At 59.2% G+C, this 57,671-nt stretch carries 49 protein-coding genes (2 of these 49 cut by a window edge); 21 read left to right on the top strand and 28 right to left on the bottom strand.

Annotation, left to right across the window (positions count from 1 at the left end):
• Positions 1–386: the 5' end (the start) of a site-specific integrase gene (locus tag JUI81_RS00740; RefSeq protein WP_204123380.1), read on the bottom strand. The gene continues 907 nt to the left of window position 1, outside the view; 386 of the gene's 1,293 nt are visible here — the first part of the coding sequence; its start codon is at positions 384–386; its stop codon lies off the left edge, out of view.
• A gap of 2,417 nt (positions 387–2,803) precedes the next feature.
• Between JUI81_RS00740 and JUI81_RS00735 the strand changes: the two genes are divergently transcribed.
• The 5 genes from JUI81_RS00735 to JUI81_RS00715 all read left to right on the top strand — a co-directional run bounded on the left by JUI81_RS00735 (position 2,804) and on the right by JUI81_RS00715 (position 7,154).
• Entirely contained in the window at positions 2,804–3,637 is an 834-nt protein-coding gene (locus tag JUI81_RS00735; RefSeq protein WP_019578923.1) for a phytanoyl-CoA dioxygenase family protein, read from the top strand.
• A 13-nt stretch (positions 3,638–3,650) separates the two neighbouring features.
• The gene (locus JUI81_RS00730) at positions 3,651–4,067 is read left to right on the top strand and encodes a RidA family protein (RefSeq protein ID WP_019578922.1); all 417 of its coding nucleotides are present in this window, start codon (positions 3,651–3,653) and stop codon (positions 4,065–4,067) included.
• A 90-nt stretch (positions 4,068–4,157) separates the two neighbouring features.
• Positions 4,158–4,820, top strand: a complete 663-nt coding sequence (locus JUI81_RS00725; RefSeq protein WP_019578921.1) for a TetR/AcrR family transcriptional regulator — start codon at positions 4,158–4,160, stop codon at positions 4,818–4,820.
• A gap of 190 nt (positions 4,821–5,010) precedes the next feature.
• The gene (locus tag JUI81_RS00720; RefSeq protein ID WP_019578920.1) at positions 5,011–6,498 is read left to right on the top strand and encodes an FAD-dependent oxidoreductase; all 1,488 of its coding nucleotides are present in this window, start codon (positions 5,011–5,013) and stop codon (positions 6,496–6,498) included.
• Positions 6,498–7,154, top strand: a complete 657-nt coding sequence (locus JUI81_RS00715) for a c-type cytochrome (RefSeq protein ID WP_019578919.1) — start codon at positions 6,498–6,500, stop codon at positions 7,152–7,154. Before JUI81_RS00720 ends, JUI81_RS00715 begins: the two co-directional genes overlap by 1 nt.
• 90 nt (positions 7,155–7,244) lie before the next feature.
• Here the strand turns inward: JUI81_RS00715 and JUI81_RS00710 are convergent, their stop codons facing one another.
• From JUI81_RS00710 to JUI81_RS00655, 12 genes are all read right to left on the bottom strand, one after another.
• Positions 7,245–7,907, bottom strand: a complete 663-nt coding sequence (locus tag JUI81_RS00710; RefSeq protein WP_019578918.1) for a hypothetical protein — start codon at positions 7,905–7,907, stop codon at positions 7,245–7,247.
• Positions 7,908–7,946: 39 nt separating this feature from the next.
• Entirely contained in the window at positions 7,947–8,603 is a 657-nt protein-coding gene (locus JUI81_RS00705; RefSeq protein ID WP_019578917.1) for a c-type cytochrome, read from the bottom strand.
• A 9-nt stretch (positions 8,604–8,612) separates the two neighbouring features.
• Positions 8,613–10,085 carry an FAD-dependent oxidoreductase gene (locus JUI81_RS00700; RefSeq protein ID WP_026331649.1) on the bottom strand — a complete coding sequence of 491 codons (1,473 nt, stop codon included), beginning with the start codon at positions 10,083–10,085 and terminating at the stop codon, positions 8,613–8,615.
• A 209-nt stretch (positions 10,086–10,294) separates the two neighbouring features.
• On the bottom strand, positions 10,295–11,662 hold the full coding sequence (locus tag JUI81_RS00695; protein ID WP_019578915.1) for an FAD-binding oxidoreductase: 1,368 nt from the start codon (positions 11,660–11,662) through the stop codon (positions 10,295–10,297).
• 11 nt (positions 11,663–11,673) lie between these two features.
• Complete coding sequence (locus tag JUI81_RS00690) at positions 11,674–12,912, bottom strand: thiolase family protein (RefSeq protein WP_019649722.1); 1,239 nt, start codon at positions 12,910–12,912, stop codon at positions 11,674–11,676.
• A gap of 17 nt (positions 12,913–12,929) precedes the next feature.
• A complete protein-coding gene (locus JUI81_RS00685; protein ID WP_064617864.1) occupies positions 12,930–14,489 on the bottom strand; it encodes an AMP-binding protein in 1,560 nt (519 codons plus the stop codon).
• Positions 14,490–14,499: 10 nt separating this feature from the next.
• Positions 14,500–15,633, bottom strand: coding sequence for a trans-acting enoyl reductase family protein (locus JUI81_RS00680; RefSeq protein WP_204123379.1), 1,134 nt, complete (start codon positions 15,631–15,633; stop codon positions 14,500–14,502).
• 55 nt (positions 15,634–15,688) lie between these two features.
• Positions 15,689–16,972, bottom strand: a complete 1,284-nt coding sequence (locus JUI81_RS00675; protein ID WP_019578911.1) for an acyl-CoA dehydrogenase family protein — start codon at positions 16,970–16,972, stop codon at positions 15,689–15,691.
• A gap of 245 nt (positions 16,973–17,217) precedes the next feature.
• On the bottom strand, positions 17,218–18,162 hold the full coding sequence (locus tag JUI81_RS00670) for a YCF48-related protein (protein WP_019578910.1): 945 nt from the start codon (positions 18,160–18,162) through the stop codon (positions 17,218–17,220).
• Between the two features lie 10 nt (positions 18,163–18,172).
• Complete coding sequence (locus JUI81_RS00665; protein WP_239077630.1) at positions 18,173–20,557, bottom strand: RND family transporter; 2,385 nt, start codon at positions 20,555–20,557, stop codon at positions 18,173–18,175.
• A 26-nt stretch (positions 20,558–20,583) separates the two neighbouring features.
• Complete coding sequence (locus JUI81_RS00660) at positions 20,584–22,230, bottom strand: DUF1302 domain-containing protein (RefSeq protein WP_308442590.1); 1,647 nt, start codon at positions 22,228–22,230, stop codon at positions 20,584–20,586.
• Between the two features lie 21 nt (positions 22,231–22,251).
• Positions 22,252–23,676, bottom strand: a complete 1,425-nt coding sequence (locus tag JUI81_RS00655; protein ID WP_019578907.1) for a DUF1329 domain-containing protein — start codon at positions 23,674–23,676, stop codon at positions 22,252–22,254.
• 405 nt (positions 23,677–24,081) lie between these two features.
• On the opposite strand from JUI81_RS00655, the gene JUI81_RS00650 reads away from it, so the two are divergent.
• Entirely contained in the window at positions 24,082–24,663 is a 582-nt protein-coding gene (locus tag JUI81_RS00650; RefSeq protein WP_204123377.1) for a TetR/AcrR family transcriptional regulator, read from the top strand.
• A gap of 8 nt (positions 24,664–24,671) precedes the next feature.
• On the opposite strand, the gene JUI81_RS00645 is transcribed toward JUI81_RS00650, so the two are convergent.
• The 3 genes from JUI81_RS00645 to JUI81_RS00635 all read right to left on the bottom strand — a co-directional run bounded on the left by JUI81_RS00645 (position 24,672) and on the right by JUI81_RS00635 (position 27,961).
• Positions 24,672–25,454, bottom strand: a complete 783-nt coding sequence (locus tag JUI81_RS00645; protein WP_064617855.1) for an SDR family NAD(P)-dependent oxidoreductase — start codon at positions 25,452–25,454, stop codon at positions 24,672–24,674.
• 144 nt (positions 25,455–25,598) lie between these two features.
• Positions 25,599–27,710 (bottom strand): enoyl-CoA hydratase/isomerase family protein, encoded by a 2,112-nt coding sequence (locus JUI81_RS00640; protein WP_204123376.1) that lies wholly within the window; start codon positions 27,708–27,710, stop codon positions 25,599–25,601.
• Positions 27,711–27,778: 68 nt separating this feature from the next.
• The gene (locus JUI81_RS00635; protein ID WP_019578904.1) at positions 27,779–27,961 is read right to left on the bottom strand and encodes a hypothetical protein; all 183 of its coding nucleotides are present in this window, start codon (positions 27,959–27,961) and stop codon (positions 27,779–27,781) included.
• Positions 27,962–28,239: 278 nt separating this feature from the next.
• Here JUI81_RS00635 and JUI81_RS00630 point away from each other — a divergent pair, with 278 nt between their 5' ends.
• Positions 28,240–28,806, top strand: coding sequence for a TetR/AcrR family transcriptional regulator (locus tag JUI81_RS00630; protein ID WP_019578903.1), 567 nt, complete (start codon positions 28,240–28,242; stop codon positions 28,804–28,806).
• A gap of 104 nt (positions 28,807–28,910) precedes the next feature.
• Here the strand turns inward: JUI81_RS00630 and JUI81_RS00625 are convergent, their stop codons facing one another.
• The 3 genes from JUI81_RS00625 to JUI81_RS00615 are packed head-to-tail and all read right to left on the bottom strand — an operon-like array spanning position 28,911 to position 34,640.
• Positions 28,911–30,320, bottom strand: a complete 1,410-nt coding sequence (locus tag JUI81_RS00625) for an efflux transporter outer membrane subunit (RefSeq protein WP_019649715.1) — start codon at positions 30,318–30,320, stop codon at positions 28,911–28,913.
• Between the two features lie 3 nt (positions 30,321–30,323).
• Complete coding sequence (locus JUI81_RS00620; protein WP_204123375.1) at positions 30,324–33,455, bottom strand: efflux RND transporter permease subunit; 3,132 nt, start codon at positions 33,453–33,455, stop codon at positions 30,324–30,326.
• A 27-nt stretch (positions 33,456–33,482) separates the two neighbouring features.
• Positions 33,483–34,640, bottom strand: a complete 1,158-nt coding sequence (locus tag JUI81_RS00615; protein ID WP_026331644.1) for a MexC family multidrug efflux RND transporter periplasmic adaptor subunit — start codon at positions 34,638–34,640, stop codon at positions 33,483–33,485.
• Between the two features lie 119 nt (positions 34,641–34,759).
• Here JUI81_RS00615 and JUI81_RS00610 point away from each other — a divergent pair, with 119 nt between their 5' ends.
• A complete protein-coding gene (locus tag JUI81_RS00610; RefSeq protein ID WP_064617845.1) occupies positions 34,760–35,356 on the top strand; it encodes a TetR/AcrR family transcriptional regulator in 597 nt (198 codons plus the stop codon).
• Positions 35,357–35,359: 3 nt separating this feature from the next.
• Here the strand turns inward: JUI81_RS00610 and JUI81_RS00605 are convergent, their stop codons facing one another.
• Positions 35,360–35,506, bottom strand: coding sequence for a hypothetical protein (locus JUI81_RS00605; protein ID WP_204123374.1), 147 nt, complete (start codon positions 35,504–35,506; stop codon positions 35,360–35,362).
• A 167-nt stretch (positions 35,507–35,673) separates the two neighbouring features.
• On the opposite strand from JUI81_RS00605, the gene JUI81_RS00600 reads away from it, so the two are divergent.
• On the top strand, positions 35,674–36,675 hold the full coding sequence (locus tag JUI81_RS00600) for an AraC family transcriptional regulator (RefSeq protein ID WP_204123822.1): 1,002 nt from the start codon (positions 35,674–35,676) through the stop codon (positions 36,673–36,675).
• 5 nt (positions 36,676–36,680) lie between these two features.
• On the top strand, positions 36,681–37,733 hold the full coding sequence (locus JUI81_RS00595; RefSeq protein ID WP_019578896.1) for an AraC family transcriptional regulator: 1,053 nt from the start codon (positions 36,681–36,683) through the stop codon (positions 37,731–37,733).
• A 382-nt stretch (positions 37,734–38,115) separates the two neighbouring features.
• Here the strand turns inward: JUI81_RS00595 and JUI81_RS00590 are convergent, their stop codons facing one another.
• The 4 genes from JUI81_RS00590 to JUI81_RS00575 all read right to left on the bottom strand — a co-directional run bounded on the left by JUI81_RS00590 (position 38,116) and on the right by JUI81_RS00575 (position 42,297).
• Positions 38,116–38,964, bottom strand: coding sequence for an ureidoglycolate lyase (locus tag JUI81_RS00590; RefSeq protein WP_204123373.1), 849 nt, complete (start codon positions 38,962–38,964; stop codon positions 38,116–38,118).
• 54 nt (positions 38,965–39,018) lie between these two features.
• Positions 39,019–39,801, bottom strand: coding sequence for an SDR family oxidoreductase (locus JUI81_RS00585; protein WP_204123372.1), 783 nt, complete (start codon positions 39,799–39,801; stop codon positions 39,019–39,021).
• A gap of 48 nt (positions 39,802–39,849) precedes the next feature.
• Complete coding sequence (locus JUI81_RS00580; protein WP_204123371.1) at positions 39,850–41,190, bottom strand: sorbosone dehydrogenase family protein; 1,341 nt, start codon at positions 41,188–41,190, stop codon at positions 39,850–39,852.
• Positions 41,191–41,358: 168 nt separating this feature from the next.
• Positions 41,359–42,297, bottom strand: coding sequence for a LysR family transcriptional regulator (locus JUI81_RS00575; RefSeq protein WP_204123370.1), 939 nt, complete (start codon positions 42,295–42,297; stop codon positions 41,359–41,361).
• Positions 42,298–42,472: 175 nt separating this feature from the next.
• Here JUI81_RS00575 and JUI81_RS00570 point away from each other — a divergent pair, with 175 nt between their 5' ends.
• The 11 genes from JUI81_RS00570 to JUI81_RS00520 all read left to right on the top strand — a co-directional run bounded on the left by JUI81_RS00570 (position 42,473) and on the right by JUI81_RS00520 (position 54,836).
• Complete coding sequence (locus JUI81_RS00570) at positions 42,473–43,612, top strand: iron-containing alcohol dehydrogenase (RefSeq protein WP_204123369.1); 1,140 nt, start codon at positions 42,473–42,475, stop codon at positions 43,610–43,612.
• Between the two features lie 75 nt (positions 43,613–43,687).
• Complete coding sequence (locus JUI81_RS00565; protein WP_204123368.1) at positions 43,688–44,467, top strand: enoyl-CoA hydratase-related protein; 780 nt, start codon at positions 43,688–43,690, stop codon at positions 44,465–44,467.
• Position 44,468: 1 nt separating this feature from the next.
• Positions 44,469–45,677 (top strand): CaiB/BaiF CoA-transferase family protein, encoded by a 1,209-nt coding sequence (locus tag JUI81_RS00560; protein WP_204123367.1) that lies wholly within the window; start codon positions 44,469–44,471, stop codon positions 45,675–45,677.
• A gap of 56 nt (positions 45,678–45,733) precedes the next feature.
• Entirely contained in the window at positions 45,734–46,777 is a 1,044-nt protein-coding gene (locus JUI81_RS00555; RefSeq protein WP_204123366.1) for a TRAP transporter substrate-binding protein, read from the top strand.
• Positions 46,778–46,792: 15 nt separating this feature from the next.
• The gene (locus JUI81_RS00550) at positions 46,793–48,691 is read left to right on the top strand and encodes a TRAP transporter large permease subunit (RefSeq protein ID WP_204123365.1); all 1,899 of its coding nucleotides are present in this window, start codon (positions 46,793–46,795) and stop codon (positions 48,689–48,691) included.
• Between the two features lie 40 nt (positions 48,692–48,731).
• Complete coding sequence (locus JUI81_RS00545) at positions 48,732–49,190, top strand: thioesterase family protein (protein ID WP_204123364.1); 459 nt, start codon at positions 48,732–48,734, stop codon at positions 49,188–49,190.
• Between the two features lie 15 nt (positions 49,191–49,205).
• Complete coding sequence (locus JUI81_RS00540) at positions 49,206–50,165, top strand: amidohydrolase (protein WP_204123363.1); 960 nt, start codon at positions 49,206–49,208, stop codon at positions 50,163–50,165.
• Positions 50,158–51,117, top strand: a complete 960-nt coding sequence (locus tag JUI81_RS00535; protein WP_204123362.1) for an amidohydrolase — start codon at positions 50,158–50,160, stop codon at positions 51,115–51,117. The genes JUI81_RS00540 and JUI81_RS00535 overlap by 8 nt, the downstream gene beginning before the upstream one ends.
• Positions 51,118–51,147: 30 nt before the next feature.
• On the top strand, positions 51,148–52,725 hold the full coding sequence (locus JUI81_RS00530; RefSeq protein ID WP_204123361.1) for an aldehyde dehydrogenase (NADP(+)): 1,578 nt from the start codon (positions 51,148–51,150) through the stop codon (positions 52,723–52,725).
• Positions 52,726–52,856: 131 nt separating this feature from the next.
• Positions 52,857–53,429, top strand: a complete 573-nt coding sequence (locus tag JUI81_RS00525; RefSeq protein WP_204123360.1) for a PPC domain-containing DNA-binding protein — start codon at positions 52,857–52,859, stop codon at positions 53,427–53,429.
• A 99-nt stretch (positions 53,430–53,528) separates the two neighbouring features.
• On the top strand, positions 53,529–54,836 hold the full coding sequence (locus JUI81_RS00520; RefSeq protein ID WP_204123359.1) for an OprD family porin: 1,308 nt from the start codon (positions 53,529–53,531) through the stop codon (positions 54,834–54,836).
• Between the two features lie 80 nt (positions 54,837–54,916).
• Here JUI81_RS00520 and JUI81_RS00515 read toward each other — a convergent pair whose 3' ends face one another.
• From JUI81_RS00515 to JUI81_RS00500, 4 genes are all read right to left on the bottom strand, one after another.
• A complete protein-coding gene (locus tag JUI81_RS00515) occupies positions 54,917–55,660 on the bottom strand; it encodes a proteasome-type protease (RefSeq protein ID WP_026331643.1) in 744 nt (247 codons plus the stop codon).
• Between the two features lie 80 nt (positions 55,661–55,740).
• Positions 55,741–56,538: a transglutaminase family protein gene (locus tag JUI81_RS00510; protein ID WP_204123358.1), complete on the bottom strand. Its 798-nt coding sequence runs from the start codon at positions 56,536–56,538 to the stop codon at positions 55,741–55,743.
• Complete coding sequence (locus JUI81_RS00505; protein WP_019578892.1) at positions 56,535–57,485, bottom strand: alpha-E domain-containing protein; 951 nt, start codon at positions 57,483–57,485, stop codon at positions 56,535–56,537. Before JUI81_RS00505 ends, JUI81_RS00510 begins: the two co-directional genes overlap by 4 nt.
• 3 nt (positions 57,486–57,488) lie before the next feature.
• A protein-coding gene (locus JUI81_RS00500) for a circularly permuted type 2 ATP-grasp protein (protein WP_111453329.1) crosses the window boundary here: on the bottom strand, positions 57,489–57,671 show its 3' end. Its footprint extends 1,227 nt past the window's final position; the window shows 183 of its 1,410 coding nt (coding positions 1,228–1,410); the start codon falls outside the window, past its right edge; its stop codon occupies positions 57,489–57,491.

Raw genomic sequence — 57,671 nt, 5'->3', positions numbered from 1 at the left:
TCCGCCTCGGTGACAGGCGCCTCATCGTTAGGAACGAAGCGGCTGCGCGTCACAGGGCCCACCCAGTCCTGGGAAGGATTGCGACAAAAATCCAAGTAATCCTGGGCATCCTGACGTTTCAACAGGTGCAGCGGCTTCTTCTTAACCAGGAGCGTCCACAGCAACAGACGTTCGGCCTGAGTGCGGTATGAACTGAAGGTCTGGGCATTGTCGGAAAATGCCCGTAGGAAGCTGCGCACCGCCATATAGCCACGGCCGGCCTCCAGCTCCTCGGGAAATGAATCTAAAAAATCTTTGACGCAGTTAAGTGCTGGCACGCTGAAACTGAAGTCTTGATCAATAAAGGCCTCGTAGGTTTCAAAAATGGGTTTTGGCGCGCTGAGCATTCGAACCACCGGACACTTTAAACGTTGAAAAGAAACTTCCAGTTATGGGAGTAATCGGAAGTTACATAGATGCGCTTCACTACTACTCTTTTTTTTCATAACGGATTGACATTGCCGGATAGTAGTCGCTGCTTTGCACTTGCGCAACTACCACTCAGTCAAAACTTATTTGAGTTGCAATGCTTGACAAGTAACACCCTGACGATTTAGTTCGCGGGCGAGGAATCTTTGAATTCCGTTTCTTTTTAGATGCACTCCGATTCGCAGAATATCCGCTGGCCCTACGCTTAATCACCCACGCGCTAATTACCCTAATATTGATACCTCATATGGTTAATTATTTTTTAATACGAAACCCTTCAACCTAACGAGCGTATTTAAAATTAAATACGCAGGCCAGAGCCGTCTCGCGTATCAGCTCCCTGAGGAATACCGACCGCTAACACCAGCCGCCAACCAGGCACCGTTGCTTTATTCAAATATTGGTAGCGGAAAAGTGTTTGCACGTTGATCGTTCGAAACGATTGTTGCGCATGTCCTTAGAATGATCGCCTTAAAAGCTCCCTGTGTCGGGAACGTCCGTTCATTGGTTAAAACCGCGGAGACCTGCAGATTCCGTGGCCTGCACGGCATCTTTGTTCCAACAGAGGTCCAGGGAATGTCCGCTCATTACGTCAAAACGGCACGCCGGGAATGTCCGCTGAAATGGTCAAATCGCGCTAACCTTATGTTTTATAGAGCTTTTAACGACGTCATTCCAAATACGATCGTGAGCCAACATTATCGGTCGGGAAAGTCCGCCGATTTCGTTAAACGCAAAGGGGCGCTGGGAAGTCCGCTGATTAAAGCCAAAAAAGCCTAGGCGCCCGATTTTATTGGCCTGCAGGGCACGTTGCTCAAAATCCGGCCCGGGAATGTCCGCTGATTAAGGCAAATCTGGGCGCGTTCCGACGTAACTTCAAGGTGAGACCCATTCTGACGCGATCGCTGGCTGGTAGCATTTGCCATCGTTCTACGGTGAGGTCGAACGGTTGATCTGCGGGGCTTCCAGGAGGTTCGGTACCAGCATGCCATCGGCGGGAAACCAGTCATTAGCCGGAAGCAGTGCCGGGAATGTCCGCTCATTTCGTCACAGAGAAGCAACACCGGGAAAGTCCGCTCAATACGTTAAAAAGCCCATTAACCACTGATTTCATTGAGTTTTATCCAGCGGGAACGCCAGAGACAATGTTGAATGAGTCCGCTCATTGACGAAAACTCGGGGAAGCTGTTCCCGGAATCCCGCAGGGAAAAAGCTATGGATATCAGTAGGTTATAAACCGTAGCAAGGACCAGGGTGTCCGCTGATATCGTTAAAAAAGTGATGAGCCGCCTGGATCGTGGCAAACGTATATCCCGCCGAATCAATAGGTTAAGAGGTTAAAGAGGCCGTTTCCGGTGATTTCGCGATTGGAGCATTGCCAGAGAGTACAGGCAGAGCATCTGTAAAAAGTTCCGCTCTGACACATCATTTAACATAATATACATTACACGTAACATTATGTTTCAGGATTGGCCCCGTTTCATACGGCTTTGCACACAGCAGCTCTCGGAAGTAATCCCTTTTCATTACGAGAACAAAATTCCTTGCATAGGCGTTTTGTCGCCTAGAAAAGAATTTACCTCTACCTGCACATCTCAGATTCTATCTGATGAGTTTTATGGTCGGTACGGTCACCCGATGGCTTGCACTGATGATCCACGACCTTTCGTTAGTAATTGAAATGTTTTGGGGAACGCTGCTGGTTCGCCTCAAGTGCGGCACTGTACGAGATCTGCAGCTTTCAGCATGGCGAAGGATTTGATTGGGGACCAGCTTGTTCGTTCACGGTATCACCGACATTGCAGCGTCCACCTACTAGCACGACGCTGTGTGAAATCTGCTGCGTTCAGCATGGAGTTGGTGCACGGATTTTAAACGCTGCCATAGGTTTGACCGGCTTACACCTTTTAGTTGATGTCCTTAGAGCTTTTGCAGTCACCCAGTACCCTGGAGGTTTGCCATAAATTGGTCCAACGAAAGACATCTTAAAATGCTCATTCGACATCGCTGTTAACCACAATTTTGACTTGTTAACCATGATGATTAACAAGTCAAAATTGTGGTTAACAGATGCTGCTAGGCTTCGGGAACCACTCCCAAAGAGCTACCGCCATGCCTGATCGCCACGGCGGATGCCCTGGCATTGCTCCTGGGCAACCAGTACGCCCTAGGTGCAGACCTATGGATAACTACACACCTTTGCGTAGCTACAGAAATCTCCCCTGCGTGATAACAATATGGGAAAGTCCCGATTAAACATAACGAATGTTGTGTTTAATCTGAGTGACTGCTAGCATCCAAATCGCCAAGTGGCATTTTCGAGGAGAAAGCTCTCATGCAACCCTCTGTGCGAAAGGCGTTCCTGGAAGACGGGGCCGTCCTGATCAAAGGTTTTCTGAACAAAGATCAATTGGCCAAGTGCCGGGCAGCCTACGACTGGGCTGTCGAGAATCATGGCCCTCATGCGACCCGAATGTTCGACGGAACTGAGCAACAATCGCACGTCGACAATGCGAATCCGGTCGCCAAGGCCCGTCTCGAAGAACTGGTGACCTCCCTGCCCTTTGGCGAGCTGTTTGCACAGCTCTGGGGCTCGGAGAATGTGTGGTATTTCGCCGAAGAAGTATTTCTCAAGGCCGGTGGGCGCGGATCTCGCACGCTTTGGCATCAGGACACGTCTTACCTGCCGTGGGCGGGAAACCACTGGGCCAATGCCTGGATCAGTTTTGAATCGGTCCCGAAGAAAAACGCTTTGGAGATCGTCCGAGGCTCACACATAGGGCCGCGTTACGACGGCACCACGTTTCGCGACCCAAATGATCCGACGCAACCTCTGCATGGCGGCGATGCCTTGCCGCGTCTGCCTGACATTGAGGCTCTGCGTCAGAACAATCCCAACGCGTTCGACATCATTTCGTGGGCCACCGAGCCCGGCGATATCGTCCTGCTGCATCCTGGTTCGCTACACGGCGGTGCGCCGGTGGATGAAGCCTTCCCGGATCGCCATACCTTCGTTTTCCGCTTTTTTGGAGACGACGCAACCTTTCGACCTCTGCCAGAGCACAGCGCCGCCGGTTACCCGCAACAGGGCGTGCTGTTCAGTGAGGAGCTGTCGACCCTGAAAGCCGGAGATCCTTTCCGTCACCCAACGTTCCGCCAATTAATATAAGAGGAGCAACGCCATGAGTACTCAAGACCTGCAGCGTCAATCCATCAACCCTGGTCACACCCAGGCCATCTACGACACCTTCCATTTTTCCCAGGCGACGCGTGTCGGGAACATGATCTGGGTGTCCGGCCAGGTCGGTATCGACGCGTCCATGGTTCCTGCCGAAGGTATCCAGGCACAATCCCATCTGGCGTTTCAGTCATTGAGAACCATCCTTGAGGCCGCAGGCGCAAGCCTGGCCGATGTGGTCGAGTTGATGACCTTCCACACGGATCTTCAGGGTGAAGTTCATGCCTTTGGGCAGGTAAAGGACGAGTACTTCCCCGAGCGCTATCCAGCGTGGACCGCTGTCGGTATTTCACAACTTGCACTTCCCGGATTGCGAGTGGAAGTACGAGCCGTTGCTGTGATTAATAGCGGTCGAATCTGAAGGATTGCATGTTCTCGACATGCCAAGCCAAAATGGCGTTCGCAGCCGCTGTCGGCTCAACGCCTTCAACCAACGGAATCACTTTCTCTCATGCATGATGCCCAAGCGCCTTCCACGGATCGTCAGCAACCCATTGACAGTGATTCCGCACACGCCCCACGCCGAGGACGCCCGGTAGGCAATCGCCTGGAAAAACGCGGAGAACTGTTGACCGCTGCCATCGAGGTGATTGCTCAGGAGGGTTATGCCGGGACTTCTCTGCGCAAAGTCGCCAGTCATGCTGGCTGCACGACTGGCGCCGTGACCTACTACTTCGCCAACAAGGAAGAGATGATCACTGCGGCCGCGCAGAGTCTGTTCGACGAGTTCGACAATCTGCTGGAGTCCGATCAAGAAAAAGTCGACGTCAGGGCAATGATCGAGCAGTGGTTGAACCTGACTCAAGCCAACGACTCAGCCCGCTGGCTTGCCTTGTTTCAAATGCTCGCCCACGCCCGGCACGAGCCAGTGTTTGCCGATGTGATCCAGAAACGTTACTCGCGATTCCGAGAGGATCTCGCGACCATTCTGGCCAAGGGGCAAACCCAAGGCATCATCCGCAAGGACATTCCTGCCGATCTACTCGCTGACCAGCTCAGCGCACTGAGTGACGGCTGGATGATGATGCTGCCGATCGAGCCGGAACGATTTGAACCCAAACGCAGCAAGGCGTTGATGGATGCCGTCATCACGCTGATCAGCCCCTCTCGATAAATCCCCCTACCCTGTCTTCATACCATCAACAAGGTTCGCTTCATTCGGGGAGCGAACCCAGCATATCTGCATCTTCCTTACGCTCAAATCCACTCTTTATCGCCATCCTCTCGATTTCACTTTGCTGAAGACCTCTTCCGTCATATATTCACATAACATCTGTAATTATAAATAGAAGAAGGAGGTGAAGATGGATTCGGATCTCGATGAGCTGTCGACGCAATCACGGCAGCGACGATTGTTATTGCAAGCGATCGGAGGCGCCGCCCTCGCCGGAGGACTTGGCATCAGTGGGCGTGCCATGGCTCAAACCGAACCTGCGACAGACGCTTCGATACTGGACGTGGTGATCATGGGCGCGGGGCTGTCCGGGCTTACATCAGCCAGGGATCTTCAGGCCGCCGGCTGCGAGTCGTTTGTAGTCCTTGAGGCCCGCGATCGCGTCGGTGGCCGCACGTACAACCATGACTTGGGCAACGGCGTCATCTCTGAGGCCGGCGGCCAATGGATCGGTCCTGGCCAAACATCGATTGCGGATCTGGCAAGGCAGCTCGATGTCGCAACCTTCCCTACTTATTACAAGGGCAAGGCGGTTTATCTGATGGGCGACGAAAAGATCCAAGAGGATGTCAGCGATGGCCCGAATTCCAACACTGAAATCGTCGGCAAACTGAACAAGCTGGCCGAAGGTGTTCCCAGTAAAGCGCCCTGGAAAGCCAAGGACGCTGCTGAGCTTGACAAACTCTCGGTTGGCCAATGGCTAGCCGAACAAGGCATCAGCAACGTAGACAAGATCGGATTCAACATGTCCGTGAGTCTGACCTTCGGTACGGCGCCGGCCGGCATGGGCCTGCTGCATTACCTGGCGATGATCAACTCCTCCGACTGCCGCCTCGAAAAGCTCGAAGGCATCAAAGGTGGCGCGCAGGAATCACGGCTGGTAGGTGGTTCTCAGACCCTCAGCTTGAAGATGGCACAGGCTCTGGGTGACAAAGTCTGGCTGGCGTGTCCGGTGCGCAAAATTGTCGGTTGGGATCGTGATGTCGTCGAATTGCATACCGACCAGGGCATCATCCGCACGCGGCAGGTGATTGCCGCCCTGAGCCCGGCGCTGTGCAATCAGATCATCTTCGATCCGCCTTTGCCAACCGAGCGCGCCGAGCTGCAGCGACGTTGGCCGGCCCATGCGCCAATGCGCAAGACCGTACACGTCTATGAGCGACCGTTCTGGCGAGACCAAGGCCTTAACGGGCAGATCGTACAAGTGGAGGGCCCCCTGATCTGGGCCTACGACAACTCCCCTGCGGACGGTAGTCTGGGCGTCCTGAGCGGCTTTATCAGGCCTGGGCAATTACCCCATGACCCCAAAGCGGCGCAGGACACCTTGTCGGAGATCTACGCCCAAGCTATGGGCGAGCAAGCCCTGCATCCGATCCAGTTCCATGATCAGGACTGGGGCAAAGTCGACCCATGGACCCTGAGCTGCATTTCTCCAATGCCCCCCGGTTTCTGGACTCAATGGGGCGAATACCTGACCCCGGCCGTTGGCCGTCTGATCTGGTCCGGCACCGAAACGGCGGAGATCTGGGCTGGGGCGATGGATGGCGCGATCCGCGCAGGCCATCGAGCGGCGATGGAAGCGCTACAGGCGTTGGTTCAACCGGGGAGGAACGTCTGATGAAGCGGACTATCGTGATTGGGGCAATCGCTGTGACAACCGCGCTGGCGGGATCGACAGTGATCTATGGGCCAGAACTGTTGGCGGGATACCGCTTTATGAATGCCGTGGATCAGCATGACGCTGATTACCAGGCCGATGGTGGTGCGTGGCCACAATTGCAGGACACCTGCGCACTCTGTCATGGCGCAAGAGGCCAGCCGCGGGACGCCCAGTATGCCGCTCTTGCGGGTCAGTCCGCAGCGTACATCGAAAGCCAGTTACATGCGTTTGCCGAAGGACGCCGACACAGTGCACAGATGAGTCCGCTGGCGGCGAATCTGACAGATGAGCAGATCAAGCGTCTGGCCAGTTATTTCGCCGAACAGAAACCAGGCGTAACTGAAGTCACGACGAAAGATGATGCTCTTCAACAGCAAGGTCAGCGTGTGGTCGTCGCCAATGGATGTGCAGCCTGTCACGGCGAAAAATTGTCTGGCGGCCCGTTGGCTCCGCGCATCGCGGGACAAGGGCAGCTTTATCTGACGGACCAACTGAAAGCCTTCAAAGTTGGCCAACGCAAAGATCCGACTCAAGCCATGAATGCTATGGCGGGTGCGTTGTCCGACGAGGATATCAAGGCCTTGTCGCACTATCTGGCGAATCTGGTGCCCTGATCCCGCTGGGCAAGGATGCCCGCCGCCCTCCTCTTTCATACGCCAAAAGCCGCCAGAATGGCGGCTTCGCATACCTGAAAAACAGACCTCTCAGCGTGTCTGCAAAAGCGCCATTGAGTTCTTCGAACGCTCTAAGGCGCAATACGCGTAGTACAAGTGCACCAGTAAATAAGCCCAAGTAGTCAGCGCAAGAACATAGAAGTTCAGCAGCACGTTAGTGTCGTCCCCAGGGATTTTGTAGAAGTCATAAATGCAAGCAATGGTCAGTGAGGCGAGCATGCCAAATATCACCCCGATCGCGTGCAGGAACTCTCCGGCGCTTGCGAGCCTCACTGCGAAATAGACCAGATAAACCGAAAACATCACCCACATCATCACGTAGAAATACGGCAGGAGCGTGATCAGAACCTTGGTGGAAATCAAAGCGAATGTGCCCACCAGGGCGCCGGCAAACATCATGAGTTCCTTGCGCACTGAGGGCTTGTAGGTATGCGTCACCGCCATCAACCCGAGTACCGTAATGATCGGGATCCCGAAGGCTCTGGAGAACGCATCACAAAAGTATGAAATGAGGTACGAATGCTCCGATCCGGTGAGGAAAAATATCAGGAAGTTTGTCGCGGAAAAGGCGACCACAAACCATTCGAGAGCCAGTAGCAGGTTTCTTTTTTTAAGAAACTTGATGCCGAAGGTCAGCCCATTCGCGAGCAGCAAGAAACAGGCAAAGCACAGCACAATATTTCTCGGTTCCATAACGATAGCCTCGATACATCTGACAGAAAATTTGATGATTTACTTGGGTTGAGGAGCCAGTGCGGCAAGGTAGGTGGCAATCGCCTTACGCTCATCCGCTGACAGCGCGGCCGCCATTGCTTTCATTGCGCCGCTGGACTCATTGCGCTCACCTGTGGCAAAAGCGTTGAGCTGCGCTAAAAGGTAGTCGTGCCCTTGCGCGGCCAAGCGAGGAAACGCGTCGTGCCCCATCAACTGGCCACCGTGGCAGGCTGCACAGCCTCTCGTTTGCACCAGTTGTTTGCCCTTTTCCTTCAGACCTTCGTCAGGGCTGAAAGCCACATTCGCGCTGACGGATTGCCGAGAATAGAAATTCGCCAGCAGATCAATATCATCGCGGCTGAGGGTCATCGCCAACGGCCCCATATTGGGTGCAGCCCGTTGCCCACTGGCGAAGTTGTGCAACTGCGCAGACAGGTACGCGGCCGGCTGTCCGGCCAGACTCGGATAAGGCGAGTTCAGCGAGTTGCCCTTGCTGCCATGGCAACCCGTGCAGGCATCCGTCAGATGCGGCCAGCTCCCACGTTCGGTCTGGTACGCTTCAGTGGACGTGGTGATGTAACTCTGCAGGCGATAGAGATCGAGAAGGTCACGACCGAAAATCGCCAACAGCACGGCAATGACTGCGATGACGCCAAACGCTATGATTTTTTTCATTGTCGCCTCCTATGCCCGACGCAAGGCGTTGAGCACCTGTAAGGCGCTGTGGTGTCCGGCGCGTACGGCACCATCCATGTAGCCTGCCCAGATATCAGCAGTTTCAGTGCCCGACCAGAACAGATTGCCGCAGGGTGGACGCAGCGCCTCGCCATGAGTCGACCAGAAGCCTGGAGGAATCGGCGACACGCAAGTGATCGTCCATGGGTCGAAATGCGCCCAGTCATGATCGTGGTAGGAGACGGGGTTAAGCGCTTCGTCCCCCAAGGCACGCGCATAGATCTCGGTCTGCACACGTTTAGCGGCTTCAGGATCAGCAGGTGCTGCCGCATTCATGACGAATGCATTGATGACTCCGATTTCACCGTTGGGCGGTGAGTTGTCGTAAGCCCAGATGACCGGGCCCCCCACCTGAATGATGTGGCCGTTCAAGCCTTTGTCACGCCAGAAAGGCCGCGGGTAGACCATCGCGGTCTTGCGGGCCGGAGAGTGTGCCGGCCAGGCACGTTGCAAGGCTGCACGGGCTTCGGGCAGCGGCGGATCGAACTGCAAGCGTTGGCAGAGTGCGGGATGAATCGCCATGATCACCCGCCGGGCACGTATCTCGCCTTGATCCGTTTGGAGTCTGACGATGTCGCGATTCCAGTCGGTAATCTTTCGTACTGGACAGGACAAGCGAACTTTGTCGCCCAACAGCTGCGCCATCTTGCTGCTGAGAATCTGCGAACCACCGACGATCCGTGTGCCCTGCGCGCTGTCCTTGATTGAGTCGAGCCGCATATATTCGCAACCGGCCGAGTTGATCATCGACAGAAAATGCAGAAAGCCCATCTTTGCCGGCGTAACACCGCAGGTCAGGAGGAAACTGGCGTTCCACCCTGCCCGATCCTCAGGCTTGATGTTCTGTTGAGCCAGCCATTCACCTGCCGAGAGCTTGTCCAATTCGGCGGCCCTGGGTGACTTCCACGGTGTACCGCACGGCACGTCCCGCGACAGTTCACTGAGCTTTGCCGAAACGGCTTCATCGGTGCCGAACGTGCCTTTCAAATCAACGGCGACACGTCCGTCACCGCCGAGGATGATGGTTTCACCGTCGTAGAAACTCGGAAAGGTGCCCACCTCAAGCTCTCGGGCGAGATCCGCTACAGCCGTTTGCCCCGGGCCTATCCACTGGCCTCCGACCTCGGAGATGTAGCCTGAACCCAGATCGTGATTAAGGGTGCGCCCGCCTACACGATCGCGCGCTTCGAGCACCAACAGCGACTGGCAACCCGCCAGATGCAGATCGCGGGCTGCCGTTAGACCGGCAAGGCCTGCACCAATGATCACCACGTCGAGAACATTGTCCGAGCTGTCTTTCAAAAGCGTATCGGCGGCATTGGCCAGGCCGATGTTCAAACCAATCGATCCCACCGCCGCTGTAGCACCGGCCAGTTTGAGCAATTGTCTTCGTTTTAAATCTGGAGGGGCGTCAGTGTTCATAATCGATGCCTCACATAACGTTATTGTTGGATTGAACGCTCATGACAGAGCGTTCGTGCGGCAGTAAAAAAAAGCGGTGGCAGAAACAAAATCCATTTTGTCTTTCTGCTGGCGAGCGCCTGCCCGGCCAATGACTTCAAGGCCTGTGCCACCACTGAAAATCAGCGTGTTGTCTTCCTTTAACGCGTTGTTCTACGTGCCCTCAGCGATTAACGATGAGTGCGTGCAACCTTGCGGTTGGTGTATTCGTCGAGGCTGTTTGCCACCCCTAGCGCCAGATTCACGGCGCACCATTGCAGCGGCTCTGGCAATGTTTTCGGGGTTTTGTGGCGCAGCGCAGCGAGCAACGGATGCTCGATACCGCCGATTCTTTCCGCCAGCAGATGCCCGATCAGCGACTGGGTGGCGATGCCGTGTCCGGAGCAGCCTGCGGTGTAGAGAATGTTGTGGTGGGTTCCGGTTTCGCCCACCACCGGCAACGCGTCGTAGGCCATGCTGACGTAGCCGCTCCAGCACGATTGAATACCAATACCGCGCAAAGTCGGGAAACGTGCCCCCAGCGTGTTTTCCAGCTCGCGGTAGGCAACATCGTCGGGAATGTTCGGGGTTTTGGAACCGTAGACATAGCCGAGCCGTTTGGTGGTCAGCAGCAACGTATTACGCGCTGTCAGACGATGGCTTTCCATGGTCCAGTGCGGTGTCATCAACCCTTCCCGTCCTGCCCATCCCAATGACGCCAACTGCTGCGCAGACAATGGCTCGGTTTCGACTGCCGACACCCGAAATGGAACAATCTTGTCGCGCAGAAGCCCGATTTGCGGCGTATAGGCATTGGTTGCAAGCACCAAAATCGGAGCTATCGCGCGGCCGCGCGTAGTTTGGCAGGTGATCGTCGCCCCGTCGGAATACGACACCAACTTTGTATTCTCATACAGTTTCACGCCTGCCTGGAGCGCCGCCCGCCGCAGCCCCATCACGTATTTTCCGGGGTCCAACGTACCGCCATGACGTTGCAGGCAGCCAAACAGAAACGCCGGTGGAATCCCCCGTGCACGCATTTGAGCCTGATCCAGGAACTCGGTACGGGAGCCAAGTTCGTCGCCAACCGCCATACTCTTGCGTAGCTTTTTCTCCTGGGAAGGATGGATGCCCGCCCTGATGATTCCCGAGGCGTTGTAGTCGCAGTCGATACCCAGTTCGCGCAATCGGCCTTCGACGTAGGCGACACCTTCGTCGTAGAACCTGACGATGTTTTTCGCCTTTTCGTGACCGACACGTTTCAAGAACAGCTCGAACTCAATGCCGATGCTTCCGCCCAGATAACCGGCATTGCGACCACTGGCACCGAAACCGGCAAATTCCTGTTCAAGGATGATTACCTTCGCACCCAGCGCCGTAAGCTCCAGGGCGGTAGACAGCCCGGCAAAACCGGCACCGATCACGATGACATCCGCGCTGACATCGCCTTCGAGCTCCGGCTGCAGATCAACCGGACTCTCGACCCAGCCACCCAACCGGCGGAAATGCCCGCCGGCAAAGTGGCTTTCCAGCTCTTGCGCTTGATAGGTCATGGACATGTGATGCGCTCCTATCGACTCAGGATGTGAATAGCGACCGCTGCTTCCTCAACACCTTGAAGACCGCCGCCGTTTTCCTGGATGGCATGCCGCGCGCCGTGTACCTGGCGCGCCCCGGCTTCCCCGCGCAATTGAGTGGTCAACTCGTACAATTGGCCGATCCCCGTTGCGCCGAGCGGATGACCTTTGGACTCCAGGCCGCCGGAGGTATTGATCGGTATGCGGCCACCCAGGGTGAAATCGCCCCGTTCGGCGCAAATTCCACCCTCCCCCAGCGGCGCCAGTCCGAGATTTTCCGACTGGATGATTTCCCCCATTGCCGAAGCGTCGTGAACTTCGGCCACATGCATGTCCTGCGGGCCGAGCCCGGCGATCTCGTAGGCCTGGCGCGCAGCCAACAGGCTGACGTGCTTGTGCGGCTCATCCAGTCCACGCAAGGTGAAACTGCGGATCACGCTGGCGGCGATTCGCACACAACGTTTCGGATCGGCCCCGATGCGTTTCAGGCCCGCCTCGGTGCAAATGATCGCGGCGGCCGCGCCGTCGGACAACGGCGCGCACATCGGTAACGTGATCGGATAGGTGATCGGTGGCGCCGCCAGTACCTCTTCGATGGTGAAGGTCTTGCGAAATTGCGAATAAGGGTTGTGCACCGAGTGTTGATGGTTCTTGGCACACACCGCCGCGATCTGCCGCTGTGTGGTGCCGTAGGTCTTCATGTGCCAACGGCACATGGCGGCATAAATGGCCATGAACTTGCTGTACGGGCGATCAGACTCCGAGCCTGGCGGAACAACGATGCCCTCCCCCATTTTTACCAGCGTGGCGTAGTTCTCCTCGGCGGTGGAAACATCCCAGCCGGTTTCGAACAGTGCCAGTGCCCGCGACTTGTCCGGCACGTTCATTTTCTCGGCGCCCAACGCTAACACCACATCGGTAGCCCCCGAGCGCAAGCTCTGCACCGCCAGATGAACCGCAGTACTGCCCGAGGCACAGGCGTTTTCGACGTTGTAGACCGGCACACCTTCGATGCCGATCTTGCTGCACATCACCTGCCCCGGGATGGAGAGCTGGCCTTGTAGATGGCCGTTGGTGATGCCGGCGTAAAACACTGCCTCGATGTCGGAGCGTTGGGCGCGGGCGTCTGCCAGAGCCCCCTGCAACGCCTCCAGAGCCATATCCTGAAGGCTACGCTCCAGATGACGTCCGAATTGGGTCATGGCGATGCCGGCTATGTAAATGGGTTCCATCATTTAACTCCTCGACGTCAGATCTGCCGATCAACGCTTTGCCAGTACTGGGCACGCAGATCCTTCTTCAACACCTTGCCAACAGGACTGCGTGGCAATGCATCAATGAAATCCACAGTTTTCGGAGACTTGACCGATCCGAGTCGGTCTTTGCAGAGACTGATCAGCTCTTCGGCGGTGACGCTTTGTCCAACACTCAGCTCGACGACGGCCTTGACGCTCTCGCCCCACTGCTCGTCCGGCACGCCGATCACCGCGCAGTCCTGCACTGCCGGATGGGCCCAAAGCACCTGCTCGACCTCGCTCGGATAAACGTTGAAACCACCGGAGATGATCATGTCCTTCTTGCGGTCGGTGATGTGCAGGTAGCCATGGGGGTCGAGATGGCCGATATCACCGGTGTGCAGCCAACCGTCGATGATGGTTTCGGCGGTTTTCTGCGGGTCCTTGTAATAACCCTTCATGACCAGGTCACCGCGTACGCAGATCTCGCCGGACTCGCCCTGGGCGAGAATCTCCCCGGCGTCGCTGAGGATCTCGACGCGAATCAGCGGATTGGGGCGGCCGACCGATGACAGACGCTCGTCCGATGCCAGTCGTCCACCTTGCAGATGCTCGGCGGGCGGCAGGTTGGAAATCGATGCGGGCGCTTCGGTCTGGCCGTATCCGCCGGCCATCACCGGGCCAAAGGTTTCGATCGCTTGCTTGAGCTTCTCCACCGACATTGGCGCCGCGCCGTAAAGAAAGTATTTCAACGAGCTGAAATCGACCTTCTGCGCCAGATTTGGAACATCCAGCAGGCGATAGATCACCGTCGGTGGCAGAAAAGTCTCGGTGACCTTGTACTTCGGAATCATCGCCAGCATCAGCGCCGGGTCCGGCTTGGTGATAACTACCACGGTGCCGCCCCGCGAGGTGCACGGCAGGGACAGTGTGCCGGCAGTATGGGTCATCGGTGCCGCCGCCAGGTTGACCGGTGGATGCTCATCCCCATAAGGGAAGTTGATCATGAAGTGCGCACAGAACGTCTGGATGCTGCGATGGGTGTTCATCACACCCTTCGGCAAGCCTGTGGTGCCACCGGTTGGCGAAATCGCCACTACATCGTCGAGTTGATACTCGACCTTGGGTGGCGTGTTCGGCTGACCTTCGATCCAGACTTTAAGCGAAGGTGCTTCGGGCAGATGTTCGTCGATGCAAATCCATAAACGGATTTTCGGCAAGCTCGGGCGCAACGCGTCGATGATGGATGCGAACTCCTTCTGGAAAAACAGCACCTCGCAGTCGAACGCATCGAGCACATGACGGTTCTCTTCGGCACTGTTGCGAGCGCCAACCGGAATCCAGCACATGTTGGCGCGCCAGAGACCCAGTGTGCACGTCCAGGCCACGGCATCGTTGGCCGACCAGATCGCACCCTTGGTGCTCTTGGGCAAACCCTCGGCCAACAGTGCATTGGCGATACGGCATGACAAGTTGCGGACGTCGGTAAAGGTGAAAACCCGGTCATCCTGGATATACGCCGCGCCGTGCGGATTGATCCGCCAGCCACGGTCGAAGAAATCAATAATCGCCATGTCGGTCACTTCACAGTTGGGTAACGGTTGCGCGAGCCAAGCCACGCTGTTCGAGGAAGCCCAGCAGGTAGCGATGACCGAAGGCTTTCGAGGCCGATGCAAAACCGACCTTGGCGCTATCGTTGTTCAACAGCTTGACCACGGCTGCCGCGTGCAAGGCGCCGGTGGCGATGTAGGGCGTGATGCCGTGCACGGTGGCACGCACCGCTGTCAACTGACCGCGGCCGATCGCGAAGTCGACGGTGCGTTGCAAGGTGCTGCGCTCGCGCGGTGGCATGCTCGGCGTGGTCGACTGCACGAGGCTATTGATCACCGCGTCCTGCTGCTCTTTCGGCAGGTGTTTGTACTCGGCTTCCCACTTCTCACCCAGGCCGTGGACCATTTTCATCACCGGGTTGTCGTAGAAACCAACGCAGGACATGCAACTGCGCACCCGGCTATCCTCCTCATAGAACACCGGCAACGAAGTGCCGCCCCATGGCAGGCAGAACACCGACTCCAGCAGATCGGGACAGACCACGTTGAAGCTCGTATTCGGCGCATATGGCACCAGTGCCTTCTCCCACAGATAGGCGCCGGGGTAGCGCATGCCTTCGAAAATGGTGGCCGTTGAACCAACGGTCACACCGGCGGCACCGGTACGTGGCCCACGGGTCAGGGTTGCGGTTTCCAGCGAATCGACGCCCGGAGTTTCCAGGGCCAGCTCGGCGGCGATCTCGGCGTAGGTGTACATGTACGCGAGCGATGGGGACAGCAGCAGCCCAGCCTGGCGGTATAGCTCGCCAAACTGGTCGCGCAAGGCACGAATGTGCGCTTGCTCACCGGCAGGATCCAGATAATGACAGCCGGCCTTCAATGCCGCTTCAACGGCGGTCAGGCCAAAATTGATGAATGGTCCGACCGTGTTACAAACCACGCGCGCGCCTTTGAACACCGAAGTCAACGCTTCGACCTCGTGGGGGCACTCAATGATTTCGTAGGTCGCCGACTCCAGGCCGACAACGCGTTGCGCCATCATTTCCTGGGCACGGCCGGCGTTGCGCGCCACGGCGGTGAACGGGATGTGCTGGTCGATCAACCAGTCCATGATCAGCATGCCGGTGTAACCACTGGCGCCGTAGACAACCACAGGATATTTGGCCATCGGGATGTACCTCATTGTTGTTATTGGATGAGTGATGTCGGGTGAATCTTCAGGGTCAGTTGTTCGCCCAGCCTTCGGCATAAAGCTGCTGGGCCAGCAGCCCCAGACGCATGGTCAGGACACGGTTTTCGCCGTCCTCGATCAATGAGGACTGGGTGTCGCGCAATAGCTTCTCGATCGGGTATTCGCGGGTGGTGCCGTTGCCACCGAACAGGCGGAAGGCTTCTTGCACAACGGCCATCGCCTCTTCGGTCACCGTGACCTTGGCAGCAGCTGTGGCGTAGGGATGGGTTTGCGGCGACAGACGCGCGAAGCTCAGCGAACGTCGGGCGACAGCGCGGGCGGCCTCGACACGGCGCAGCATTTCGCCCAGACGCAGGCGGGTCATCTGGTGGTCGATCAACTGATGACCGCCCTGGCGGCGTTCATGGCAGTACTGCAACGCCATCTCGAATGCGGCGCGCGCGACGCCGGTGAACACCTGGCTCATGTGCGTGCCGGCAAACGACCAGGAAGAGCTGACGGCGCCGTAGTAGTTTTCGCGCTCGGCGATTGCAAAGCGCCGGGGCACTCGCACGCTGTCGAAGTAGATTTCGCCTTGTGGCAGGGAACGCTGACCGATCTTGTCCAGCGGCTTGCCTTTAGACACGCCTTTGAGATCAAGCGGAATGATCACCGCAATACCATGCGGCCGACCGTTGGCATCGTAGAAACCGTCACCGTAATCGGCGCAGATCATACCCAGCGCGACCTGCGCGACGGCTCCGTTGGATACCCACGCCGAGCTTTGACCGTTGAGGATGATTTCATCGCCGACCACTTTGGCGGTCAGGTTGCCGATATTTCCAGGCTTTCCTGCCGGCCAGTCACGCGCCATATCGAAGATCTGGTTGTCGCTACCACGATCGGGTTGGGTGGCCATCCAGCAACCGATCCGGCCCTGGCAGAGCTCGGCCAATTCGGTATTGCCGGCGGCGACGGCCATTTGCAGCGGGAAGTCAGCACAGCCAAGGGAAACTGCCAGGCCGGCATCGCCCCAACCGAGTTCTTCGCCGATCAGTGATTCGATCCGTATCGCCATATCCGGTGGCAACTGTGCCAACAGCGCCGGATCAAGACCCAACTTGGCGAACTCGCTGAACATCGAATAGTAAGGCGAGCCTGGGGCAATCACCTCTTCCGGTGTCATGCGGTCCAGCTCACGCCCCAAGGGGCGCAACACCTCTTTGGCGAAGCGGTGGACGGAGGCCTGAATCGCAGCCTCCTCTTCTGTCAGCGGTGTTTCGAAGCCGGAGAGCCCGGCAGCTGGCAGGGTAAGCGTCGATTTGAGCGAGATCATCAGAGTACCTCCATCGAGAATGGCAGGCCGTTGCGCTTTGCAACGTTCTGCGTCTTGTTATTTGAGATCGACTCTAACAAGCAAAATTATTTAACGCAACAACTGTTATGTTTATTATTTTGCGCGTGAAAAAACGCTTTCAGGCACGGGGGAACCGGCCGAAAATCATCAGGAAGTTTTAGAAAATGACCAAGCCAAATGTCGGGAAACGGGCATCGCGCTAGCCTCCCGACATCGCAGCGGCATCAGTGCTGAGGGACGACGCCTCGTCGTGAAAACAGAATCGGTGAGCCGTCACTGTTCAGCAGCGACGCCGTGAGCGAAACACCGTCGCCGCTGGGTTGCTCGTGAAAACTCTGTCCACCGTCGTCACTGCGCACAATCAAACCGTCGAGTCCCACCGCGATGACTTTTCGCTCTGAGACATCGATGGCTGTGACTGAACTTTTGCTTTGCAGCGGCACGCGCTGCCAGCTCGAGCCGTCTGCGGAACCATGCAGCAGCGTGCCGCGTTGTCCGCCCACCAGCAGCGAGCCGTCACTCAGGACAGCCCCCGTCCACAACGTGCCGCTGTAGCCGGTATCCAGGTAGCGCCAGTGCTTGCCCTGATCGTCGGAGCGCAACAATTGGCCGCGCTCTGCGGTGGCATACAAGCGCCCTTTTTCATCGGCAAACAGTCCCATCAGATTCAGGTCGGCACGACTCGATCCGGGTGGCGCGTCGATTTTCTGTTCGATCCAGGTCTTGCCGCCGTCATCGGTTGTCAGCACCAGCGACCACAGCCCCACTGCGACGCCTTGCGTCGGGTTGAAGAAGTGCACGGCAAACAATGGCCGGTCTTCTGCACTGGATAATCGTTGAACCTGCCAGACATCACCGCCATCGCTAGTGGCGAGAATTGCTCCCCAGTGGCCGACGGCCCAACCCTGTTTGGCATCGGCAAAGGAAACACCGGTCAACGGAGTGGACAACGGTACGGAAGTCGCCTGACGAAAGCGCTGCCCGTGGTCATCCGACAACAACACCATGCCGTGATCGCCGACGGCAACGGTTCGCTCCCCGGCCCAGGAAGCGCTCAACAGCGTGGCGGCACTGGCGTTGGCGGTTTGCGTCGCGGGTACGGCCGGCAAGGGAGAAGCCTGTAGCAATGCCGGCAACATAAGAACAATCAAAGGAATCAGGTTTCGCATCGGGGTCTCCTCAATGCACCAGTGAGCCGATCAGGCGCACCGGGCGCCGCCGTGGGAATGTCCGTTCCAGCCACACGGCGAATGCAGGCAGTACGGTCATGGCCATGACCATGTTGACCAGGAACATGAAGGCCAACAGCTTGCCCATGTCGGCCTGGAACTTGAGATCGGAAAACGCCCAGGTGGCCACGCCCACTGCCAGCGTGATGGCGGTAAAAATCGTTGCCACACCCACCTCCAGCAAGGCGTGCTCGACGGCCTTGGTGATCGGCTGCCCTAGAGCCTGGTGCAGTTGCAGACGGTTGTAGATGTAGAAGGCGTAATCCACGCCGATGCCGACGGCCAGTACCATTACCGGCAAGGTGGCGATGGTCAGGCCGATTTGCAGCTCCTTCATGAACCAGTAGCCGATGAAGGTGCCGAGTGTCAGCGGCAGGCAGCACACCAGCACGGCGCGCCAGTCGCGGTAGACGATAAACACCAGCAGAGCGATCGCGGCATAGACGTAAAGCATCATCGGCAGCTCGCTGCGTTCCACCTCTTCGTTGATCGCAGCGATAACCCCGGCATTGCCGGAAGCCAGGCGTACGCTCACCCCATCCTGAGTGAACTGAGTACGAAATGCCTTGGCGGCGGCGATCACTCGGTGAATGGTCGTCGCCTTGTGATCGGCGAGAAACAGATGCACCGCCGTCATGCTGCAATCGGGACGCATCATTCCTGGCACGCGAGCCACCTCGGCGGCCATCGATGAGTAGTTGGTCGGGTCGATGGGTACCGCGTTCATTTTCGGGTTGCCCTCGTTATAGCCCTCGTTGAACTGTCGCAGACTGTTGGAGAACGAGGTGACCGACACCACCCCTGGCACGCCCTGCATCGCCCAGACAAAGCGATCCTGGTACTGGCCGAGGGCGACGTCTTCGCAGGCGTTCGGCCCTGCGTCGACTTTGGCCTCGAAGACCACGCTGAGCCAATCCAGGCCGATGTCATAGTTGCTGGCGATGGAGACCGCATCGCGATTAAAGCGTGCGTCCTCGCGCAACTCCGGTGCACCGGCTTGCAAGGAGCCGACAACCCGATCATGGCTCTGCCAGGCCGCCGTGACAAAGATCAGCACGGCCATGCCCAGCACCCAGCGCACGTTGTGCCATTCGGTCAATCGGGCAAAACCGTGCAACCAACGGGCACGACGCTGGCGGGAAATTTCTTCGGCCGCGGCGTAGCCCGAGTCGACTCGCAGCATCGACGCCACCACCGGCAGCATCACCAGATTGGTGATGATCTTGAACGCCACCCCGAGCGAAGCGGTGATGGCCAGCTCCCGAACCATGGGAATCGGGATCAGCAACAACGTCACGAACGACACGAATGCGGTCACCAAAGCCAGCGTGCCTGGGATCAGCAACCCGCTGAAACTGGCCCGTGCCGCACCCTCCACCGACTTGCCGCAGGCGATTTCACGGATGATGAAATTGATCTGCTGAACGCCATGGGACACGCCAATGGCAAACACCAGAAAAGGCACCAAAACCGCCAGTGGATCAAGTCCGTAGCCGAGCAAACGCAGGGCGCCAAACTGCCAGATCAACGACACCAGCGAACAGCCCACCGCCAGCAACGTGAAACGCAGCGAATGGCAATACCAGTACACCGCAGCAGCCGTCAGCAGTAGCGCCAGCAGGCAGAACTCCAGAACCGCCGAGGCACCTTCGGCAATGTCACCGATCTGCTTGGCGAAACCGATGATCTGGAGCTCGAAGTCTTTGTCTTCAAACTGACTGCGAATTTTTTGCTCCAGGACCCGGTTGTACGCCACATAGTCGAGGCGTTGGCCGTCAGCATCGAATTCGTTGAGATCCACGGTGATCATCGCGCTGCCCTGATCGCGAGCCACCAGTGTTCCGATAAAGCCGCCCTGCGCCGTCGAGTCGGCGATCATTGCAATGCTCGCCTCATCGAGACTCTCAGGCGTCACCGTGCCCGGCACCAATGGATCGGCACGAAAGCCCTCCTCGGTGATTTCGTTGACGAACGCGTTGGGCGTCCATAATGAACGCACGCTGCTGCGCGAGACGTTGGGCAGGAAAATCAGGGCCTGGGTTACATCATAAAGACGTTTGAGCCCTGCTCTGCTCCAGATCGTTCCACTCCGAGCCTTGACCACTACCGTGAGCCGGTTTGCACCGAGCAGATCATTGCGATACGTCTCGAAGGTTTCGATGTACTCATGGCCGATGGGCAGCTGTTTCTCAAACCCGGCTTCCATGCGCAACTGCACCGCAAACCAGGCCATGCCCACGGTGAACACGGCCAGGCTCAACAGCGTCAACAGGCGATGGGTAAACAACCACTGCTCGATGCGCGGCAACACGCCGCGCACTTTGGTTTCTGTCATTTTCAGCGAACTATTCACGGCGCGCCTCACAGGGTTCGGGAAACCACAAGACCGACGTAATCACGATCACGCAGCAGTTGATCGTAAGGGGTCTTGCCGCCCATGAACTTCGCGTAGTTGGCAGAGATCTGCCAGCTCGCCGGATTGCGCACGAAGTTGAGGTACAGGTTCATGCTGCTGGCATCTTCGGTGAACGTCGCCGACAGATTGGGTGTGCGTCCCTTGATTGATCGCGAATAGAACACCCCCGGCGTGACCTGCCAGCCAGGAATCAGCGTGTTGTCATACGTCAGGCTGAAATCGAGGCTGATCCCGGAAGAGGTTTTGTTGCCCTTGGCGCTTGGCGGGATGGCCGGATCCAGTTGCCAGGTATTGAGGCCGGCGGCAATCGGTTCGCCGGCGTAGTCGTTATGCAGGCCCGGGTATTTCACGACCACCAGTTCGCTCAACAGCGTGCCGGTGCTGGCACCGGTGAAGTCGAGCAATGTCGGCGAGTTGGACGGCGTCATGCTGTAGATGCCGGTCAGGTGCCATTGCAGTTTCTTTTCGTCTTTCCAGCATTTGCCACCGTTGCTGGCACAGGCGTCGATTACCGGGTTGAGCGGTACCGCGTCTTTGGGACGGTATGACAGTTCTGTGCCCACCGCCCAGTCGCCGATCGGCATATTGGCGCTGATGCCGTACATCATGCGGTCTTCCGGGTACTCCCATGTTTGCGCCAGGGCGAAGGTTTCCGGGTCCAGCACCTGCATCGTCAGTGACGGCAGCTTGTCGTGATAACGCATCACATACAGGCCAAGGTTGAGATCGGTGTTGTCTGGCTGCCAGCGCAGCGAAACACCCCATTGGCCGCCGTTGCGTGCGTCTTTTTCGTCGTAACCGTAGGCGCCCCTGCCCTCGCCCAGCGCGTGGGTGGTGGACCAGTAACTGCCCACGGGTGGTAACTCGCTTTTGTTCCAGTTGAATTGCCAATACGCCTCGATGTTTACGCCGGAACCGAGCCCGGACGCGAGGCTCAACATCGGCGCCGGCAGCAGGGCTTCCTTGAGCTGGGTGCCGGGTCGCGACAACGCCATGACATCGTAAGCGTTGGTGTTGTTGATGCCGCCGGCAGCGAACAAGCTCTCGCCCCAGTTGATTACCTGATTGCCCAGACGAGCGCGGACACGCTGGTCACCGACATCGAAGCTCTTGCTCACCCACAGATCGAGCAGGCGAGCCTTGAACTCCAGATCATCCCGAGCATCGCTGGTGAGGCCGTCGTTGCCGACGCCTTCTGGCCGGTTGGCCGACAACGCGCCGCTGGTGTCGGTCGCCGCAAAATCACGGATCCAGCTACCGCGCGCCATGAACGTGTAGTCTTCGGGAAACTTCAGCACCAATTCATGGGTGCCCTTGATGTAGTTGGTGAACAAGTCTCCCCTGTCGTAGTTCAGGTCGCCCTGATCACCGATATTGGCGCTGGGCGACAGACAACCGCTGGGAGGGTTGTGCCCGCTGGCGCCACTGGTGATGAGGTTGCAGTCGCGAGACTCGGTGCGCAGCCCCATGCCCACGGCGAGGGTGGAATCAAATGAGCCGTGAATGTTTTCGGTTTCAAAGGTGAACGCCATGGCAAATGGGGTTGCACACGCGATGACAAGACCTGAGGTTTTACTGATTATTTTTTTCATGTCTGTTCCCGGAAACTGCTGTTAGCGTTCGCTGGTGGCGCGCAGATTGTCTGAGGTGTAGAAGTCGCGTTTCAGACGAGGGTTGTTGGCGCTATCGGTCAGCCAGCGATGGTCGTTCTTGCCGGTACCAATTGATGTCATGTCGTACAGGTAGCGACCATCAACGAGGTTGTATTGCGCCTGGGCTTCCATATCGCAGGTGCCAGTCTCGTAGACCGGGATCGTGTAACCCTCGCGGACTTTCCAGATTTGCCCTTGCTTGTCGTAATCCACCGCCATCAGCGCGTTCCAGCTGTCTTCGTCGATGTAGAACAGGCGCTTCGGCGCCTGATGGCGCATGCCCTGGCGTACGGTAGCCTCGACCACCCAGACACGGTGCATTTCATAGCGGCGCGATTCGGGGGCGATGAAGTCGCGCTTGGCCACATCCTCGATCTTCGCCGAGTTGTCGTAGGCACCGAACGAGTTGTAGGGCACGAGCATTTCCTGCTTGCCGACCAGCTTCCAGTCGAAGCGATCCATCGGGCCGAAGAACACATTGGACTCATCGATGGTGTACTGGTTATCGAGACCGATTTGCGGCGCATCGTAGGAATACGCCGGCATGCGACGTACGCGGCGCTGGCCCGGGAAGTAGTAGAACGTGGTGGCTTGCTCGCCAGCCTTGGTAGTCACCACCCCGGCCTGCCCGGCAAGGGCTGCGGGGTCGGAGTAGCTGAAGTAGGTCGCGACTTCGAGGCGATCGAATGAGGAAAACAGCGCACTGCCCTTCACTCCCCATGGCGTGTACATGAACCAGTCGGTGGAGGTTCGCAGCCAGTCTTCACTGCCCTTGCGTGGCGAAATCCCGGAAACGGTTTTCGACATATCGAAGCCGACGCCGCGGTAGCGCATTTTCATGTTCCACATGACCTCGGCACCCGAGGTCGGAAACGGAAACGGAATACCGGGCACGTAGGCTTCCTGCAGCGCCAGGCCATCGCCGTCGAGTTTGGCGAAACCGACGTTCTTTTTGGTGTTTTCTGCAACGAAATCGGGTACGCCACAACTGCGACGCGTCGGGTACACATCCATCCGGTAACCCGGAATCTTTTTGAACATTTCCACCTGGCCAGGCGAAAGCTTGCTGGCGTATTTCGCGACGTTGCCCGAATCGATTCTGAACAGCGGTTTGTCGTCCTTGAACTTCCATTGCTGCCCGCGCACTTGGCCATGACTCCAGCTGGCACCCTGTGGGCCTGGTGGCGTCCAGGCCGGAATGACACCATCGGCGCTCGCCGCGACCTCGCCTCCCAGTGGGGTCAATTGGGTACCGAGCAACGCAGGATCCTTTTCTGCCGCTTGCCCCGTACAGATGAAAGCCGATGCGGCGATGGCCGCAATCAGATGTCTGATCCCGCCCCGTGTGAAGACTTCATTATTGGGGCACTCAATTACTGTGTTCATTGGAGGATCCTCGTGGGCCTTGATCAGCAATGTGTCCGTTTTTAAGGCGGTAACACGTTGCCTGCGCTAACCTAATCATCTGACTTGATCAAATGACCAAGTCGTTTGATCAAAGCAAGGCCGGTGCCAAGATCCACAGCGTTGGAAATAGTTGTTTTTTATCAATCGATTGGGGGAACCTCGGGAAGATTTGGCCAACGATGGTTTCTCAAAACGTAGCTAGGTGTTTCGTTGGCACGCACCAAACCGGGAATTAACGAAACACTCGTTACCAATAATGGTGCAACGGTTTCGCAACGCACAGGCATCCATGACGTTTGGCGATTCGTTGCTGTAGCATCCGCTAGCGTCGACACCGCCCACCGCCACCACGGGGCGTCAGGAAATATTGGAGATTGCTGATCTATGGCCAGAATGGGCGCTGAATTACGCAGGCAGGATTTCGTTGAAGCGACGGTCAAGGTGATTGCCGAACACGGCGTCGCCAATGCGACTACCCGGCGCATTGCGGCGGCGGCCGGTTGTCCCTTGGCATCGTTGCACTACGTGTTCCACACCAAGAACGATCTCTTTTATGCAGTCTACGAATCGCTGTTCAATCTGCCTCATCAAGCCCTGGAGCATGTGCCTGCCGGGACGACAGCCGCTGAAACCGCGGCGGAAGTTTTACGGCAATTGATCACGTGGTTCATCGACCATCCGGACGCGGCCAAGGCGCAGATAGAGTTGTTCTTCTGGGCGATGCGCAATGACCTCGAAATGGCGAGCAAGATCTACTCAGTGGCCATCGAGGCGACGGAGCAGGCGCTGGAACGAGCCATGGGGGCTGAGTTGGAAGAGGCGTTTTTGAAGGCTGTGAGCCGACTGCTGATTCATCTGGTCGATGGGTTGACCATTGCGTGGTCTGCCCATGGCGATCTGCAACGCCTGAGGGCCGAAACCGAGACGGCTTGCACTGCGCTGGCCCTTTTGGTGGCCAGTCACTGAGTGGATCATCAGATGCTGCTGACCAGATGGCCGCCATCCACGGCCAGCACGCTGCCAGTCATGAATGTACCGGCGTCGCTCGCCAGCAGTAGAAAGGGGCCTGCCAGTTCGTGCAGCTCGCCCAATCGGCGCATGGGCACCAGCTCACGAATGTAGCTGTTGCCCTTGTCGCCGTCGAAAAAGTCTTCGTTCATTTCGGTCTTGAAGTAGCCCGGCGCGATGGCGTTGACCCGGATGTTGTACCGCGCAAGCTCCAGCGCCAGTGACTTGGTCAATTGCACCACGCCGGCTTTTGCGGCGCAGTAATGGCTGTAACCGGTTCCGACGCGCAATCCAAGAATCGAGGCAACGTTGACGATGCTACCGCCACGCCCGGCCTTGGCCAGCCGTTGCGCGGCGACCTGAGCCACCCGCCAGACACCGTCCAGATTGGTCGAAAGCATGGCGCGCCACTGCTCTTCACTGATCTCCAGCGGGCGCTGGCCGTTGCCAATGCCGGCGTTATTGAGGACCACGTCGACCACGCCGAAATGCGTCTGGGCAACATCGAAGGCCGCCTCGACGCTGGCCCGGTCAGTGACGTCGAGTGCGACCGACAGCGCCTGGCCGCTCTCCCACTCAATGTCCCTGGCCACTTGTTCAAGCCTTTCGAGGCGCCGCGCAGTCAGAACCACCCGGGCGCCGGCACGAGCGGCGACCCGTGCCAGGTGCGCACCGATGCCGCTGGAGGCACCGGTGATCAACACGGTTCGGTCGGCAAGGGAAAAGTTCTGGGCGAAATCGTGAGTCATCAATACACCTCGAAAAGAATGACGGTACGTCTTGCGCTAGCGCGTTTTACAGGCAGACAGGCCCCCTTCCTCCGGGTTCGGGCCAGGGTATGGGTGATGCGTGGTCGCCCTTATCCTGGCCCTCCCCCGGAGAAAGAGGATTTTTCAGATTTTTTCGATGCGACACTTGCCGGCGGCGACCAGACGCTCCAGCAGCGCCGCCGGTCGGAACCACATCTCGCCGTATTCGCCCTGCACGTGGCGATAGTGGAGGATGCGATTGAGCACCGTGTCCAGGCCCAACTGTTCTGCGTAATGCATCGGGCCGCCGAGATGGGCGGGAAATCCGTAGCCGTTGATCCACACCAGATCAATGTCGCTGGCGCGCAAGGCAATGCCTTCGTCCAGCAAGCGGATCCCCTCGTTGATCATCGTGAACAAGCAACGATCATGGATCTCCAGGTCTTCAATGCAACGCCGGGTAACGTTGAGTTCCCTGGCAAGCTGTTCGGCCAGCGTGACGATCTCTTTGTCTTCCGTACGGCTACGTCCTTCGTAGAGATAAAAGCCACGCCCACTCTTCTGACCGTATCGCCCCAAGGCATACAGTTCTTCAGCGAGGCAGCAATAGCTTTGGTCATGGGCAATGGCCGCGCGATTAGCCTCGCGCATCAAGAAACTCACATCGATACCGGCCAGATCCAGCATGCTGAATACACCCATGTTCAAATCCAGACCGGTCAGCACAGCATCGACCTGTGCCGGTGTCGCCCCCTCCAACACCAGGCGATGGGCTTCGCGGGCATAAGGTTCGAGCATGCGATTGCCAATAGAACCTGCGCCGTTCCCCGAGATGACCGGAAGCTTGCCGATACGCCCGGCGATGTCCATGGCGGTGGCCACCACGTCCGGCGCCGTGGCTTGGCAACGCACAATTTCCACCAGACGCATGACGTTGGCAGGAGTGAAAAAATGCAGACCAATCACATCTTGCGGGCGGGAAACGGTCGCCGCGAGCGCGTCGATATCGAGCGATGAGGTGTTGGTCGCGAGAATGACACCCGGCTTGCAGAACTTCTCCAGAGAGAGAAACACCTGCTGTTTGATTTCCATCTTCTCGCACACCGCCTCGATGACCAGGTCGGCATCAGACAGGTCTGCATAGTCGAGCGTGCCAAACAACAACTCCATCCGCTGTTGCACTTGTACGGCGCTCAGCTTTCCGCGCTTGACGCTAAGTTGATAGTTTTCGCGAACTCGCTCGAGGCCACGATTCAGCGTACGACCATCTAGGTCCATTAACGCCACGGGAATGCCGACATCGGCGAAGTTCATGGCGATACCACAACCGAGGGTGCCGGCACCGATTACCGCAATCTTGTTGATCTTGCGCAGTGCAACGGCTGCCTCGATCTGCGGAATACGCCGGGCTTCACGTTCAGCGAAGAACACATGGCGCAGCGCCCTGGACTGGCGTGACGCCTCAGCCTGCTTGAACAACGTCAGTTCCCGCACGAGCCCTTCTTCCATCGGCAACAGGCAGGCTGCTTCCAACGCAGAGAGCACCAGACGTGGCGCCAGACGGCTTTTCCAGCGGGGTTCATGCTCAACGCGGTAACGCGCGAGGAAATCATCCGGCAGGTCTTCGGCGGGGTTTGGCCAGGCCTCTGCCGGCCGCGCCGGGGCGCCGCAGTCGATCAGCTCATGGGCATAAGCACGCGCTTCATCCAGCAATTGCTCGGCACTGGTGGCGATGCGGTCGAGGATGCCTAGCATGCGAGCGCGCTCAGCATCGATCTGTTCACCGGACAGAATCAGGTTCAGTGCCGATTCGGCGCCGATCAGCCTGGGCAGGCGTTGAGTTCCGCCAGCGCCGGGTAACAGGCCCAGATTGATTTCCGACAGTCCCATGCGCGCGCCCGGCTCGCCAATCCGGTATCCACAGGCCAGGGCCAGCTCCAGCCCTCCTCCCAGCGCCAGTGTGCCGAGCGCGGCAACCAACGGTTTATGGATTTCGCTCAGGCGTGTCAGGGTGCCGGGCAAGCTGGGTTCGGCAAAGCAGGCCTCGGTGCCAAACTCCTTGATATCGGCACCGGCACTGAACAGCCCCTGTGCGCCATAGAGAATAATGGCCCCCACGGTAATGTCGGCAGCAGCGCGCTCGCAGGCATTGATGAGAGCTGCGCGCAATGACTGATCGAGTGCGTTGACCGGTGCACGGTTCAGGCCTATCAGGGCCAGACCGTCTTCGACACGGTAGTGGATGAGGTCGCACATTGGGGAGCCCTTACTGGCATTTCCAGGGTATTGAAATCGGCGTTCTTCAGCTCGGAAACGGCGGTTTATCAAAAACTTCTGAAGACTTCGCCCATGCTGGCGACGGGATAATTCGGCTGGGAGACCGCCACGTGCCTGGATACCGCGGAGCCAAAAGCGCCATAGGAACCCCGCGAGTAGAAGCTATGAATGGAGTAAATGGCGAGTGAGATCAGGGTCACGGCCAGGCAGGAAAAAAGAATCGGGCGCATCGGAAACCTCCGTCATCTGGCGGGAGCCAAATGCAGTGTCTTTTGTTATTGAGGGTTTCGATTCTGGGTACTGGCAGATGCAAAAGCTTGGCAGATCACGCCATGTTTTTTGCAGATCATGACACTCAAAAACATTATTGATGTGGGCAACCTTGAGAGCCACAACTGAGCAAATAATGTCTCAAATGAAGTAATCTCCTCCTGTTCTGTGGTTTTCGTTGCAGTAATGAGCTTTTCCTGCACAATTCCAGCATTGAAATTCGATCCGAGACCTACTGATGTCCCTGACTCCCCAAGACGAAAGACTCATCAAGGCGTTGGCTCTGGCCATCGTTGATCGCCCTCGTGCGACGCTCAAGGAACTGGCTGAAGCCGCTGGCGTGAGCAAGGCCACCCTGCACCGCTTTTGCGGCACCCGTGACAACCTGGTGCAGATGATGGAAAGCCATGGAGAGACGGTGCTCAACCAGATCACCACCACGACCGACCTGTTGCACGGCGAGCCGGTGGAAGCGCTGCGAAGTCTGATCAATGAGCACTTGGCGCATCGTGAAATGCTGGTCTTCCTGCTCTTTCAGTATCGCCCCGACACCTTCGCGGTAAATGGCGAAGGTGATCGTTGGCAGTCTTATGCAGATGCCCTTGATGCATTCTTTCTGCGCGGCCAGCAATTGGGCGCCTTCCGCATTGATGTCACCGCTGCGGTCTTCACTGAACTGTTCCTGACCATGATCTTCGGCATGGTCGATGCGGAACGCCGTGGGCGCGCGGCAAGTGCCAACTCAGCCAATGTGCTGGAGCAGATGTTCCTGCATGGCGCTGCCTGCGTAGTACGTCCCCAATAATCCCTACTCCTCACTCCTCCAAAAAAAGAGCCCCGCGACCTGACGGTCCACGGGGCTAAAAAAACAGGTTGGATGCGCCAACCCAAGGAGCGCTTGCCAGCGTCTTATCTGGCCATTGCTTGCGATGACCATCCCCCGCCCAGCGAGCGGAACAGATCGACCAAGGCAATCTGGCGCTGAGTGCTGACCTCAATGAATGCCGTCTCGTTGACGAAGCTGGCGCGCTGGGCGTCGAGGTAACGCAGGTGACTGTCGATGCCGCCTTCATAACGGGCCTTGGCCAGTTTCAGCGTCTCGCTGCTGGTATTGGCCAGCGCGCGTCGGGCGGCTTCCTCCCGGCGCAAGGTGTCGGTAGCGGCCAGTGCATCGGCGACCTCGCGGAACGCCGTCTGAATCGTGCCCTCATACGCCGCCACCGCAGAGTCCTTGCGGGCTTCGGCCAGACTCAACCCCGCTCGATTGCGTCCGGCATCGAACAACGGCAACGACAGGTTGGGGACAAAGCTCCAGGAACGTGATCCACCGTCGAACAAACCGGACATTTGCGCGCTGGAGGTGCCGAAGCTGCCCGTCAGACTGATACGCGGGAAGAACGCCGCGCGCGCCGCACCAATGTCAGCATTGCGCGCCTGCAGACGATGCTCGGCGGCGAGAATGTCCGGTCGGCGTTCGATCAGCGTCGAGGTGGTGTCAGGCGCGATGTCTTGAACCAGCATCGGCTCCTTCTGCAACCGTTCGGGAATCGACTTCGCCGCATCTTTGGTGCCGAGCAACAGAACCAGCGCGTTAAAGGCCTGTTGCTTCTGCCGCAGATTGCTTTCCTGCTCTGCGCGCGATTGCTCCACCAATCCCAGTGCTTCCTGGTAATCCAGCGCGGTCGCCGTACCGTTCGAGCGGCGCTGGCTGATCAGGACAAACGAGTACTCGCGGCTGATTAGGGTTTGTTGCGTCAGATCCAGACGACGTTGGGCGCCATCGTGAACCAGATAAGCCTGGCTGACCTCGGCGATCAGTGCGATCTGCGCCGCGCGTGCGGCTTCTTCGGTGGCCAGGTACTCTTGCAACGCGGAGTCACTGAGGCTCTTCACCCGACCGAACAGATCCAACTCGTACTCAGGCAGCGACAGGCCGACCTGATAGTTGCTGGCAACGCCCGCCCGGCCGTCGTTGGCCAAATCCGCCGGCAAGCGCTGGCGATTGCCCGCTGCGTTGGCATTCAACCCCGGTACCCGGTCGGCACGCTGGATGCGGTATTGCGCCCGGGCCTGCTCGATATCCAGAAGCGTCTGGCGCAGTGAGCGGTTGTTCTCGAGAGCGATCACCACCAGGCGGCGCAGGTCGGGATCGACGATAAACGTCTGCCACACCAGTTGGTTGATCGGACTGCCCTGCTTCATCGACTCACCCGCCCAGTTATCCGCAACCGGCGCAACGGGCCGCTCATAAGTGGGCGCCAACGAGCAACCACCCAGCAGCATGGCGATCACCAGCGTAGAAAAAGCTGAAATACGCATGAGTCACTCCTGAGTCAAAGCGGGTTGTTCAATGGGGGCCGGTTTACTACGCAGCATCGATAGCACCCAGACAAAACAGATCGGTACGAACAGCACACCCAGCAACGTCGCGCTGAGCATGCCGCCGATCACACCGGTACCGATTGCACGCTGACTCGCCGCCCCGGCCCCGGTCGCCAACGCCAGCGGCACAACGCCGAGGATGAAAGCCATGGAGGTCATGACAATCGGCCGGAAGCGCAGGCGTACGGCCTCGATGGCAGCATCGCGCAGGCTGTAACCTTTCTCCCAACGTTCTTTGGCGAACTCGACGATGAGGATTGCGTTCTTCGCTGCCAGACCGATGATGGTGATCAGGCCAACCTTGAAGTACACGTCGTTAGGCATGCCGGCGACCATCACCGCGAGTACCGCACCGATGGCACCGATCGGCACGATCAGCATCACGGTCAGGGGAATTGCCCAACTTTCATAGAGTGCGACCAGCAACAGGAACACCACCAGGATCGCGAGCGCGAACAGTTGCGTCGCCTGACCGCTGGAGACCTTTTCCTGATACGACAGCCCGGTCCACTCGTAGCTGAAACCCGCCGGCAATTGCGCGGCGATTCGCTCCATTTCCGCCATGGCTTCACCGGTGCTATATCCCGGCCCGGCATCACCGACGATTCGGATCGACGGATAACCGTTGTAGCGCACCAGTTGCACCGCACCTTCCTCCCAGTGGGTGGTGACGAAGGCGCTGAGCGGCACCAGATTGCCCGCGCTGTTGTGCACGTACAGTTTGAGCACGCTTTCCGGGGTCATCCGGTCGCCCTGCTCGGCCTGCACCACCACACGCTGCTGACGGCCAGCGTTGGTGAAGTCGTTGATCACCTCCGAACCGAACGCGGCTGACAATGCACGGCTGATCGACTCGAAACTCACACCCAGGGTGCGGGCCTTGTCACGGTCGATCACCACCCGCAATTGCGGCGACTCGGCCAGGCCTTCCATCATTGCGTAGAGGATTTTCGGGTTGCCATTGGCCTGCCCTAACAACTGATCGCGGGCTGCGATCAATGCTTCGCGGCCCAGGCCGGCGCGATCCTGCAGGCGCAGCGCAAAACCGCCGGAGTTGCCCAGGCCATCAATCGGTGGCGGAGGCACCGCCATCACTGCACCGTCGTTGGTCACGGCAAATTGCTCGTTCAGCGCCATGACTTCCGCCATGGCCGATTGATCTTCGCCACGCAGCGACCAGTCCTTGAACACCGGGAATGCCAGCGCGGCGTTATCGCCCATCCCGGAGAAACTGAAGCCCGACACCAGGAACGTCGACTGGACCGCGTCACGGGAGGCAAGATACCGCTCCAATTGTTCACCGGTGGCTTCGGTACGGGTACGGGTCGCGCCCGGTGGCAACTGGACGTCGACGATCATGTAGCCCTGGTCCTCCACGGGCACAAACGACTCCGGCAAGCGCAGATAGAAGTAACCGAGCATCGCAATGATGCCCACGTACACCAACATCATCCGGCCGGCACGCGACACCAGCCCGTTGTTCAGGATCGAGTAACGCTCGGTGAGCCGGGCAAAGCCACGGTTGAAGGCGCCGAAGAAACCGCGCTTTTCATGGTGTCCCTGAGGAATCGGCTTGAGCAGCGTGGCACACAGCGCCGGAGTGAACGTCAGCGCCAGGAAGCCCGAGAACAGAATCGACACTGCCAGCGACACCGAGAACTGCTGATAGATCACACCCACCGAGCCGGACATGAACGCCAGTGGCATGAACACCGCCGACAGCACCAGGGTGATGCCGATGATCGCTCCCGATACTTGTCCCATCGCTTTGACCGTGGCGTCGACCGGTGACAGCCCCTCCTCGGCCATGATCCGTTCAACGTTCTCCACGACTACGATGGCGTCGTCCACGAGAATGCCGATCGCGAGCACCATGCCGAACATGGTCATCATGTTCACCGAGAAGCCCAGCAGATACATCATCAGCAGCGTGCCCAGCAGACACACCGGCACCACAATCGACGGGATCAACGTGTAGCGGATGTTCTGCAGGAACAGGAACATCACCAGGAATACCAGCACCATCGCCTCGATCAAGGTATGGATCACCTTCTCGATAGCGACATCGACGAAACGCGAAGTGTCGTAGGGGACGGAATATTCCACGTCGTCCGGGAAATAGGCGGACAGTTCGGCCAGGCGTTCCTTGACGGCCGTCGCGGTCTTGATCGCGTTGGCGCCGGGGGACAATTGGATCGCCGCCGCCACCGCCGGTCTGCCGTTCAGACGCGAGTTGAAGTTGTAACTTTCCTGGCCGACTTCCACGCGAGCGACATCCGCCAGTTTGACCGTCGAGCCGTCCTCGTTGGCGCGCAGAACGATGCGTGCGAACTCTTCCGGATTATCCAGAGTACCTTTCACCGCCAGCGTGGCAGTCAGTTCCTGCTGGCTGTTGGTCGGCGTACTGCCGAAGCTGCCGGCCGGCACCTGCACGTTCTGCCCGCGGATGGCTGTGCTCACGTCATCGATGGACAGCCCGTAACCCACCAGTTTCTGCGGGTCGATCCAGACGCGCATGGCTGCTTCAGAGGAGAAGAATTGCAGCTTGCCGACGCCCGGAACCCGGCGCAGTTCGTTGTTGATGTTGCGTGCGGCATAGTCACCCAGAGCGGTCGTATCGCTGTGCTGGGTGCCTTCCTTGTAGTTGAGCGCATAGATCAGCAGGAAACCGGCACTGGTCTGTTCTACCTCCAGACCTTGGGTGAGCACCGCCTGCGGCATACGTGCTTCGGCCTTTTTCAGGCGGTTTTGTACATCCACCTGGGCCAGCTGCGGATCAGTGCCTGGCTGGAAAGTGACCACAATCTCGGCAATGCCGTTGGAGTTGTTGGTCGACTCAAAATAGAGCAGGTCCTTGGCGCCATTGAGCGACTCTTCGATCACGCTGGTGACCGAGTCCACCAACACTTTCGCCGAGGCACCAGGATAGGTAGCCGTAACCCTGATTTGCGGCGGCGCGACATTGGGGTACTGCGCCACCGGCAGCATCGGGATGACCAGCAGACCAGCCAGAGAGATGAACAACGCCACCACCCAGGCAAAGTTCGGGCGCTTGATGAAAAACTGAGACATCGGAATATCCTCGCGGCGACTGCGCCCTTACTGTTTCGACTCAGGCAGCTGAGCCTGGGCGTGAGACTGGCCCGGTGCGACCTTGGCGCCCGGTTGCAGGCCGGCAAGTCCGCCGACAATCACCTGATCGCCCGCCTTCAATCCCTCACTGATCTGCCAGCGCGAACCCTGCATGGCACCGGTGACCACATTGCGTGACTCGACCCGGTCGTCTGCGCCTACCACCATCACCTGGGCGCCGCCATCGCTGCCGCGTTGCACCGAGCGTTGCGGCACGAGAATGGCCTGGTTGTCAGTGCCTTGTGGCGTGCGCACGCGCACAAACATGCCCGGCAACAGGACACCGTCGGTATTGGCAAACTTGCCGCGCAACGATACCTGGCCGGTGCCACGATCCACCGCGACATCGGTAAACATCAGTGCACCCTGGCGCTCGTAGGGTGTGCCCTCGACACGAATCGACAGCGCCTTGTTGTCGTCGGCGGAGAGCTTTCCGCCCTTGAGCGATTCGCGCAGACGCAGTGCGTCGGCCGCCGACTGGGTGAAATCGACATACACCGGATCAAGCTGTTGAATCCGCGCCATCAACGTCGCGTCCCCCTGACCGACCAGGGCACCTTCGGTTACCAGTGCACGGCCGACGCGGCCAGAAATCGGCGCAGTCACCGAGGCATAACCGAGGTTCAGCCGGGCGCTTTGCAGATCGGCCTGGGCCGAACGGGTTGCCGCCTGAGCACTGCGCAGGTCAGCCATGGCACTGTCGAAATCCTGTTGGCTGACCGCCTCGATCTTCACTAGCGGTTCATAGCGCTTGACCCGTGCCTGTGCCTCAAGCGCAACGGACTGGGTGCGGGCCAGTTCACCTTCGGCGCGCGATAAAGCCGCTTTGAGCGGCGCCGGGTCGATCTGGAACAGCAGGTCCCCGGCTTTGACGTCAGCGCCCTCTTCAAAACGTTTTTGCATCACGATGCCGGGCACCCGTGCGCGCACTTCAGCGACCCGCATGGGTTCCACCCTGCCCGGCAGCTCCGAAGTCAGCGCCAAAGGCTCAGTCTTCACCGCCAGCACTTCTACCGGGCGCGCCACTTCGGCCACACCCGCTTGTTCATTCGCCGGCCCACATCCTGCCAGCGCAATGGCTACTGCCAGCGAGCCCGCCATCCTTACTGCACGCAAATTGCCCATAACTCACCCAAGGCTTGATTGAATTTGGTGCGGATGCTACTTTCTAAACCCTAATGAGTCAAATATGTCTCATATGAGAAATATGTGAACCTTATATGAACATCGCTTGAGGCTTGGTGATGAACCCGATTTCCCATGATGAACACCTGCTCAAGACGCTGACCGTGGCGGTCGTCAACCGACCGCGGGCAACGATGAAAGAGTTGGCGCAATTGGCAGGCGTGAGCAAGGCGACCCTGCACCGCTACTGCGGAACACGGGAAAACCTGGGGCAGCAACTGGAGGAATACGCCGAGGGCACGCTCAATCTGATTATCCGCAGCGCCGGTTTACAGCACCTGGAACCGCTGGACGCGCTACGCCGATTGATCCGGAAGCATCTCGCCCATCGCGAACTGCTGGCCTTTCTGATGGCGCAATACCGCCCTGACTTCCTTGACTTTGAACGGGGTGACACACGCTGGCAGTTTTACCTGGAGGCGCTGGATGGGTTCTTCCTGAGAGGCCAGCAAAAAGGGTTGTTTCGCATCGACATCACCGCAGCGATTTTTACCGAGCTGTTCATCACGTTGGTCTATGGCCTGGTGGATGCCGAACAGCGCGGGCGTGCCGCCAATGCTGATTCGGCACGAACGCTCGAGCAGATGTTCCTGCATGGAGCGCTGTCTGGCGGCGAGTTCCGCGAGCACTCATCTGTGCAGGAAAGAACGCTTTAATCCTCAGAAATGCGTGAAGACATCGCTGATGCTGGCAACCGGTGGGTGATTGGTATGATGAACAACAGTGTGGTTAGCGGGCCGAGGCTGAAAATAAAGCGCACCCGAAATCAGCGCGAGCACCAGGAAAACGAACAGGAACCGACGCATCGAATACCTCCATCGTCCGGCCTTGGGCCGAACGCAGGTCTTTTGTTATTGGTGGTTCGAGTCTGGTCTCGGAACAAGGGTGAAAGCTTTGCAAATCGCGCCAGAGATTTTGCAAATCGTGCCAGTACTCCTCAGGCCAAAGGCTGTGCTTCATTCGGGGGGGCGAGATAATGTCCACTGTCCGTGGCACTGCTCTGCTGGGGTTCAAGGAGTTCTCTGTCAGTCAGGGCATCGATCCGGATTCGGCGCTGGCTGAGGTTCATCTGCCCGAAGACCCGCTGAATGCTCAACTATCCGGCGCGCAGTTCAACGCCTTGGTCGAGTTGTGTGCGGTGCGTTCGAACAATCCCCTGTTCGGCTTACAGTTTGGCTTGCGCCAGGGCACGCAAAGTCTCGGCACCCTGCTGTACGCCATGCGCAGTACAGCCCATGTGGGCGAGGCGCTGAATCTGCTGACACGTTATTTCCATATACATAGCGACGGCGCGCTAGTGCGCCTTGAACGCCAGGCCGGCAGTGCCCTGCTTTTGTACGAAGTCACTGACGGAACGTTGGTCTCGGTACGTCAGACGGTGGAGTTGGCGATGGGAATTGCCGCTTGCTTGCTCCGCGAACTGCTGGGACACGCCTGGAAACCGAGAGCTCTGATGTTGCGCCACTGTGCTCCGGCCAACCGCATTGCCTATCGCGCGCTGCTGGGTGTCCCCCCGCGCTTTGACAGTCCCTTCAATGCCTGGGTCTTTGATGAGTCATTGCTGGCGATACCTCTGGAAGCGACAGACACCAGGTGTCAGCAATTGGCCCAGCAACACATTGACGAGCTTGCGCGCGTGACGCTGCAAGAGTTGCCGTCTTACGTGCAAAAACGGCTGCGTAATGAACTTGCCAATGGCCCGGTCACGCTTCGCGACATGGCGGTGTACATGATGATCAGCCCGCGCACCTTGCAACGCTATCTTCGGGCGCAAGGCACGCGATTTCAGGAACTGCTGGACGACACGCGCCAGGCGATGGCCGCGCGCTACCTCTGCGATTCGTCGATCAACCTTACGCAACTGGGAAGCCTGCTGGGTTATGCCGATCTGAGCACATTTTCCCGCGCCTTCACTCGCTGGTACGGCATCAGCCCGCAAAAGTGGAAGCAGCGCATGCAGCACACTCATCGGTAAATGACATGCCTTCCAATCCGTTCATTCGTGCACTCAGCCTGGCGGGATTCGATCAATTCGCCCGGCGTCAAGGCCTGGACCCGAGCCAGATGCTGCGTCGGGCTTCTGTGCCTGTGGCTTCTCTGCAGCGCCCGGAAGATATCCTGTCCTTCCAGCACTATTGCGGCTTGCTGGAGCTGTGCCAACAGCGTTCGAATACCCCGTTGTTCGGCCTGGAATTTGGGCTCTATCAAGGGGTCGACGTCTTCGGTGATATTTTTTTCCTGATTCACAACGCCCGAACCATCGGCGATGCCTTGCTCGAGCTGCGCGCCAATTTCGCGCTGTACAACGGCGCGGCGCACATCGATCTGGAGGTTTTCGAGGGCGTTGCTTTGCTTGGCTACCGGACCGATGAGGCGGCGATTGGCGGATTGCCTCAAGCAGAAGAACTGGCGTGTGGTGTCGGTCTACAACTGATGCGAACCTTGGCCGGGGATCAATGGCAACCCGAGGCGGTAATGCTCCGTCATCCCCCCCTTGCAGATGAGCGGGTCTATCGGCAGGCGCTGGGTATCACACCGACCTTCTCTGCAGCGCACACTGGTCTGCTATTCGACGCATGCGTGCTGGCGCAGCCGCTGGATTGCGCCAGCGAAACCCTGCATCAACTCATCGCTCAACATCTGTCGGGCATGGAACGCTTGTCGGCAGACGAGATGCCCGGCTACATCAGACAATTGCTGCGCAATCTGTTGCCTAGCGGTCGTGCGACGATCGATAGAGTGGCCGACTGCATGGCAGTCAACCCGCGGACCTTGCAACGCCATTTGGCTCAAGAAGGCACGTCATTTCAGCAGTTGCTGGATGAGACACGCCAGCAATTAGTGCGCAATTACCTGCAGGTCCCGACGATCAGTCTGACGCAAGTGGCGCATCTGCTGGGTTATGCCGATGTCAGCACATTCTCGCGTGCGTTCCATCGCTGGTTTGGTGTGTCCGCGCTGGAATGGTGCAGGCAGTCGGGGTTTAGCAGGCAGCCGTTGCTGCTTCAGAGCCGAGTGAAGGATCGGTCGTGAACGTATCCAGTGTGCATGCACTCAAATTGGGTCGAAATCGGCAGATCGGACGATAGGCTTCGGGAACAGCAACATTAGCCTCAATTACTTATCCAATTCTCGCGTCAGTTAGCCCAAAAGTGTTGCGTATGAACAAGTAATTTCATGCAACAAAACCGGATTTCGACTTATCGCAACATGGATATGTAATATTTTTCTAAAAAAACAATAAATTCAAAGAGTAATGAATCGCACAACCATCCGAACATTCCTACTATCGCCAACATTATGTTTCAGGATTGGCCCCGTTTCACACGGCTTTGCACACAGCGTTTTGAACGCTCGGAAGTAAATCATTGAAACAATGGCTCCGTCCCCGCTTCAATAAATTACTTCCGCCGGATCAGTCTGCTTGCACCGTGAACTGATGCTGTTCACCCAGCCCCTCGATACCCAGACGCATGGTCTGACCCGGACGCAGAAAGATCGGATGGGGTTTGATTCCCAGCCCCACGCCTGGTGGCGTCCCAGTCGAAATAACGTCACCGGGCTGCAAGCTCATGCAGCGGCTCAGGTAGGCAATCAGTTGCGGCACATTGAAGATCAGAGTCCGCGTATTACCTTTCTGATAGCGGTGTCCGTCGACTTCCAGCCACAGGTCCAGCGTGTGCGGATCAGCGATTTCATCTTGAGTGACCAACCATGGGCCGATAGGACCGAACGTATCGAAGCCTTTGCCTTTGTCCCAGGTGCCGCCGCGCTCCAATTGCCATTCGCGCTCCGACACATCGTTGATGACGCAATAGCCGGCGACGTGCTCCATAGCGTTCGCTTCATCAATGTAGCGCCCGCCTTTACCGATGACGACACCCAGTTCGACTTCCCAGTCGGTCTTGAGCGAGCCACGCGGGATCTGGATGTCGTCATTCGGGCCGCAGATGGCGCTGGTCCATTTGTTGAAGATGATCGGCTCTGTTGGCACGTCCATATTGGACTCGGCCGCATGGTCGGCGTAGTTCAAACCGATGCAGATGAACTTGCCGACCTGCCCGACGCAAGCGCCGATACGTGGCTGGCCCGCAACGATTGGCAAGCTGTGCGGATCGATCGCGGCAAGCGCTGCCAGGCTGTCCGGGCTCAGGGCCTGCCCGGCGATATCCGGCACATGGCCCGAGAGGTCGCGGATTTGATTGTCGGCATCGAGCAAGCCAGGTTTCTCCGACCCTTTTTCGCCATAACGCAATAGTTTCATGGTGTTCTCCTGCCTGAATTGGACGTGCAAACCGGGTTTCAGATGCTCTAAAGATCAGAACGTGCCGGGGTAGCTGCCGCCGTCCAGCAACAGGTTTTGCCCGGTGAGGAAACCGGCCTGGGCGCTGCAGATGAACGCGCAGTAGGCGCCAAACTCATCGGGCTGGCCGAAGCGCTGGGCCGGCACATGTTTGCGCCGCTGTTCACTGATGTTCTCGACGCTGGTGCCATTGCCCTCGGCCGCAGCGCTCAGGGTTTTGTGCAAGCGCTCAGTTTCGAACGGGCCAGGCAGCAGATTGTTGATCGTCACGTTGTTCCCGGCCAGCCGCGACTGACGCGCGAGCCCGGCGATAAAACCGGTCAAGCCACTGCGGGCGCCGTTGGACAAACCCAGCACATCAATCGGTGCCTTCACCGCACCGGAGGTGATGTTGACGATACGCCCAAACCCGCGTTCGGCCATGCCATCGACGCAGGCCTTGATCAGCTCTATAGGTGTGAGCATGTTGGCGTCCAGCGCTTTGAGCCAGTCTTCGCGCTGCCAGTCGCGGAAGTCTCCAGGTGGCGGGCCACCGGCGTTATTGACCAGAATATCCACCTGCGGACACGCCGCCAGCATCTGTTCACGCACCGAGGGTTCGCTGATGTCCCCGGCCACGGTGCGCACTTCCACACCCAGGCTGCGCAATTCGGTGGCGGCGGCCTGCAAGGTATCTTCGCCGCGAGCGTTGATCACCAGGTTGACGCCCTCCTTCGCAAGCGCCCGCGCGCAGCCCAGGCCCAAGCCTTTGCTGGCGGCGCAGACAATCGCCCAGCGCCCCGATATTGCCAAATCCATGACGATGCTCCCCACAGTTGGAAAATCTTACGTTACCACTGCCGCTGACTAGCGTTTCACGCTTGCGATACGCCAGATCTTGTTCCCGACATCATCGGCAACCAACAACGCGCCGCGCTGGTCCAGCGTTACGCCCACTGGACGCCCTTGCGCTTCACCGTCAGCATTGAGAAACCCGGTCAGGAAATCAACCGGCATTCCTGCGGGCTTGCCATCGCTGAACGGGATGAACACCACCTTGTAGCCCGCCTGCGGGTTGCGGTTCCACGAGCCATGCTCGCCAATGAAAACGCCCTGAGCGAAGTTCTCCGGCATTGCCCGCGAATCCGAGAATGCCAGGCCCAGCGGCGCTACGTGAGTCCCCAGTGCGTAATCCGGGGCGATGGCCTCGGCCACTTTATCCGGGCGCGGCGGTTCAACGCGGGTGTCGACGTGGGCGCCGTAGTAGCTCCACGGCCAGCCGTAGAAGGCCCCCTCCTTCACTGACGTCAGGTAATCGGGCACCAGATCGCTGCCGATTTCGTCTCGCTCATTGACCACCGTCCACAGCTGTGTCGTACCTGGCTTCCAGGCCAGCCCGTTGGGATTGCGCAGGCCGTTGGCAAACAGACGCTTGCTGCCGTTCTTGACGTCGACCTCCCAAATTGCGGCGCGGCCTTCTTCCGAATCGAGACCGTTCTCGCCGACATTGCTGTTGGAGCCCACCGTGACATACAACCGGGTACCTTCAGGGTTGGCCAGCACGTTCTTGGTCCAGTGGTGATTGATGCCCGAAGGCAGATCAGTGACCTTAACCGGCAGCGCTTTTATCTCGGTCTGGCCTTCGCTGTAAGGCACTTTGACCAAGGCATCGGCGTTGGCGATGAACAACTCATTGCCCACCAGCGCCATGCCGAACGGCGAAGTCAGACCGGTCATGAATTCGGTTCGTACCTCGGCGTGACCGTCGCCGTCGACATCGCGCAACAAGGTGATCCGGTTGGCGCTCGGGGCATCGGCCCCCACGCGGCCCATCACAAACCCCATCGCCGTGCGGCGCACCCAGGCGATCGGGCCAGTACCGCCATCGGTGGCCCCTTCCGGCATCGGCGGGTGGTTGCTTTCGGCGACCAGTACATCGCCGTTAGGCAATACATAGAGCCAGCGCGGGTGGTCGAGGTTTTCAGCCAGGGCGGTCACGGCGAAACCGGCGGGCGCCGTGGGGCGATCCTGGCCCGACCAACCCACCGCTTTTGAAACTTTCAAGGTGGGAATCAGCGAAGTGACGGGCTCGGGCAACTGCGGGGCCGGGCCGACGCCGGCCTGTGGTGGCAGCTTGGAGGATTCACCACAGGCAGTGAGTAGCGCGGCAGTGGTCATCAAGAGCGCGAGCCGGTTGGGCACATTCATGTTGGAACCTCGCAGTGGCCATCCGTGGGCCGATTATTGGGCAGGCAAAATCCCGCGGAGTATTGCGATGCAGATCTCTTTCAAACACCGCATCTGCCGCAAATCACATTTGCCTTAATCGCACGAATGCTCACTTCCAGACGCAGGCATTATCCCGAATGCCCGTTTCTACCGGCCCTGGCCTGAAGTGGGGTTCAACAATGCCTCTCGCAGCAAGCGCGCCGCCGGCGAGTCGGGTACGCCTTTGCGCGATACCAGTTCGTAGGGCTCGCTGCGTGAGGTGATGGGCAGCGGCAGTGTGGTGGTGAAGCCGTAGCCAGAGCAGAACTTCGCCACGTCGGTCGACACCAGCGCGACCAGGGTCGGGTTTTCCTGGAGCAGCGACAAGGTGGCGAAAGCCGAGGTGGTTTCCAGCAGGTGCACCGGGAACCGCAGGTCGGCCTCGTGAAATTCGCGCTCCAGCAACAACCGCATCGGCATGTTGGCGCGATAGACGACCCAGCGGTAATCCACCAGGTCCTTGAGCGACAACTGCCTGGCGTAGGCGAATGGATGTTGGGTGCTGGCGATCACCGCCAGGGTTTCTTCGACGAATGTCGAGCTCTCATACAAGTAGGGCGTGGTGCTGATGGTGGTACGGCAGATCGCAAGGTCCAGGCGCCCGGCGTCGAGCTGACTGAGCAGCGCGGCGCTGGTGTCTTCGACGATCTCGATCGACAGCTTCGGGTTGTCGGCGATCACCCGGCTGATCGCGGTGGTCAACAGCGGCACGGCGCCCATGATGGTGCCGACCGACACCCGTCCGCCCTCCCCACTCATGATGCCGATGATCTCTTCGCGCAAGTGCGCGAGGTCGGTCTGGATCAGCCGTGCGTAGCGGATCACCGAACGCCCGGCATCGTTCGGTTCAAGCCCGCGGTTAGTGCGGGTGAACAGCGAAGTGCCGAAGGTGGTTTCAATTTCCTGCAGGGCTTTGCTGGCGCCAGGCTGGGTCAGCGCGACCTGCTTGGCCGCGCCGAGCAAGGAGCCGTGCTCATCAAGGGCTATCAGCAAACGCAGCTGCTTGATGTGCAGGCGGGACATGATCGAATTGAGTGATGGCGTCATCAGGGTTAACTAAAAGTTATAGAGGTATCGAAAGTTGTCAGTATCGAGGCTTGCCGCGACGGCCCTATAGTCCACCCCACAACCAGGCAATGCAATGGGTTTGACCCGAGATCGAAAGCTCTCCTGCCCCCGACCGATTGCAACAATAACAATCCTGTATAACTTGTGGTGAATCATGTCCCTCATCAATTACGTCACCAAGATCCAGTTCGGCTACGACAGCCTGCAGCATCTGGCCGCCGAAGCCGAGCGCGCCGGCATTACACGGCCGTTGATCGTCACGGACATCGGCGTGCGCAATGCCGGCATCGTCGACAAAGTCATCTCCGCCCTCGGCGCTGCGCGTACCCCCACGATTTTCGACGCCACCCCGCCCAACCCCAACGAACACGCCGTGCGTGAAGCGGTTGCGCACTACCACCTTGGCGAGTGCAACGGCATCATCGCGGTCGGTGGCGGTTCTTCGATCGACCTGGCCAAAGGCGTCGCAGTCTGCGCCACCCACGACGGTCCGCTACAAAGCTTTGCGGTGATCGAAGGCGGGCTGGATCGCATCACGGCGGCCACCGCACCGTTGATTGCCATTCCGACCACTGCAGGCACCGGCAGCGAAGTTGGCCGAGGCGCCATCCTGATCCTCGACGATGGCCGCAAGGTAGGCGTAATCTCACCTTATGTAGTGCCTCGCGTTGCCATCTGCGACCCGGAACTGACCCTGGGTCTGCCACCGATGCTGACCGCCGCCACCGGCATGGACGCTATCGCCCATTGCATCGAGACGTTCATGGCGCCGGCCTTCAACCCTGCAGCCGACGGCATTGCCCTCGATGGCTTGTGGCGAGCCTGGGAACACATCGAGCGCGCCACCACCGAGCCCGGTGATCGCGAAGCCCGGATGAACATGATGAGCGCGTCGATGCAAGGCGCGCTGGCCTTCCAGAAAGGGTTGGGCTGTGTGCACAGCTTGTCCCACGCCCTGGGCGGTATCAATCCGAAACTGCACCACGGCACGTTGAACGCGATTTTTCTGCCCGCCGTCGTCGACTTCAACGCCAACGCCCCCACCGTTCGCGACGAACGCAAGCTCGAACGCCTGCGCCATGCCATGGGCCTTGAGGCCGGCGCCAATATCGGCGCGGCCATCGAGGACATGACCCGACGCTTGGGCCTGCCGACCCGCCTGAGCGAGCTCGGCGTCGATGAGAGCCTGTTTGCCGGCATCGTCGAGGGCGCGTTGCACGATCACAGCCACAAGACCAACCCTCGCGAAGCATCGTCCGCGGATTACCTGTCGATGCTTGAGCAGTCGTTGTAAACCGCCGCTATCCAACAACAATAAATCAGGAGGCAGCCGCACCGTCGAACGCGATTCGACGCCAGCGGAACAATCATGAAGCCCACCGTCCTTATCGAACGGCAAGAATCCATTGCCATCGTCACCCTCAGTCACCCGGGAAAGATGAACTCCCTGACCTTGTCCATGTGGCAAGACCTGGGTGACGTCATGACCGAGCTATCCGCCGCCACCAGCGTTCGCTGCGTGGTGTTGCGCGGTGCCGGCGAGCAAGCGTTTGCCGCCGGCGCCGATGTCGGTGAGTTTCCCGTAGTGCGCGCCAATCAGGCGCAAGCCCGGGTCTATGCCGACGTCACCTCCAGGGCAATGCGCGCGGTTGCCGACTGCCCGCACCCGGTGATCGCGATGATTCACGGCGTGTGCGTCGGCGGCGGCCTGGAAATCGCCGCCCTCTGCGACCTGCGCATCTGCGGCACCTCCAGCCGTTTCGGTGCGCCGGTCGGCAAACTCGGGCTGGTCATGTCCTATGACGAGATGGCCGGGCTGGTGGCGCTGGCCGGGCGTTCGACGACCCTGGAGATTCTCCTTGAAGGCCGGATTCTCGACGCCAATGACGCCTATGTGAAAAACCTCGTGACCCGCGTTGTACCGGACGCCGAGGTCGAGTCCGAAACCCTCGCCAGCGCCAAACGCATCGTCAACGGCGCGCCCCTCGTCGCCCGCTGGCATCGCCAGGCCGCACGCCAGCTTGAGGCCGGCGTGGCACCCAACGTCGAGCAAATCGACAGCAGCTACTTCTGCTACGACACCGAAGATTTTCAGATCGGTCTGAACGCTTTCATCGCGAAAGCCAAACCACAGTTCAAGGGGAAATAACATGGGACCGCTGACAGGAATGCGCGTGGTAGAACTGGCTCACATCATGTCCGGCCCGGTGTGCGGCATGATGCTGGCCGACATGGGCGCCGACGTGGTGAAGGTCGAGAAAGTCCCTGGCGGTGACGACTCGCGCCGCTTCTCGCCGATCATGGCCAGTGGCGAATCCGCTTCGTTCATGGTGGTCAACCGCAACAAGCGCGGTATTGGCCTGAACCTGAAAACCGAAGGCGGGCGCGACGTGTTGCGTCGCCTGCTGATGGATGCCGATGTGGTCACGGAAAACTACCGTGCCGGCACCATGGAAAAGTTCGGCCTCGGTTACGACACCTTGAAAACCCTCAACCCCGGGCTGATCTACTGCGCGATCTCCGGCTACGGGCGTAGCGGACCGTTCGGTGAGAAAGGCGGTTTCGACCTGATCGCCCAAGGCATGAGCGGCATGATGAGCATGACCGGTGAAGCCGGGCGTGAACCGGTCAAGGCCGGTTCGCCGGTGGCCGACATCAACTCCGGCATTCTTGCCGCCCTCGGCATCTGTGCCGCTTACGCCGCCAAACAGAAAACCGGCCTCGGGCAAATGGTCGACACTTCGCTGTTCGAAGCCGGCCTGCAACAGATGTACTGGCCGGCGGCGGCGTACTTCGCCGATGGCACCATCCTGCCGAAAATGGGTTCGGCCAACTCCACCAGTGCGCCGTACCAGGTGTTCCGTACCGCCGACGGCTGGATCAACATTGGCGCGGCCAACCAGGCCAACTATGAACGACTGGTCGAGGCCCTGGCCGTCCCGCAACTCAAAGCCGATCCACGCTTCGCCAGCAATGCATTGCGCATGGAACATCGCCTGGCCCTGGTGGAAATTCTCAACGAAGTGCTGGTCGCGCGTACCACGGATGAATGGATGGTGCTGTTCGACAACCTCGGCTTGCCTGCCGGGCCTGTCCTCGACATCGCCGCTGCGCTCGCCCACCCACAAACCAAGGCGCGCGGCATGGTCGTCGAAACCGAACACCCCACCGAAGGCCGGGTGCGCGGCGTAGGCCTGCCGATTCACTTCTCCGACATGGACAACGCCGCGCCGCCGTCCAGCCGCCCCGCTCCACTGCTGGGCGAACACACCCGCGAAGTGCTGAAGGAAAGCGGCTTCGCGGAGGATGAAATCGACGAACTGATTCGAACCCAGGCGGTGGTCGCTCTGGCGTCCTGAGCGGCTTCCTGAAGCCTGAATCCGATTATTAAAACAAGAACAAGAAGGTGAACATCATGAGCCGTATCTTGACCGAGGCCGTCAGCCGCCGATCATTTCTAGTGTCTGCCGGCATCACCGTGGGCGGTGCATTCGCCGCCAACCTGCTGCCCTCCACTGTCTTCGCCGCCACCAAACCCATTGTATTGCGCTACACCAGCAGCCTGCCCGACACCCATCCGTTGAACAAACAAATGAAGGCCGCGTCCGAAGCCATCAAGGCCGAAACCAACGGCGCCGTGGACCTGCAGGTGTACGCCAACGGCGCCATGGGCGGCGACACCGACATGCTGTCTCAGGTGCGCGCCGGCGCCATCGATTTCATTCCCCTGCCAGGCGCGATCCTCTCCACGCTGGTGCCGGCCATGTCGATTGAAAGCATGCCGTTCGCGTTCAAGGACTACGACAGTGTCTGGGCCGCGCTTGACGGCAAGCTGGGCGAGCACGTACGGGCCAAGACCGAGAAAGTCGGCCTGATCCCGATGGAGAAAGTCTGGAACAACGGCTTCCGTCAGATCACCAGTTCGACGCGGCCGATCAACACCCCGCAAGACCTCGCCGGTTTCAAGCTGCGTGTGTTGGTCAGCCCGTTGTGGACCTCGATGTTCAGCGCCCTCGGCGCCTCCCCGACCGGCATCAGCATCAACGAAACCTACTCGGCGTTGCAGACCAAAGTCGTCGACGGCCAGGAAAACCCGTTGGTGGTGGTCGAGTCCGCGCGCTTCTATGAAGTGCAGAAATACTGCTCGATGACCGACCACATCTGGGGTGGTTTCTGGATCGTCGCCTCGGGCAAGACCTTTCCGAAACTGCCCGCCGATGTGCAGGAAATCGTCTCCCGGCAAATCAACGCCGCCGCCCTGGTGCAGCGTCAGCAGGTGATCGACCTCAACTCCAGCCTAGAGCCGTCCCTGACCGCCCACGGCATCACCTTCAACAAAGTCGACCGTTCATTGTTCCGGGCTGACCTGCAATCCAAAGGTTTCTACACCCAATGGAAGGAGAAGTACGGCCCCGAAGCCTGGAGCTTGCTCGAGCAGTACGCGGGTCAACTGTCCTAAGCCGGAGACAAAGTCATGAAAAGCGAACTACCAATGACGGATGTTTCTCCCGCTGAAGGACTCAGCCCACACCAGGCCACATTTCGTCTCGGCCGCGCCCTCGACACCGGGCTGCGCTGGCTGACTGAAGGCAGCGCGGCGTTGCTGGTGGTGATCGAAGTCACGCTGCTGTTTTGCAATGTGTTCTCGCGCTACGTGCTCAATCAACCCATTGTCTGGGGCGATGAACTGGCCTCGCTGCTGTTTCTCTGGCTGGCGATGCTCGGCTCTGTGGTGGCGATGCGTCGAGGCGAGCACATGCGGCTGACGTCGTTCATCGGGCGTTTGCCGCTTGAGAAGCGCGCCTTTGTCGACACCTTGGGTGCGGTGATCGTTATCACGTTCATCGGGTTGCTGTTCACGCCGGCCTGGGAATACGTCAGCGACGAGTGGATCATCACCACTGCGGCCCTGGAAATCCCCAACGCCTTTCGCGTATCGGCCATTGCGGTCGGTCTGAGCCTGATGCTGATGACCTGTGTCGCACGACTGTTGACCCGTGCGCGGCTGATCGATTTTTCAGTATCGGTGGCGATGCTGGCCTCGCTGGCCGGGTTGTTGTGGGTAGCTGAAGGCCCCCTGCTGCTGATGGGCAACTGGAACCTGGTGGTCTTCTTCATGATCGGCGTCATGGCCATGATCGTCATCGGCGTGCCGATCATGGTCGCATTCGGCCTGGCGACCGTGGCGTACCTGTCGACCATGACCAGCACGCCGCTGACCCTGGTCGTCGGGCGGATGGACGAAGGCATGGCGAGTTTGATCTTGCTGGCCATCCCGTTGTTTGTGTTTTTGGGTGCGTTGATCGAAGCGATGGGCATGGCCCGCGCGATGATTCACTTTCTCTGCTCACTGATTGGCCATGTGCGTGGCGGCCTGTCTTATGTGCTGATCGGCGCCATCTACCTGATCTCGGGCATTTCCGGCTCCAAGGCTGCCGACATGGCGGCCATCGCCCCGGCGCTGTTCCCGGAAATGAAGAAACGTGGCGAGGATGAGAACGAACTGGTCGCGATGCTCAATGCCTCCGGGGCGATGTCGGAAACCATTCCGCCGAGCCTGGTGCTGATCACCATCGGTTCGGTGACCGGTGTATCGATTTCGGCCCTGTTCACCGGTGGTTTCATGCCGGCGGTGGTGGGCGCCATCGCGATGGCGGCGGTGATCTGGTGGAAAAACCGCAAAGGCGAAGCCTCCACTGGCACACGCGCCTCGGGCAAGGAAATCGGGCATTCGCTGCTGGTCGCGTTACCGGCCCTGGCCCTGCCCTTCGTGATTCGCACCGCCGTGGTCGAAGGGGTGGCCACCGCCACCGAAGTCGCCGCCATCGGCGTGGCTTACACCTTCATCGTCGGGTTGCTGTGCTACCGCTGCTTTGACTGGCGTCGGCTGTACCCGATCCTGGTCAGCACCGCGTCGCTGTCCGGGGCGATCCTGATCATCATCGGCAGCGCGACCGCGATGGCCTGGGCGTTGACCCAGTCAGGCTTCTCCCACCAATTGGCGCAAGTGATGTCGACAGTGCCGGGTGGCGCATTGGGGTTCCTGATCATCTCCGCCGTGGCGTTCATCCTCTTGGGCAGTTTTCTGGAAGGCATCCCGGCCATCGTGCTGTTTGGCCCGCTGCTGTTTCCGATTGCCAAGGCCATGGGCATCAATGACGTGCACTACGCGATGGTCGCGATCTTCGCCATGGGCCTGGGCTTGTTCGCACCACCGTTTGGTGTGGGTTTCTATGCCGCTTGCGCCATCGCCAAGGTCGACCCCAGTGGCGCCATGCGTCGCGTCTGGCCGTATCTGGGCGCGCTCGTCGTCGCCCTCGGGGTGCTGATCGCCGTGCCGTGGATCTCTATCGGTTTCCTGCCCAACGCCTGAATCACTTTTTGACTGTCAGCACTCAAACACGAGGCTTCTCATGAATTTTTCCACGCTCCAAGCAGGCACCGCCACCGAACGTAAACTGATCGTCGACAGGGAACGGACCATCTCGTTTCTGGGCGAAGACTTGCGCATCTATGCCACACCTCGCCTGGTGGACGACATCGAACAGACATGCCTGGACTACCTGCTGACCTTTCTCGATGAGGGCGAAAACACGGTGGGGGCGGCGGTCGATATCCGCCACGTTGGCGCGACGCTGTTGGGCATGTCCGTCAGTATCGTCGCCACGGTCACCCGCATCGAGGGGCGCAGCGTCACGTTCAACGTCGAGGTTCGCGATGACGTCGAACTGGTCGCCACGGCGGCTCATACCCGGGTGGTGGTGAACGTTGCCAAACTGCGCAGCCGCGTCCTGGCCAAGGCCGAAGCGGCTGCCGCCGGTGAAGTCGAAGACGGTGTGCTCAGCCCTTCCCAATTCGCCGCGTCGCGCTGAACAAGGGCCCACGTCATGATCACGCTACACGAACGCAACGGCCTGCCTGACCTTGCGGCCGAGGATGCGCTGCCGATTGTCGATGCCCATCACCACTTGTGGGATCTCGGCAACGGACGCTATCCGTGGCTGCAAGACGAATATCACGAGGATTTTTTCCTCGGTGACTATCGCAGCCTTTGCCGTGATTTTTTGCCGGAAGACTTTCTTGCCCTGACCGTAAGACAACGGTTGGTGGGCACGGTGCATGTCGAAGCAGAACGAGCCCGTGATGAGCAGGTGGCCGAGACACGCTGGCTGGAACAGGTGAATGCCCGTTACGGCTTCCCGAATGCCATCGTGGCCCACGCCTGGTTCGACCGTGAAGACAGCGCGCAGATTCTCGCCGCCCAGGCCGCCAGGCCGCTGGTCAAAGGCATACGCTCCAAACCCGTCACGTCGACCTCGCCCGAGGTGTCGATTGCCGGCGCCAAGGGCACCATGCAAGACCCGGAATGGCTGGAAGGCTTTGCGCGCCTGGCTGATCACGATCTGTCGTGGGATTTGCGCGTGCCGCCGTGGCACCTGGTCGAGGCCGCTGAAGTGGCAGCGATGTTTCCGCAGATCCGCATCGCCCTCAATCACACCGGCTTCGCCTGGGATCGCAGCCCGCAAGGCATGGCCCGCTGGCGCAAGGGCCTGGAAGCCCTGGCCTTGCAGCCCAACGTGCATATCAAGCTGTCGGAGTTCGGGCTCAAAGACTCGCCCTGGCATTACGACGACAACCGGATCGTGGTGCTGACCGCCCTGGAGATCTTCGGTCCAGAACGCTGCATGTTCGCCAGCAATTTCCCGGTCGCCGGATTGCGCGCCTCCTACGACACGATTGCCGACGGCATGGCCGCGATGCTCGCGCCCTTTGGCCGTGCCGTGCAAGAAGCGGTGTTCGCCGGCAATGCACGACGCTTTTATCGTCTGGAGCAACCGCATGGATAAGCCATCGGTGATCGACTGGCGTGCGCGCTTTCTGGCCAGCGGCGAGGACGCGGACTTGCCCATCGTCGATGCGCACCAGCATTACTTCGATATCGAACAGCATTACTACCCGTGGCTGAACGACCGACCGTTGCGGCCCTTTCGCTACGGCGATTACTCATCGATCTGCCGCAACTTTCTGCCCCAGGACTATCGCCGGCTGAGCGGCCCCCATCGCATCGTGCAGACCGTCGTCATCGAGGGTGAATGGGACCCTGCGACGCCCGCCGACGAGGTGACTTTTGTCGAATCGCTGGCACACAACGAACCCACCCTGGCGGCGATGGTCGCGCAGGCCTGGCTGGATCGTGAAGACGCCTCGGACCTCTTGCGTCAATACGGCGACCATCCGTTGGTGCGTGGTGTGCGCCACAAACCGGCGGTGACCAGCCTTGAGGCCTGGCGCGAAGATTTCGTCGCGCCAGGCTCCATGCGCGATCCCCGGTGGCGCGAGGGTTACGCCCAACTGGCCGAACACCGCCTGCATTTCGAGTTGCAGGCGCCCTGGTGGCATCTGGCGGAAGCTGCCGAGCTGGCCAGGGACTTCCCGGACGTGACCATCGTGGTCAATCACACAGCACTGCCGGCGGATCGTTCGGAACAAGGGTTGGCCGGCTGGCGCAAAAACCTTGAGTTGCTGGCACGGGAGCCGAACGTCGCACTGAAGATTTCCGGCATTTGCATGCCCGGCAAGGCGTGGCCCGTGGAGGCGAACCGGGTCGTCGTGAACGATGCGATTTCGATATTCGATGTCAGTCGCTGCGCGTTTGCCAGCAATTACCCGGTGGACGGCGTCGTCAACGGCATGAGCGAGATCTTCGACGGCTTCAAAACGATCACCAGAGACCGCTCCCTCACCGATCGGCTCGCTTTGTTTCATGACAACGCCCGGCGCATTTACCGGCTTACCTGACCCTCATTGAACAGCCCTTCAGGAGTTCCCATGTTTGAAGTTTCAGGCCACAACTACATTGCCGGCGCTCGTTCGGCACAAGGTTCGACCACCCTACAAAGCCACGACGCGCGTACCGGCGAAGCACTGCCGTATCGTTTCCATCAGGCGACCGTGGAAGAAGTGAACGCGGCCGCAGAAGCAGCGGCCACGACTTACTCGGCATTTCGTCAGCTGTCGTCCGCACGACGCGCTCAGTTCCTGGACGCGATTGCCACCGAGCTTGAGGCGCTGGACGGCACATTCATTGCCCTGGTGTGCCAGGAAACCGCCCTGCCCGCTGGGCGTATTCAAGGTGAGCGAGCCCGCACCAGTGGCCAGATGCGCCTGTTCGCCACGATGCTGCGCCGCGGCGATTTCTACGGAGCCCGCATCGACCGTGCGCTGCCGGACCGCCAACCGTTGCCGCGCCCAGACTTGCGCCAGTACCGCACCGGGCTCGGTCCGGTCGCGGTGTTTGGCGCCAGCAACTTCCCGCTGGCCTTCTCGACCGCGGGCGGCGACACCGCCTCGGCCCTCGCGGCAGGTTGCCCGGTGGTGTTCAAGGCCCACAGCGGTCACATGGCAACCGCCGATTATGTTGCCGATGCGATCACCCGTGCCGCGAAAAAAACCGGCATGCCCGATGGCGTCTTCAGCCTGCTGTACGGCAGCGTCGGTGAGTTACTGGTCAAGCATCCGGCAATCCAGGCGGTCGGTTTCACCGGTTCGTTGCGCGGTGGCCGGGCCTTGTGTGACATGGCGGCGGCACGTCCGCAACCGATCCCGGTGTTCGCCGAAATGAGCAGCATCAACCCGGTCGTGTTGATGCCCGACGCCCTCAAGGTTCGCGGTGACAAGATCGCGGCCGAGCTGAGCGCTTCCGTGGTGCTGGGCGCGGGTCAGTTCTGCACCAATCCCGGTCTGGTGCTGGGCATTCGCTCGCCCGAGTTCAGCGCTTTTCTCGAACGTTTTACCGCTTTGATGAGTGAACAACCGGCGCAAACCATGCTCAACACCGGCGCCTTGAAAAGCTATTGCCACGGTTTGGACAACCTGCGTGCTCACCCCGGCATCACGCACCTGGCCGGCGCCGCGCAACAGGGCAATCAGGCGCAGCCGCAAGTGTTCAAGGCCGACGTCAGCCTGTTGATCGACGGTGATGAGTTGCTTCAGGAAGAAGTCTTTGGCCCGACCACCCTAGTCGTCGAAGTCGCCGATCACACGCAATTGCTCCAGGCCCTGCACGGTTTGCGCGGCCAGCTGACCGCGACGCTGATGGTCGAAGACTCGGACACCACGACCCTGGGCGACATTCTGCCGCTGCTGGAACAGAAAGTCGGACGTGTGCTGTTCAACGGTTATCCGACCGGTGTGGAAGTCTGCGATGCCATGGTGCATGGCGGCCCCTACCCGGCCACATCGGATTCGCGCGGCACGTCGGTCGGCACATTGGCGATCGATCGCTTCCTGCGCCCCGTGTGTTATCAGAATTGCCCCGACAGTTTATTGCCGGACGCACTAAAGAATGCCAACCCGCTGAGCATCGCTCGACTGGTTGACGGTGTCAGCCGTCGCGATGCGCTGTAAGTCGCAACAACCCGGTTTCAACTAACACCCACCGCTAGCCATAACTCCCGCGCCTGTCGAACAACAGGCGTCGGATTCGCTCGCCCCGAAAACCGCTACACCCACACAACAACAAAAACAGAGGAAGCCTCATGCACGTTCAACTTCACCCGAAACACCGCGTTTGCAAATTGATGCTGGCCGTGGCCGCCGCCGTGATGATCAACACCGCAGGCATTCAACTGGCCGCTGCCGAAACCACTCCAGCCGCGACGACAGCCCCCATGCAATGTGCCACTGAAGCGACACCGCGTTACACCAAGACCCCCACCGGATACCTCATGGTCCTGCGCATGGGCGACAACGCCTTCAAGGAACTGACCAAGCTGGCCATCGCCGAAAAGATCCCCAGCGCCTCCATCACCGGCATCGGCTTTGGCAATGTGAAGTTCGGTTTCTGGAACAAGGACAAAAAAGACTTCGACGCCAAGACCTTGAACAGTGTCGAGATGGCGAGCATCACCGGCTCCGTGGCGTGGAAGAACGATCAACCTTCGATCCATATGCACGGCGTCGCCGGTGACGCCACGTTCCAGGCGTACGGCGGCCACATCCTCGACTTCGAGGTCACCACCGGCTCGATGGAAATCACCGTGATCGTCCATCAGCGTCGCCTGGAACGCGGCATTGACCCGTGCATCGGCGCCAACGTGCTGGGCATTTAACTCAAAGCGTCAGGCTCCCGCAGGCCGCTTGCCTTGCCGGCATCCGCGACGGCGGGAGCCACTCTCCCCTACTCAAACTACAAAAAAAGGGCGATTTCGATGAGCAATAAAACCACGGCGATAACCTTTGCACTGGGCGCCATTGCGCTGAGCACCCAGGCTCACGCCGATTTCCTGAGTGACAGCAAAGCCACCCTGGGACTGAGAAACTTCTACTTCAACAATGACAACCGCGACGGCGCGGCCGCACCATCTAAAACCGAAGAGTGGGCACAGGGATTCATGCTCGATTACAAGTCGGGCTACACCGATGGCACGGTCGGTTTTGGCGTCGATGCACTGGGGTTGATGGGGGTTACGCTGGACAGCAGCAAAGGACGGCACGTCGGCAGCTCGATGATTCCTTCGGACAGTGACAACAGCGCCGTCGATGAGTGGAGCCGGCTGGGGTTGACCGGCAAGGTCAAGGTCTCGAAAACCGAACTGCGCCTGGGCACGCTGATGCCGAAGTTGCCGATCCTGGTGGCCAACGACGGTCGCCTGCTGCCGCAGACCTTTGAAGGTGGCCAGATCACCTCCGGCGAGTTCAAGGATTTAACCTTCACCGGAGGGCGAATCGAACACGCCACCGGTCGCGGCTCAACCGATCAGACGGGCTTGGCCGCCACCGGCGGCACCCGTGAAAGCAATGCGTTCGACTTCGCCGGCGGCGACTGGAAAATCACCAAGGACTTGACCGCCCAGTATTACTACGCCCACCTGGACGACTACTACACCCAGCAGTTTTTCGGCTTGACCCACACACTGGCGATCGCGGAAGGACAGTCGCTGAAAACCGATTTGCGCTACTTCAAGACCGATTCATCCGGTAAAAACAGCTCGGGCACCTCGGGCTACAGAATCAGCGGCTTCACCCAAGGCAATGATGGCGAGATCGACAATCGAACCTGGAGCGCCGCGCTGATCTACACCGTGGGTGGCCATGGCATCACCGCTGGCTATCAAAGCGTTTCGAGTGGCAGCAACTTCACCCAGCTCAATCAGGGCAGCCTGGCCGACAAGGGTGCCGGCGGCAGCAGTCTTTATCTGTACACCGACCGTCTGATTCAAACCTTCACCCGTGCAGGCGAACGCACCGCCTTCGGTCAATACGCCTATGACTTTGCCGCCATGGGCGTGCCCGGGCTGAAAGCGTCCGTCATGTACCTCAGCGGGGACGATATCAAGACGACCTCTGGCGATTCCCAGAAGGAATGGGAGCGCGACATTGCCCTGGACTATGTGATTCAGTCCGGCACGCTTAAAGGTGTCGGATTTGGATGGCGCAACGGCAAGTCCAACAGCGAGGCGGCGCGTGACCAGGACCAGAATCGCTTGATCGTGAGCTACAGCATTCCGCTGCTTTAGCCAATCGACATCACGATATCGCGCACTTGGTAAACGCTGGCCCGGCCGCTTCACTTCAGCGCTGACGCAGAGTCAGCGCTTTATTGGCAGCCCCCCGACATGTAAGCGTCAGGCGGCGCCGGCAGTGCGGCAAGCATGTCCTGCAGTCCGGCGGCCCATTGCATGCGGATACGCATGAAATACGGGTCGTCGGCCGTGATGCGATAACTTTTTGCACCACCAAAGCTGTCTTTTCTGAACACCAGCAGGTCCAGCGGCATACCCACCGACAGGTTGCTGCGCATGGTCGAGTCGAACGAGATCAGCCCGCAGCGCAGGCCCTCTTCGAGTGATGTGCGGTACGTGAGGTTGCGATCGAGTATCGGCCTGCCGTACTTGCTTTCACCCAATTGCAGGAAAGGCGTGTCCTCCGTCGCCTGAATGAAGTTGCCTTGCGGGTAAATGCTGTACACATCCATCGCCCCCTCCGCGATCTGCCCACCCACCAGGAAAGAGCAACTCAAGTCGGTCTTGCCGGCCAACTTGGTACGGTCCCGGGCGACGACTTCGCGAACGGTTTCCGCCACCAGCACAGTGGCGTCATAGAGTGTGCGGACATTCAACAGGTGCGGGCCAGGCCCGCTGCAACGCTGCTTGAGCAAGTTCACCACCGATTGCGAGGTGGCCAGATTGCCCGCCGTTTGCAACACGATCAGCCGCTCGCCCGGCGTGCTGAAAATAAACAACTTACGAAACGTTGAAATCTGGTCGATACCGGCATTGGTCCGTGAGTCGGAGATGAACACCATCCCGTCGGCCAGGTGCATAGCGACGCAATAAGTCATTTGCGCTTACTCGTGAATTCTGGATGAAAGGCCATACCGTCTCCCCGACGGCATGGCCAATTACGGTGAACGTTTCAGGCTTATTGGTGCTGAACCTGAAACAGCGACGTTACTTGTACCCGCGCCAGCATCGACTCGGCCCCGCCACCACGACGCATGCCACGTACCGGGCAGGCGTCGAGGTAGTCCAGGCCCACCGCCAGTTTCAGATGGCGTTCGGGCCGGGTCAGTCGGTTGGTAACGTCGAAGCTGTACCAGCCATCGTCGAGCCAGGCTTCGGCCCAGGCATGACTGGCCAGGTGGTTTTCATCTTCGGTGCACAGATAACCGGAGACGTAACGCGCAGGAATCCCCAGGCTGCGGGCACAGGCCAGGAAAGCGTGGGTGTGGTCCTGACAGACCCCGCCTCCACCCGCAAACGCCTCGGCGGCCGTGGTGTCCACGGTGGTTGCACCCGGGTTGTAGACCATATGCTCGGCCAGGCCGTGCATCAGGTCGGTCAGCGCCGTTCGATCACGCCGTATGCCGCAGTGCTGCACGGCGAAGGCATTCAGGGCATCGTCCGCAATCGTCAACTTACTGGTGCGCAAAAACGGCAAAGGCGATTGGCTGTCGCGCTCCAGCTCACGGTCCGAGTCGATATCCACCTGACCATAAGCTGTCAGTACCAAGGCCCCATGGGGTTCGTCCATCGTCAACACATGCAGGATGTTGCCGTACGGATCGAACTGGCTGCGCACCAGGCGCGGCAGTTCCAGGTGCCATTCCAGGATGCGCTGGCGTTCGCTGTTCTGCGGCGTCAGACGCAGGAACTGAATGCTGGTGCAGACTTCATCGGCGTAGCTGTAGGTGGTGTCGTGACGTATGGACAGTTTCATACGGCCTCCAGATAGGACTCGTGAACGGTCTGGCCGAGATGGCGAACCTGGGAGATGAAGTCAGTCAGCCAGAGGTGCAGACCGAAGCCGAGAATCTCGTCGATACCGGTGTAGCGCAGCCGAGCATTCAACTCGGCTGCCAACCGCTGGGCGGCCCGCCCGTTGCTGCCCGGCAGGCTGGCGAGGATATGGTCCAGTTCCTCGATACAGGCGTGTAACGAACGCGGGACGTCGCTGCGCAACAACAGCATCTCGGAGACCTGCTCGGCGCCCGGCGCATTGCGGTAGATCTCGTTGAACGCCTCGAAGGACGACAAGGCCCGCAGCAAGGCACTCCACTGGTAGTAGCCGCGCGCGGAGTTGTCACTCACCTCCTCCGACTCCTCGCCGAACATTTCGTAGCGTGCATCCAGCAGGCGCAGCGTGTTGTCTGCCCGCTCAAGGAAAGTCCCCAGGCGAATGAAGCAGTAGGCATCGTTGCGCATGATGGTGCCCGAGGTCGCACCGCGGAACAGGTGCGAACGCTCCTTGACCCACTCGCAGAAATGGCTGATGCCATAGCGCGCCAGACCATTGCTGGCGATGTTGCGCATCTCCAGCCACGTGGCGTTGATGTTCTCCCACATATCGGCGGTGATGCGTCCGCGCACGGCATGAGCATTGGCCCGCGCGGCTTGCAAACAGCAATAGATACTCCCGGGGTTGGTTTCATCCAGCGCGAAGAAGTGCAACATGCGTTCGGTGTTGAGCTCACCATAACGCTCGTTGTAATCGTCCAGCGTGCCGGCGGCCAACAGCGACATTGCCAGCTCGGCGCGGCCATCGGTGCGCCCCGCCTGAGGCATCAACGACAACGAGTAACTGACTTCGAGCATGCGCGCCAGGTTTTCGGCGCGCTCCAGGTAACGGGACATCCAGTAGAGGTCCGAAGCGGTTCTTGAAAGCATGTCTTAGTCCTCCACTACCCAAGTGTCTTTGGTGCCGCCGCCCTGAGACGAGTTCACCACCAGCGAGCCTTCGCGCAATGCGACGCGGGTCAGGCCACCGGGCACCAGACGGGTTTCTCTACCCGACAGCACAAACGGGCGCAGGTCAATGTGGCGTGGGGCGATGCCGTTTTCGACAAAGGTCGG

The sequence above is a fragment of the Pseudomonas sp. 008 genome, from assembly GCF_016861935.1.
Taxonomy (GTDB): domain Bacteria; phylum Pseudomonadota; class Gammaproteobacteria; order Pseudomonadales; family Pseudomonadaceae; genus Aquipseudomonas.
The sequence above is the reverse complement of the archived record's forward strand: the minus strand, read 5'-3'. Positions and strand labels throughout refer to the sequence as shown.

What these genes read in the sequence shown, in the direction of transcription:
- JUI81_RS00735 (WP_019578923.1), top strand. Translation starts at nt 2,804, where the DNA reads ATGCAACCCTCTGTGCGAAAGGCGTTCCTGGAAGACGGGGCCGTCCTG.
- JUI81_RS00730 (WP_019578922.1), top strand. Translation starts at nt 3,651, where the DNA reads ATGAGTACTCAAGACCTGCAGCGTCAATCCATCAACCCTGGTCACACC.
- JUI81_RS00725 (WP_019578921.1), top strand. Translation starts at nt 4,158, where the DNA reads ATGCATGATGCCCAAGCGCCTTCCACGGATCGTCAGCAACCCATTGAC.
- JUI81_RS00720 (WP_019578920.1), top strand. Translation starts at nt 5,011, where the DNA reads ATGGATTCGGATCTCGATGAGCTGTCGACGCAATCACGGCAGCGACGA.
- JUI81_RS00715 (WP_019578919.1), top strand. Translation starts at nt 6,498, where the DNA reads ATGAAGCGGACTATCGTGATTGGGGCAATCGCTGTGACAACCGCGCTG.
- JUI81_RS00710 (WP_019578918.1), bottom strand. Translation starts at nt 7,907, where the DNA reads ATGGAACCGAGAAATATTGTGCTGTGCTTTGCCTGTTTCTTGCTGCTC.
- JUI81_RS00705 (WP_019578917.1), bottom strand. Translation starts at nt 8,603, where the DNA reads ATGAAAAAAATCATAGCGTTTGGCGTCATCGCAGTCATTGCCGTGCTG.
- JUI81_RS00700 (WP_026331649.1), bottom strand. Translation starts at nt 10,085, where the DNA reads ATGAACACTGACGCCCCTCCAGATTTAAAACGAAGACAATTGCTCAAA.
- JUI81_RS00695 (WP_019578915.1), bottom strand. Translation starts at nt 11,662, where the DNA reads ATGTCCATGACCTATCAAGCGCAAGAGCTGGAAAGCCACTTTGCCGGC.
- JUI81_RS00690 (WP_019649722.1), bottom strand. Translation starts at nt 12,912, where the DNA reads ATGGAACCCATTTACATAGCCGGCATCGCCATGACCCAATTCGGACGT.
- JUI81_RS00685 (WP_064617864.1), bottom strand. Translation starts at nt 14,489, where the DNA reads ATGGCGATTATTGATTTCTTCGACCGTGGCTGGCGGATCAATCCGCAC.
- JUI81_RS00680 (WP_204123379.1), bottom strand. Translation starts at nt 15,633, where the DNA reads ATGGCCAAATATCCTGTGGTTGTCTACGGCGCCAGTGGTTACACCGGC.
- JUI81_RS00675 (WP_019578911.1), bottom strand. Translation starts at nt 16,972, where the DNA reads ATGATCTCGCTCAAATCGACGCTTACCCTGCCAGCTGCCGGGCTCTCC.
- JUI81_RS00670 (WP_019578910.1), bottom strand. Translation starts at nt 18,162, where the DNA reads ATGCGAAACCTGATTCCTTTGATTGTTCTTATGTTGCCGGCATTGCTA.
- JUI81_RS00665 (WP_239077630.1), bottom strand. Translation starts at nt 20,557, where the DNA reads ATGACAGAAACCAAAGTGCGCGGCGTGTTGCCGCGCATCGAGCAGTGG.
- JUI81_RS00660 (WP_308442590.1), bottom strand. Translation starts at nt 22,230, where the DNA reads ATGAAAAAAATAATCAGTAAAACCTCAGGTCTTGTCATCGCGTGTGCA.
- JUI81_RS00655 (WP_019578907.1), bottom strand. Translation starts at nt 23,676, where the DNA reads ATGAACACAGTAATTGAGTGCCCCAATAATGAAGTCTTCACACGGGGC.
- JUI81_RS00650 (WP_204123377.1), top strand. Translation starts at nt 24,082, where the DNA reads ATGGCCAGAATGGGCGCTGAATTACGCAGGCAGGATTTCGTTGAAGCG.
- JUI81_RS00645 (WP_064617855.1), bottom strand. Translation starts at nt 25,454, where the DNA reads ATGACTCACGATTTCGCCCAGAACTTTTCCCTTGCCGACCGAACCGTG.
- JUI81_RS00640 (WP_204123376.1), bottom strand. Translation starts at nt 27,710, where the DNA reads ATGTGCGACCTCATCCACTACCGTGTCGAAGACGGTCTGGCCCTGATA.
- JUI81_RS00635 (WP_019578904.1), bottom strand. Translation starts at nt 27,961, where the DNA reads ATGCGCCCGATTCTTTTTTCCTGCCTGGCCGTGACCCTGATCTCACTC.
- JUI81_RS00630 (WP_019578903.1), top strand. Translation starts at nt 28,240, where the DNA reads ATGTCCCTGACTCCCCAAGACGAAAGACTCATCAAGGCGTTGGCTCTG.
- JUI81_RS00625 (WP_019649715.1), bottom strand. Translation starts at nt 30,320, where the DNA reads ATGCGTATTTCAGCTTTTTCTACGCTGGTGATCGCCATGCTGCTGGGT.
- JUI81_RS00620 (WP_204123375.1), bottom strand. Translation starts at nt 33,455, where the DNA reads ATGTCTCAGTTTTTCATCAAGCGCCCGAACTTTGCCTGGGTGGTGGCG.
- JUI81_RS00615 (WP_026331644.1), bottom strand. Translation starts at nt 34,640, where the DNA reads ATGGGCAATTTGCGTGCAGTAAGGATGGCGGGCTCGCTGGCAGTAGCC.
- JUI81_RS00610 (WP_064617845.1), top strand. Translation starts at nt 34,760, where the DNA reads ATGAACCCGATTTCCCATGATGAACACCTGCTCAAGACGCTGACCGTG.
- JUI81_RS00605 (WP_204123374.1), bottom strand. Translation starts at nt 35,506, where the DNA reads ATGCGTCGGTTCCTGTTCGTTTTCCTGGTGCTCGCGCTGATTTCGGGT.
- JUI81_RS00595 (WP_019578896.1), top strand. Translation starts at nt 36,681, where the DNA reads ATGCCTTCCAATCCGTTCATTCGTGCACTCAGCCTGGCGGGATTCGAT.
- JUI81_RS00590 (WP_204123373.1), bottom strand. Translation starts at nt 38,964, where the DNA reads ATGAAACTATTGCGTTATGGCGAAAAAGGGTCGGAGAAACCTGGCTTG.
- JUI81_RS00585 (WP_204123372.1), bottom strand. Translation starts at nt 39,801, where the DNA reads ATGGATTTGGCAATATCGGGGCGCTGGGCGATTGTCTGCGCCGCCAGC.
- JUI81_RS00580 (WP_204123371.1), bottom strand. Translation starts at nt 41,190, where the DNA reads ATGAATGTGCCCAACCGGCTCGCGCTCTTGATGACCACTGCCGCGCTA.
- JUI81_RS00575 (WP_204123370.1), bottom strand. Translation starts at nt 42,297, where the DNA reads ATGACGCCATCACTCAATTCGATCATGTCCCGCCTGCACATCAAGCAG.
- JUI81_RS00570 (WP_204123369.1), top strand. Translation starts at nt 42,473, where the DNA reads ATGTCCCTCATCAATTACGTCACCAAGATCCAGTTCGGCTACGACAGC.
- JUI81_RS00565 (WP_204123368.1), top strand. Translation starts at nt 43,688, where the DNA reads ATGAAGCCCACCGTCCTTATCGAACGGCAAGAATCCATTGCCATCGTC.
- JUI81_RS00560 (WP_204123367.1), top strand. Translation starts at nt 44,469, where the DNA reads ATGGGACCGCTGACAGGAATGCGCGTGGTAGAACTGGCTCACATCATG.
- JUI81_RS00555 (WP_204123366.1), top strand. Translation starts at nt 45,734, where the DNA reads ATGAGCCGTATCTTGACCGAGGCCGTCAGCCGCCGATCATTTCTAGTG.
- JUI81_RS00550 (WP_204123365.1), top strand. Translation starts at nt 46,793, where the DNA reads ATGAAAAGCGAACTACCAATGACGGATGTTTCTCCCGCTGAAGGACTC.
- JUI81_RS00545 (WP_204123364.1), top strand. Translation starts at nt 48,732, where the DNA reads ATGAATTTTTCCACGCTCCAAGCAGGCACCGCCACCGAACGTAAACTG.
- JUI81_RS00540 (WP_204123363.1), top strand. Translation starts at nt 49,206, where the DNA reads ATGATCACGCTACACGAACGCAACGGCCTGCCTGACCTTGCGGCCGAG.
- JUI81_RS00535 (WP_204123362.1), top strand. Translation starts at nt 50,158, where the DNA reads ATGGATAAGCCATCGGTGATCGACTGGCGTGCGCGCTTTCTGGCCAGC.
- JUI81_RS00530 (WP_204123361.1), top strand. Translation starts at nt 51,148, where the DNA reads ATGTTTGAAGTTTCAGGCCACAACTACATTGCCGGCGCTCGTTCGGCA.
- JUI81_RS00525 (WP_204123360.1), top strand. Translation starts at nt 52,857, where the DNA reads ATGCACGTTCAACTTCACCCGAAACACCGCGTTTGCAAATTGATGCTG.
- JUI81_RS00520 (WP_204123359.1), top strand. Translation starts at nt 53,529, where the DNA reads ATGAGCAATAAAACCACGGCGATAACCTTTGCACTGGGCGCCATTGCG.
- JUI81_RS00515 (WP_026331643.1), bottom strand. Translation starts at nt 55,660, where the DNA reads ATGACTTATTGCGTCGCTATGCACCTGGCCGACGGGATGGTGTTCATC.
- JUI81_RS00510 (WP_204123358.1), bottom strand. Translation starts at nt 56,538, where the DNA reads ATGAAACTGTCCATACGTCACGACACCACCTACAGCTACGCCGATGAA.
- JUI81_RS00505 (WP_019578892.1), bottom strand. Translation starts at nt 57,485, where the DNA reads ATGCTTTCAAGAACCGCTTCGGACCTCTACTGGATGTCCCGTTACCTG.